The 57,671-nt window shown below is 58.0% G+C and carries 52 protein-coding genes (2 of these 52 only partly in view); 30 read left to right on the top strand and 22 right to left on the bottom strand.

From position 1 onward, the window contains the following. On the top strand, nt 1-215 hold the final stretch of the coding sequence (locus IG168_RS01000) for a hypothetical protein (protein WP_193161278.1). 313 nt of this gene lie to the left of the window's left edge; only the last 215 of its 528 coding nucleotides appear in the window; its start codon lies beyond the left edge, outside the window; it ends in the stop codon at nt 213-215. A 213-nt stretch (nt 216-428) separates the two neighbouring features. Then, nucleotides 429-722 carry a TfoX/Sxy family protein gene (locus tag IG168_RS00995; protein WP_319024632.1) on the top strand — a complete coding sequence of 98 codons (294 nt, stop codon included), beginning with the start codon at nt 429-431 and terminating at the stop codon, nt 720-722. Nucleotides 723-848: 126 nt separating this feature from the next. Here the strand turns inward: IG168_RS00995 and IG168_RS00990 are convergent, their stop codons facing one another. Genes IG168_RS00990 through IG168_RS00975 form a run of 4 tightly spaced genes read right to left on the bottom strand, consistent with a single transcriptional unit; the run spans nt 849 to nt 5,265 of the window. Further along, nucleotides 849-3,113, bottom strand: coding sequence for a xanthine dehydrogenase family protein molybdopterin-binding subunit (locus IG168_RS00990; RefSeq protein ID WP_193161277.1), 2,265 nt, complete (start codon nt 3,111-3,113; stop codon nt 849-851). Continuing rightward, the gene (locus tag IG168_RS00985) at nt 3,113-3,589 is read right to left on the bottom strand and encodes a (2Fe-2S)-binding protein (RefSeq protein ID WP_193161276.1); all 477 of its coding nucleotides are present in this window, start codon (nt 3,587-3,589) and stop codon (nt 3,113-3,115) included. The genes IG168_RS00990 and IG168_RS00985 overlap by 1 nt, the downstream gene beginning before the upstream one ends. Next, nucleotides 3,580-4,179, bottom strand: a complete 600-nt coding sequence (locus IG168_RS00980) for a nucleotidyltransferase family protein (protein ID WP_193161275.1) — start codon at nt 4,177-4,179, stop codon at nt 3,580-3,582. The genes IG168_RS00985 and IG168_RS00980 overlap by 10 nt, the downstream gene beginning before the upstream one ends. A 12-nt stretch (nt 4,180-4,191) precedes the next feature. Then, on the bottom strand, nt 4,192-5,265 hold the full coding sequence (locus IG168_RS00975; RefSeq protein ID WP_193161274.1) for an XdhC family protein: 1,074 nt from the start codon (nt 5,263-5,265) through the stop codon (nt 4,192-4,194). 416 nt (nt 5,266-5,681) lie between these two features. Here IG168_RS00975 and IG168_RS00970 point away from each other — a divergent pair, with 416 nt between their 5' ends. The 6 genes from IG168_RS00970 to IG168_RS00945 all read left to right on the top strand — a co-directional run bounded on the left by IG168_RS00970 (nt 5,682) and on the right by IG168_RS00945 (nt 11,471). Beyond that, the gene (locus IG168_RS00970) at nt 5,682-6,029 is read left to right on the top strand and encodes a helix-turn-helix domain-containing protein (RefSeq protein WP_193161273.1); all 348 of its coding nucleotides are present in this window, start codon (nt 5,682-5,684) and stop codon (nt 6,027-6,029) included. A 4-nt stretch (nt 6,030-6,033) separates the two neighbouring features. After that, nucleotides 6,034-7,329: a type II toxin-antitoxin system HipA family toxin gene (locus IG168_RS00965; protein ID WP_193161272.1), complete on the top strand. Its 1,296-nt coding sequence runs from the start codon at nt 6,034-6,036 to the stop codon at nt 7,327-7,329. Nucleotides 7,330-7,382: 53 nt separating this feature from the next. Then, entirely contained in the window at nt 7,383-8,516 is a 1,134-nt protein-coding gene (locus tag IG168_RS00960; RefSeq protein ID WP_193161271.1) for an acyltransferase family protein, read from the top strand. Between the two features lie 119 nt (nt 8,517-8,635). Then, nucleotides 8,636-9,052 (top strand): archease, encoded by a 417-nt coding sequence (locus IG168_RS00955; RefSeq protein WP_319024631.1) that lies wholly within the window; start codon nt 8,636-8,638, stop codon nt 9,050-9,052. Between the two features lie 6 nt (nt 9,053-9,058). After that, nucleotides 9,059-10,492, top strand: coding sequence for an RtcB family protein (locus tag IG168_RS00950; protein ID WP_193161269.1), 1,434 nt, complete (start codon nt 9,059-9,061; stop codon nt 10,490-10,492). Between the two features lie 100 nt (nt 10,493-10,592). Then, on the top strand, nt 10,593-11,471 hold the full coding sequence (locus tag IG168_RS00945; RefSeq protein WP_193161268.1) for an aldo/keto reductase: 879 nt from the start codon (nt 10,593-10,595) through the stop codon (nt 11,469-11,471). A gap of 42 nt (nt 11,472-11,513) precedes the next feature. Here IG168_RS00945 and IG168_RS00940 read toward each other — a convergent pair whose 3' ends face one another. The 4 genes from IG168_RS00940 to IG168_RS00925 form a co-directional block, all read right to left on the bottom strand. Further along, on the bottom strand, nt 11,514-12,035 hold the full coding sequence (locus IG168_RS00940) for a TrmH family RNA methyltransferase (protein ID WP_193161267.1): 522 nt from the start codon (nt 12,033-12,035) through the stop codon (nt 11,514-11,516). Nucleotides 12,036-12,071: 36 nt separating this feature from the next. Beyond that, nucleotides 12,072-12,650, bottom strand: coding sequence for an SLATT domain-containing protein (locus tag IG168_RS00935; RefSeq protein WP_193161266.1), 579 nt, complete (start codon nt 12,648-12,650; stop codon nt 12,072-12,074). 80 nt (nt 12,651-12,730) lie between these two features. After that, a complete protein-coding gene (locus IG168_RS00930; RefSeq protein WP_193161265.1) occupies nt 12,731-14,086 on the bottom strand; it encodes a Na+/H+ antiporter NhaC family protein in 1,356 nt (451 codons plus the stop codon). A 216-nt stretch (nt 14,087-14,302) separates the two neighbouring features. Next, on the bottom strand, nt 14,303-14,929 hold the full coding sequence (locus IG168_RS00925) for an MliC family protein (protein WP_193161264.1): 627 nt from the start codon (nt 14,927-14,929) through the stop codon (nt 14,303-14,305). Nucleotides 14,930-15,216: 287 nt separating this feature from the next. Here IG168_RS00925 and IG168_RS00920 point away from each other — a divergent pair, with 287 nt between their 5' ends. Both IG168_RS00920 and IG168_RS00915 read left to right on the top strand, forming a co-directional pair. Continuing rightward, nucleotides 15,217-16,593: an SLC13 family permease gene (locus IG168_RS00920; protein WP_193161263.1), complete on the top strand. Its 1,377-nt coding sequence runs from the start codon at nt 15,217-15,219 to the stop codon at nt 16,591-16,593. A gap of 175 nt (nt 16,594-16,768) precedes the next feature. Then, nucleotides 16,769-17,611 carry a metallophosphoesterase gene (locus IG168_RS00915; protein ID WP_193161262.1) on the top strand — a complete coding sequence of 281 codons (843 nt, stop codon included), beginning with the start codon at nt 16,769-16,771 and terminating at the stop codon, nt 17,609-17,611. A gap of 26 nt (nt 17,612-17,637) precedes the next feature. Here IG168_RS00915 and IG168_RS00910 read toward each other — a convergent pair whose 3' ends face one another. After that, complete coding sequence (locus IG168_RS00910; RefSeq protein ID WP_193161261.1) at nt 17,638-18,741, bottom strand: SGNH/GDSL hydrolase family protein; 1,104 nt, start codon at nt 18,739-18,741, stop codon at nt 17,638-17,640. Between the two features lie 308 nt (nt 18,742-19,049). Between IG168_RS00910 and IG168_RS00905 the strand changes: the two genes are divergently transcribed. Further along, the gene (locus IG168_RS00905) at nt 19,050-19,928 is read left to right on the top strand and encodes a MaoC/PaaZ C-terminal domain-containing protein (protein ID WP_193161260.1); all 879 of its coding nucleotides are present in this window, start codon (nt 19,050-19,052) and stop codon (nt 19,926-19,928) included. A 15-nt stretch (nt 19,929-19,943) separates the two neighbouring features. Here the strand turns inward: IG168_RS00905 and IG168_RS00900 are convergent, their stop codons facing one another. Beyond that, on the bottom strand, nt 19,944-20,696 hold the full coding sequence (locus tag IG168_RS00900; protein ID WP_193161259.1) for a hypothetical protein: 753 nt from the start codon (nt 20,694-20,696) through the stop codon (nt 19,944-19,946). A gap of 197 nt (nt 20,697-20,893) precedes the next feature. On the opposite strand from IG168_RS00900, the gene IG168_RS00895 reads away from it, so the two are divergent. Both IG168_RS00895 and IG168_RS00890 read left to right on the top strand, forming a co-directional pair. Beyond that, entirely contained in the window at nt 20,894-22,687 is a 1,794-nt protein-coding gene (locus IG168_RS00895; protein WP_193161258.1) for a DUF3592 domain-containing protein, read from the top strand. Nucleotides 22,688-22,798: 111 nt separating this feature from the next. Beyond that, nucleotides 22,799-23,467, top strand: a complete 669-nt coding sequence (locus IG168_RS00890) for a DNA-3-methyladenine glycosylase I (RefSeq protein ID WP_193161257.1) — start codon at nt 22,799-22,801, stop codon at nt 23,465-23,467. A 51-nt stretch (nt 23,468-23,518) separates the two neighbouring features. On the opposite strand, the gene katG is transcribed toward IG168_RS00890, so the two are convergent. Then, complete coding sequence (gene katG, locus IG168_RS00885) at nt 23,519-25,705, bottom strand: catalase/peroxidase HPI (RefSeq protein WP_226876414.1); 2,187 nt, start codon at nt 25,703-25,705, stop codon at nt 23,519-23,521. Between the two features lie 779 nt (nt 25,706-26,484). On the opposite strand from katG, the gene IG168_RS00880 reads away from it, so the two are divergent. Further along, nucleotides 26,485-27,309 (top strand): alpha/beta fold hydrolase, encoded by an 825-nt coding sequence (locus IG168_RS00880; RefSeq protein WP_193161255.1) that lies wholly within the window; start codon nt 26,485-26,487, stop codon nt 27,307-27,309. A gap of 92 nt (nt 27,310-27,401) precedes the next feature. Then, on the top strand, nt 27,402-28,115 hold the full coding sequence (locus tag IG168_RS00875) for a DUF1223 domain-containing protein (protein WP_193161254.1): 714 nt from the start codon (nt 27,402-27,404) through the stop codon (nt 28,113-28,115). Between the two features lie 52 nt (nt 28,116-28,167). On the opposite strand, the gene IG168_RS00870 is transcribed toward IG168_RS00875, so the two are convergent. From IG168_RS00870 to IG168_RS00855, 4 genes are all read right to left on the bottom strand, one after another. Then, on the bottom strand, nt 28,168-29,040 hold the full coding sequence (locus IG168_RS00870; protein ID WP_193161253.1) for an MBL fold metallo-hydrolase: 873 nt from the start codon (nt 29,038-29,040) through the stop codon (nt 28,168-28,170). A 359-nt stretch (nt 29,041-29,399) separates the two neighbouring features. Then, entirely contained in the window at nt 29,400-30,563 is a 1,164-nt protein-coding gene (locus tag IG168_RS00865) for a DUF4785 domain-containing protein (protein ID WP_193161252.1), read from the bottom strand. 10 nt (nt 30,564-30,573) lie between these two features. Then, on the bottom strand, nt 30,574-31,440 hold the full coding sequence (locus IG168_RS00860; RefSeq protein ID WP_193161251.1) for a hypothetical protein: 867 nt from the start codon (nt 31,438-31,440) through the stop codon (nt 30,574-30,576). A gap of 824 nt (nt 31,441-32,264) precedes the next feature. Continuing rightward, on the bottom strand, nt 32,265-32,594 hold the full coding sequence (locus tag IG168_RS00855; RefSeq protein WP_193161250.1) for a hypothetical protein: 330 nt from the start codon (nt 32,592-32,594) through the stop codon (nt 32,265-32,267). A 200-nt stretch (nt 32,595-32,794) separates the two neighbouring features. Here IG168_RS00855 and IG168_RS00850 point away from each other — a divergent pair, with 200 nt between their 5' ends. Then, a complete protein-coding gene (locus IG168_RS00850; protein ID WP_193161249.1) occupies nt 32,795-33,757 on the top strand; it encodes a DUF4862 family protein in 963 nt (320 codons plus the stop codon). Between the two features lie 55 nt (nt 33,758-33,812). Continuing rightward, nucleotides 33,813-34,433 (top strand): flavin reductase family protein, encoded by a 621-nt coding sequence (locus tag IG168_RS00845; RefSeq protein ID WP_193161248.1) that lies wholly within the window; start codon nt 33,813-33,815, stop codon nt 34,431-34,433. A 259-nt stretch (nt 34,434-34,692) separates the two neighbouring features. Here IG168_RS00845 and IG168_RS00840 read toward each other — a convergent pair whose 3' ends face one another. The 5 genes from IG168_RS00840 to IG168_RS00820 all read right to left on the bottom strand — a co-directional run bounded on the left by IG168_RS00840 (nt 34,693) and on the right by IG168_RS00820 (nt 39,000). Then, entirely contained in the window at nt 34,693-35,079 is a 387-nt protein-coding gene (locus IG168_RS00840; RefSeq protein WP_193161247.1) for a DUF2750 domain-containing protein, read from the bottom strand. A 281-nt stretch (nt 35,080-35,360) separates the two neighbouring features. Continuing rightward, entirely contained in the window at nt 35,361-35,771 is a 411-nt protein-coding gene (locus tag IG168_RS00835; protein ID WP_193161246.1) for a hypothetical protein, read from the bottom strand. Nucleotides 35,772-36,177: 406 nt separating this feature from the next. Next, nucleotides 36,178-36,711, bottom strand: a complete 534-nt coding sequence (locus IG168_RS00830; protein WP_193161245.1) for an NlpC/P60 family protein — start codon at nt 36,709-36,711, stop codon at nt 36,178-36,180. Nucleotides 36,712-37,011: 300 nt separating this feature from the next. Then, the gene (locus IG168_RS00825; protein WP_193161244.1) at nt 37,012-37,422 is read right to left on the bottom strand and encodes an SRPBCC family protein; all 411 of its coding nucleotides are present in this window, start codon (nt 37,420-37,422) and stop codon (nt 37,012-37,014) included. A 189-nt stretch (nt 37,423-37,611) separates the two neighbouring features. Next, a complete protein-coding gene (locus tag IG168_RS00820) occupies nt 37,612-39,000 on the bottom strand; it encodes a glutamine synthetase family protein (RefSeq protein ID WP_193161243.1) in 1,389 nt (462 codons plus the stop codon). A gap of 277 nt (nt 39,001-39,277) precedes the next feature. Here IG168_RS00820 and IG168_RS00815 point away from each other — a divergent pair, with 277 nt between their 5' ends. Beyond that, complete coding sequence (locus tag IG168_RS00815; RefSeq protein ID WP_193161242.1) at nt 39,278-39,796, top strand: Spy/CpxP family protein refolding chaperone; 519 nt, start codon at nt 39,278-39,280, stop codon at nt 39,794-39,796. A gap of 99 nt (nt 39,797-39,895) precedes the next feature. Here IG168_RS00815 and IG168_RS00810 read toward each other — a convergent pair whose 3' ends face one another. Both IG168_RS00810 and IG168_RS00805 read right to left on the bottom strand, forming a co-directional pair. Next, the gene (locus tag IG168_RS00810; RefSeq protein ID WP_193161241.1) at nt 39,896-40,384 is read right to left on the bottom strand and encodes a tRNA-uridine aminocarboxypropyltransferase; all 489 of its coding nucleotides are present in this window, start codon (nt 40,382-40,384) and stop codon (nt 39,896-39,898) included. Nucleotides 40,385-40,538: 154 nt separating this feature from the next. Beyond that, complete coding sequence (locus IG168_RS00805; protein ID WP_226876392.1) at nt 40,539-41,771, bottom strand: LysR family transcriptional regulator; 1,233 nt, start codon at nt 41,769-41,771, stop codon at nt 40,539-40,541. A 307-nt stretch (nt 41,772-42,078) separates the two neighbouring features. Between IG168_RS00805 and IG168_RS00800 the strand changes: the two genes are divergently transcribed. From IG168_RS00800 to IG168_RS00745, 12 genes are all read left to right on the top strand, one after another. Next, nucleotides 42,079-44,502 (top strand): TonB-dependent receptor, encoded by a 2,424-nt coding sequence (locus tag IG168_RS00800; RefSeq protein WP_193161239.1) that lies wholly within the window; start codon nt 42,079-42,081, stop codon nt 44,500-44,502. Between the two features lie 166 nt (nt 44,503-44,668). Then, on the top strand, nt 44,669-45,964 hold the full coding sequence (locus IG168_RS00795; protein WP_193161238.1) for an MFS transporter: 1,296 nt from the start codon (nt 44,669-44,671) through the stop codon (nt 45,962-45,964). 16 nt (nt 45,965-45,980) lie between these two features. Continuing rightward, entirely contained in the window at nt 45,981-47,258 is a 1,278-nt protein-coding gene (locus IG168_RS00790) for a gallate dioxygenase (RefSeq protein WP_193161237.1), read from the top strand. 139 nt (nt 47,259-47,397) lie between these two features. After that, the gene (locus tag IG168_RS00785; RefSeq protein WP_193161236.1) at nt 47,398-48,099 is read left to right on the top strand and encodes a 4-carboxy-4-hydroxy-2-oxoadipate aldolase/oxaloacetate decarboxylase; all 702 of its coding nucleotides are present in this window, start codon (nt 47,398-47,400) and stop codon (nt 48,097-48,099) included. Continuing rightward, nucleotides 48,096-49,193, top strand: a complete 1,098-nt coding sequence (locus tag IG168_RS00780; RefSeq protein ID WP_319024630.1) for a 4-oxalomesaconate tautomerase — start codon at nt 48,096-48,098, stop codon at nt 49,191-49,193. Before IG168_RS00785 ends, IG168_RS00780 begins: the two co-directional genes overlap by 4 nt. After that, nucleotides 49,190-50,116, top strand: coding sequence for an NAD(P)-dependent oxidoreductase (locus tag IG168_RS00775; protein WP_193161235.1), 927 nt, complete (start codon nt 49,190-49,192; stop codon nt 50,114-50,116). The genes IG168_RS00780 and IG168_RS00775 overlap by 4 nt, the downstream gene beginning before the upstream one ends. Before the next feature lie 27 nt (nt 50,117-50,143). Continuing rightward, nucleotides 50,144-51,187: an amidohydrolase family protein gene (locus tag IG168_RS00770; RefSeq protein WP_193161234.1), complete on the top strand. Its 1,044-nt coding sequence runs from the start codon at nt 50,144-50,146 to the stop codon at nt 51,185-51,187. Further along, nucleotides 51,180-52,499, top strand: coding sequence for a protocatechuate 4,5-dioxygenase subunit alpha (gene ligA / locus IG168_RS00765; protein ID WP_193161233.1), 1,320 nt, complete (start codon nt 51,180-51,182; stop codon nt 52,497-52,499). The genes IG168_RS00770 and ligA overlap by 8 nt, the downstream gene beginning before the upstream one ends. Continuing rightward, nucleotides 52,500-53,339: a class III extradiol dioxygenase subunit beta gene (locus tag IG168_RS00760; RefSeq protein WP_193161232.1), complete on the top strand. Its 840-nt coding sequence runs from the start codon at nt 52,500-52,502 to the stop codon at nt 53,337-53,339. It abuts the gene before it with no gap. Nucleotides 53,340-53,351: 12 nt separating this feature from the next. Next, nucleotides 53,352-54,296, top strand: coding sequence for a Gfo/Idh/MocA family oxidoreductase (locus tag IG168_RS00755; protein WP_193161231.1), 945 nt, complete (start codon nt 53,352-53,354; stop codon nt 54,294-54,296). 139 nt (nt 54,297-54,435) lie between these two features. Further along, a complete protein-coding gene (pobA, locus tag IG168_RS00750) occupies nt 54,436-55,605 on the top strand; it encodes a 4-hydroxybenzoate 3-monooxygenase (RefSeq protein ID WP_193161230.1) in 1,170 nt (389 codons plus the stop codon). A 279-nt stretch (nt 55,606-55,884) separates the two neighbouring features. After that, on the top strand, nt 55,885-57,671 hold the 5' portion of the coding sequence (locus tag IG168_RS00745; RefSeq protein ID WP_193161229.1) for a cation:proton antiporter. The gene runs 70 nt beyond the window's last position; 1,787 of the gene's 1,857 nt are visible here — the first part of the coding sequence; it begins with the start codon at nt 55,885-55,887; the stop codon falls past the right edge of the window.

Genomic DNA, 57,671 nt, shown 5'->3' with positions numbered 1-57,671 from the left:
ATATGGATGCTGCCGAAAATACAATTCACTATGTGGGGGTTTTGAGGGTGTTTAAGCGGGGTTTTAAAGTGCATATTGATATAAATAATGATGGTGAATTAATTAAAAATGCCTGTAGTAAGAAGCCAGAATTATTTTCTGATTTTCCTGTGCGATTTGAGGCAAGTCTGGATCCGAATAAAGAATATAGGTACCGTTGTCATTCTGTTGAATGATTAGATGTTGAACTAGGTGGTTCTTTTGCTTCTATCGAATTCTTCAGCTATATGTCAATAATCATCTCGCTGTTAAATGCGGCATAAGGTGTTTTAAATTTCACGTTAGCGATGGCATTGTTCGGTCGGTTCTGCAATCGGTGAGATTTTGTATTTAGCAAAAATTTTTTGGGGTATTACGATGGTTCGCAATGAATATAGCTTGTAGAAAAAGTGCGTGAGCTGTTGCAGGACAACGATGGACTCACGGAAAAGCAGATGTTTGGCGGGCTCGCCTTCATGCTCAACGGCAATATGGCCTGCGGTGTCGTGGGCGAGGAATTGATGGTCCGGGTCGGGCCGGAAAAATACCAGGACGCTCTCGCTGAGCGCTATACGCGACCGATGGATTACACCGGCCGCCCGTTAAAGGGGATGGTGTATGTGGAAGAGGACGCAGTGGCTGCGGACCTGGACGACTGGGTCGGGCGGGGCGCCGACTTTGCCAGCTCCCTTCCCCCGAAGTAAATATTCTTACTGCGCCGCTGGTGATGCGGCGCAGCCCGAACTCCAGTTTTAACCGCAGAAAATACAAAAAAGCGATGAAACTGGGATCAGCCGAGGGCAGCGACTACAAGCGCTGCCCGCCCCGGCTTAACTCACCTGCAGGTGCTTGCTGATCGGCAGTTCCCTGATTCGTTGTCCACTTGCGGCGAAGACTGCATTGGCAATACTCGGCGCCACCGGCGGCACGCCAGGCTCGCCCACACCGGCCGGCGCCGCATCGGAGTCGACCAGTTCCACCGACAGTGGCGGGCACTGGTGCATGCGCAGCAACTGGTAATCGTGAAAATTACTATTGCTCACGGCGCCGTTTTTCATTTTGATCTCCCCCATCAGGGCGAGGCTCATTCCGAAAATCATGGCGCCCTCCATCTGTGAGCGAACCCGGTCCGGGTTTACCGCCAGGCCTACATCGGCGACGCAGTGCATCTCCTGAATCTTCATCCGACCATTCTGTACCTGCACTTTGGTGGCAATGCCGACATAGGACAGGAAGCTGCGGTGTACGGCAATGCCCCAGCCTTCGCCCGAATTTTTCCCGTGATCGCCGCGCAGATTCAGATCTGCTTTGACGGCGACGCGGCGCAGCACGTTTTTCAGGCGCGCGGTATCGAGCGGGAACTTGTCCAGCTCCTCGCCGTAGTTGCTGTATTTGTAATCGCCCTGGCTGGGGTCGACATGGCGATCCGGTCCGATCAATTGCAGTAAAAAGCTGTCCGGCCGCTGGCCGCTGACATGAGCCAGTTCATCGGCAAAACTGCACACGCCGAATGCATTCTGGATATTGGAAACGGAGCGCAACCAGCCAATGCGGGCGTGGTACTCGGCCCGCTGCGTTTCCGTTCTGCAATTGGGAATGGCGTAAGGCAGGTCGGTCAGCCCTAGGCCGAGTTCCGAATTGGAGGGATGGTCGATACCGGCCTGGAAGGTGCCGCTGATGGACGGAAAGGCGGCGCGCTGGAGCCAGCTGTCTACGTGGCCGTCGCTGTCCAGCCCGGCGCGGTAGTGCTCGACGCTGGCCGCGTGATAGTAGTCGTGGCGGATATCATCCTCGCGGCTCCAGACGACCTTTACCGGCCGCTGCATTTTTTTCGCCAGCAGTGCCGCCTCAACGACAAAGTCCGGTTTGGATTTGCGCCCAAACCCACCGCCGAGCAGTGTGACGTTGACAGTAACCTGTTCCGGTTTCATGCTCAGCGCCGCCGCAACCTGCTGCTGCACGGACTGCGGGTCCTGGACACAGCCCCAGACCTCGCAACCGCTTTCGCTGACCTGTGCGGTGGCGGCCGGCGGTTCCATGGTGGCGTGGGCCAGGTAGGGCACCGTGTAAGTGGCCTGGTGTGACTGGCTGGCACTGGACTCGGCGGTGTCCACATCACCGCGGTTGGTGATGGTGGTGCCCGGCTCCAGCACTGCCCGCTGCAGGTCGGCGAGGTAGCTGTCGCTGTCGTGCTGGTCGTGGCTGCTTGCGCTCCAGCTGATTTGCAGCAGTTTGCGCGCTTTGAGCGCAGTCCAGGTGTTGTGGGCCAGTACCGCGACACCGCTCAACGGCTTGAACGCCGGCGGTTCGGCACCGCCATCAAGACGCTCGATGGCCACAACGCCCTTGACCTTGCGCGCGGCACTGTCGTCGAGTTTGTCGATGGTGCTGCCGAGGACCGGCGCCCGCTCGATACTGGCGATCAGCAGGTTGTCGAACGTCACATCCTGGCCGAACTGAGCCCGCCCGGTGACCATGTCCGGCGCGTCGACGGTGGCGACCGGCTTGCCGATATAGTTGAACTGCCGGCTGTCCTTCAGGCGCAGCGATTGCGCGTCCGGCACCGGCATTGCGGCCGCGGCGGCTGCCAGTTCGCCGAAACGCAGTCGGCGCCCGCTGGGCGTGTGCACGACCGCGTGATTTTTTGCCGAACACTCGTCGGCGGGTACCTTCCACTGTTGTGCCGCCGCCTGTTCCAGCATGGTCCGTGCACTGGCACCCATGGTGCGCATAGTGTCGTAAAAGCGGCGGATACTGCGGGAGCCATCGGTGTTCTGGCTGCCGTAGCGCTCGTCGCCGAGACCCTGCACGACATTGACCCTGTGCCAGTCGGCTTCCAGTTCGTCGGCGACGATCTGCGGCAGGGCAGTGCGAATACCCTGACCCATCTCCGAGCGGTGGCAGACGATAGACACGGTGTCGTCGCTGTGCACGGTGACGAATAGGTTGAGCGGGCCGGCCTTGCCGGCAGTGGAAGCCCAGGCGCTTCCGCCGCCGGGCAGGGCGGTGCCCAAGATCAGTCCGCCGGCGCTGAGGCCGGTGAGTTGCAGGAATCTGCGGCGGCCGACGTTTTCGATGGTTTGGTTATTGGACATCAGTCTTTCCCTCCCCGGTTGTCCGCAACGTTTTTGCCCGCGGCGGTTTTAATGGCGGCCTTGATGCGCGGGTAGGTACCGCAGCGGCACAGATTTCCGGTCATGGCGCGGTCGATTTCGGCATCGCTGGGACTGGCATTGGTGGCCAGCAGCGCTGCGGCGGACATCAACTGTCCGCTCTGGCAGTAACCGCACTGGGGGACATTGTGCTCGACCCAGGCTTTTTGCAGGGGGTGGTCGCCGTTCTCCGACAGCCCCTCGATGGTGGTGATCTGCTTGCCCACCGCGAAGCGCGCCGGCGTCAGACAGCCGCGCATCGGCTGGCCGTCGAGGTGGATGGTACAGGCCCCACAGAAGCCGCCGCCGCAACCGAACTTGGTGCCGGTCAGTTTGAGTTCGTCCCTGAGTACCCAGAGCAGAGGCATGTCCTCGTCGATATCGAATTCGTGGCTGACGCCGTTGATGCTCAGTTGCATTGGCTTTCTCCGAAAGTTTTCCAGTCCTGTGGGGTATCGATATCAATAGCGGCATTGGGTAGCGGCACTGTATCGATTTTATTGTCAGCATTTCGCAGCAGTGAACGGGCTCCGCAATCCCTGCGCAATTTCTCCAGCTGCGCAAAATAAATGCGCGGAAAAATCGCCGGTACACCGCGGCGCCCACTGTAGTAGGCGCAGACGATTTTTTCGTATGCGCCACTTTTGGTGTCCGTCTTCCAGGCATCCAGCAGTCGCTGGAAGTCTGCACTGCCGACCGCCAACTGATCGGCGAGGGCGACCAGTACCCCATCGCACTGCGCAGAAACCTGTGAGATCGCGTATGCCAGTGAGGTTCCCATCCCGGCTTGCCAGTCGCGGTTTTCGCAAAGTAGCAGATGCGGGTGTGCTTCGGCCAGTTCACGGTGCCAGGCCCCGGTAATGATTAGCGGCGGTGGCAGCGGCAGTGTTGCCAACTGGTCGGCGCAGCGCTGCAGCAATGTCTTGCCGTTTTGTTGCAGTAGCAGTTTGCATCCACCGAAGCGGCGCGATGCGCCGGCGGCCAGAATGACCGGCTGAATATTGCCCATGCCCGAATCTTTTTATGCGTCTGTGGTTATTGCTTTTTCGCCGCTTTTTGCCGCGGCTTTTTCCGGCAGTGCACCGCCGGAGCTGTTCCAGCTATCGATGCTGGCGCCGTGCAATACCGCGTGCAACTCGGCACAGGTGGCGAGTGCGATACTCTCTGGAAGCTCGCCACCCAGATTGAGGCCGACCGGTGCGCGCAGCGGTGTCGGCAGCGCTCGATTCAGTTGTTCCAGCGTTATGCCGGCAAGTTGCAAGACCCGGTCGCGGCGACTGGCCGGGCCGAGCAAGCCCAGATATTTGAGTGGCAGCCCGTACAGTGTTCTCAGGGCGGCCGCATCCAGCTCCAGATTGTGATTCATCGCTATGGCCGCATCGACCTGATGCAGGTCAAGATGAATGTTTAGCTCGTCGGGGTGGCAGTGATGGCTATTACAGCCAGGGAAATAGGCGGCGCGGCCATTGGCCGGGCGCGGGTCGCACAAGCTTACCTGCCATCCCTGGGTGCGAAATAGTTGCGCCATTGGCTGCGCGTCCACGCCAGCGCCGAGGATCAATACATGTGGCACCGGCGAGATCGGGGTCTGTAGCCATTGGCTGCCGCTGTGTTCGATCAGCTGTGCACGCTGTAAGTCATCGCCTGCGGGCGGCATGGCAATCTCTACTTGCGTCTCTCCGGACGCGGAAATTTTCTGCAGGTAGTAACAGGGGCGGCGGTGCTGCAGCAGTTCGCGCAGTTCGCCCAGTTGCAGGAAGTCGTTTTCTTCGCACAGGGGTTGCAGCAGGATATGGACGGTGCCCCCGCAGCCGATACCCAGTTGAAAGGCGAAGTCGTCCTCGTCGCTGCCGTCGTAACAGAGGGTTTTTGACTGGCCGCTGGCCATCACCTGCTGGGCATGCCGCTGGATATCCGCCTCGAGGCAGCCACCGCTCAGCAAGCCGTAGTGCCGACCAAAATCATCGAACAGCATGACGGCGCCGGCCTTGCGGTAGCAGGGACCGGCAGTTTTATAAATGGTGCCCAGCACCCAGTGTCGTGTGTCGCGGTGCTTGTACCAGAGATCGAGCAGTGCGTGGAGCTGGTTCGCCATATTGGGGCTTGCTCTGAATTTATTGTCGGGCGTTCGGGAAATACTAACGCAACCGTTTGGCGGCTGCATTGATGGCCGCCCTGTTATCTGACTTGAGCCGGCTGTGCCCTGTCGCGTCATTTACTGCTCCTGTACCGGTATGCCGGAACTGGTACACGGATGTTTTTGTTGCAGGCGATATGCTGAATGTTGGTGTTCCGCTTTATGGAACTGGTCTGCCTGTGGGCGCCGGTTGCCGGAGGGGAGCTGCGTGAGGGAAGGATTATTTTGCGCTTTAATAGATGAAAAAACAGCTTTTAAGTTTTATTAATGCTAATAATAGCTGAAAAATAAGCTATTGGTTGAATCATGGAAAAAGGTGTAAAATCAGCTATTAATGGCTAATTATGTTATTAGTGGCTGGAATTGCAACTTTTATGAGCTTTCATGGTAAGTCGGATCAACAAATACTGCGCACCCTGGGCGAGCGCCTGAGAGGCCATCGCCTCAGGCGGGATATCACCCAGGAACAACTGGCGCAGCGCGCTGGCCTGTCGGTGTCCACGATAAAGGGGCTGGAGTCCGGTCGCGGGCGGCTCGATAGCTTGGTGGCGGTATTGCGCGAATTGCAGCAACTGGACGGGCTCGAAGCCTTCCTGCCGGAGCCCGGTATCAGCCCGCTGCAACTGGCTGAACGCCAGGGTAAACCGCGCCAGCGCGCCAGTGGCGGCGCCGAAAGTGGCAGGCCGGCGGTGAAGGACGATAAACCGGATTCGGATTGGTGAGGCAATGGTAGAACGCATTGAAACGGCCACGGTCAAGCTCTGGGGCGAACGCGCCGGGGCTGTGTCCTGGCACCCGGACGGCTACGGTGTCTTTGAATACGATCCGGGCTTCGTGCAGCGCGGTCTCGATCTGTCACCGATCCATATGTCGATCCACCGGGGCGACACCCTGTTTGCGTTTCCCGGTCTCAGCCGCGAAACCTACAAGGGATTACCCGGGTTACTGGCGGACTCGCTGCCGGACAAATTCGGCAATGCCATCATCGATGCGTGGCTGGCGCGGCAGGGGCGCACACCGGGGGATTTCAGTCCCATTGAGCGGCTCTGCTACACCGGTAACCGCGGTATGGGCGCGCTGGAATTTCATCCGGCGGTGGACGGCCGCTTTCAGGAGTCCGCACCAGTGGAAATTGCCGAACTGGTGCAGCTGGCCCAATCGGTTACACACCGCCAGGAAACCCTCTCCTCGCACTTTAATGATGCCGGCGACAACGCCGATGCGCTCGGCGATATTCTGCGGGTCGGTACCAGTGCCGGCGGCGCCCGCGCCAAGGCCGTCATCGCAATGAACGGCGACGGCGATGTGCGCTCCGGCCAGGTGCCGGCGCCAGCGGGTTACGATTACTGGCTGCTGAAATTCGACGGAGTGGATGACATTGAACTGGGCAAGTCCCAGGGGTTCGGCCGCATCGAATATGCTTACTACCTGATGGCGCAGGCTGCCGGCATCGATATGATGACTTCGCGGTTGCTCGAGGAAAACGGCCGCGCCCACTTTATGACCCGGCGCTTTGACCGTCTCGGCGGGGAAAAGCTGCACATGCTGTCACTGTGCGGCATGGCCCACCTGGATTTCAACCAGGCCGGTGCTCACGCCTACGAGCAGATCTTTGCGGTCATGCGTGAACTGCGCCTGCCGAAGAGTGAGGCGATCCAGCAGTTCCGCCGCCTGGTGTTCAATGTGCTGGCCCGCAACCAGGATGATCACACAAAAAATGTCGCCTTCCTGATGGACCGGCACGGCAACTGGTCACTCTCACCGGCATTCGACCTCACCTATGCCCACAACCCCGGTGGCCAATGGACGAACCGGCACCAGATGAGTATCAACGGCAAGCGGGATCACTTCGAACTCGGCGACCTGGTGGCGGTCGGGGAATCGATCAGTATCAAAAAGCCGCAGGATTTGATTGCCGAAGTCGCCGATGCGGTCGGGCGCTGGCCGGAGTTCGCCGAAACAGCGGGCGTCGATCCAGGCTTTATGCAGATGATTGCCGACAACCATCGCAAGTTGCTGTGAACGTAGCGTCGCAACGAGTCCAGCCATTAAAACAACAGAAATAAGGACGCGGTATGCAGTCTGCTCCCAATCGCAATGCGCTGATCGATACCCTGCGCGGTGTGGCGATACTTCTGGTGCTGCTGTTGCACCACGCGCTCAGTTACGGCTTCAAGGGCAGTGTCGTCAGCGAGTGGATGCCGGTATGGCTGCTGCGCGCGCTGGTGTTCAATGGTAATTACGGTGTAACGATCTTTTTCACCGTTTCCGGTTACCTGATAACCAGTATGGCGCTGCGCCGCTACGGCACACTGGAACGGATTGACTGGCTGCACTTCTACTGTTTGCGCGCTGCGCGCATATTGCCGCCGCTGTTACTCGCCCTGGCCGTCATTACGCTGCTGGCCCTGTGCGGCTTTGACTCCTTCCGCAATACCGGCGGGGGCAATAACCTGGGCGACGGCTACCTGGCGCTCGCGCTTTTCTCTGTGGTCACCTTCTGGCATAACGTGCTGATGCAGTCGCTGGGCTATTTCAACTACGCCCTGAATGTCTATTGGTCGCTGTCGGTGGAGGAGGTCTTTTACTTGTGTTTTCCGCTGGCGTGCCTGCTGTTGAGGCGGCAGTGGTCGCTCGCGGTGCTCTGTCTCGCGCTGGTCATGGTCGGGCCCTGGTACCGCGCCCAGCACGCCGATAACGAAATCTACTTTATGTACGGCTACCTGGCCTGTTTTGATGCAATTGCACTCGGCTGCCTGGCGGCCATGGTGCAGCCCCTTGTCCGCGCAGGCCACTGGCGCTACCTGCGCTATATCGCGCTGCTGTTGTTGCCAGCAATTTACCTGCGGGGCATCTACGGTCACCAGGTGTGGGGGTTCACGCTGGTATCTCTGTGTACCGCCGTCTCCCTGATACACGCGCCGTCGGTCCTGCCGGCGGCTTTTCAACAGCTGACGCGGCCGTTGCGCTGGATGGGCCGGCACAGCTACGAGCTCTACCTGTTTCATATCATTGTGCTGGGGTTGCTGCGTAATATCATCAGCCCGGAGCTGATCGAGGGAAATGCCAAACTGATCATGTTGCTGGTGATGGTTTCCCTTTCGTGCCTGCTGAGTCACCTGGTCGCCCACTGGTATTCGGCGCCGTTGAACCGGCTGATCAGGAGTCTGCGCGCGCCCCGCCGTGGTCCGGCAGTCGCCGTCCTCTGACGCGCTGACTCTCGCATCGGAATCACAAGAATCCCGCGCTATTCGGCTATCGGCTGTCCACCGCCGCTTGCGATGACACTGCTATTCTTATCGCGAAAGCACTTCGGAGATCCTGAGTGGTGGCCCACTGGGAACATTTCAGCCATGCGGCGGATATGGGCGTGCGTGGGACTGGCGAGACACTGGCCGCCGCGTTCGAGCAGGCGGCGCTGGCACTGACGGCGATTATTGTCGACCCGGCAAAGGTTGCGCCGAGTGAACGGGTGGACATCGCCTGCGACAGCGTCGATCCGGAATTGCTACTGGTGGACTGGCTGAATGCGCTGGTATTCGAGATGGCCACGCGCAAGATGCTCTTTTCCCGTTTTCAGGTTGTTATCGATGGCGGACAGCTGCATGGCGTCGCCTGGGGCGAGGCGGTAGATCGCTGCAGGCACCGTCCGGTGGTGGAGGTCAAAGGGGCAACTTACACTGCACTGCAGGTCGTTCAGCAGCGAGACGGCAGCTGGGTGGCCCAGTGTGTCGTCGATGTGTGAGGACGCATGAGCAGAGAATATCCCATCAAGCAGCAGTCCGAATTCAGCTGGTGCATCGAGCCCACCGGCAAGATGCGCGTACCCGGCATCATCTACGCCGACGAGGCGTTGATACGCGGGATGGACGACAAGGTGTTCGAGCAATTGTGCAATGTGGCCAGCCTGCCGGGCATCGTGCAGGCGGCCTATGCCATGCCCGATGCCCATTGGGGTTACGGCTTCCCGATCGGCGGCGTGGCCGCTTTCGATGCCGACGAGGGTGGTGTGGTTTCCGCCGGCGGTGTCGGTTTCGATATTTCCTGCGGGGTGCGCGCGCTGCGCACCGGACTCACCATCGATGACATAGAGTCCCACAAAAAAGCGCTGGCCGATGCCCTCTACAAACATATTCCCGTCGGTGTCGGCAGCACCGGTCGCATCCACCTGAACGACAAGGGTATGACCGCGATGCTCAACGGCGGCGCGCGCTGGGCGGTGGAGCAGGGCTTCGGAAATCCGGAGGATCTCGAGCATATCGAGGAGCGCGGCTGCATGGCCGGCGCCGACCCGGCGGAGGTTTCCGCGCAGGCGCGCAAGCGGCAACAGGACGAGATGGGCACGCTCGGCTCCGGCAACCACTACCTGGAAGTGCAGCGGGTCGCGGAAATTTACGACCGGGATATTGCCACTGCATTTGGACTCCGGGAGAACGACGCCGTGGTGTTTATCCATTGCGGTTCCCGCGGCCTCGGTCACCAGATCGGCACCGAATTCCTGAAGTACATGGTGCTCGCCGCCAGCAAGCACGGTATCGAACTGCCGGATCGCGAGCTCGCCTGTGCGCCGATTCACTCCGAGTTGGGGCAGGCCTACCTGGGCGCCATGCGCGCGGCCATCAACTGCGCGCTGGCGAATCGCCAGATCATCACCCACCTGACCCGCCAGGTATTTGCCGATGTATTGCCGCAGGCGGATCTGACCCTGCTGTTCGATGTCTCTCACAATACCTGCAAACTTGAGACCCATCCGGTTGCGGGCCGGCAGCGCAAGCTGTTTGTGCATCGCAAGGGCGCCACGCGCGCATTTGGCCCCGGTCATCCGGAAATTCCGGCGACGCTGCGCGCGGTGGGTCAGCCGGTTTTGATCGGCGGATCCATGGGCACCGAGTCCCATATCCTCGCCGGCTCGAAATCCGGAGCCGAGCTGTCTTTCAACTCTGCCTGTCACGGGGCGGGCCGGGCCATGAGTCGCCACCAGGCAACGAAGCTGTGGCGGGGGCGCATGCTAGTCGATGAGCTGGCAGAGCGTGGAATCATCATTCGCAGTCCGTCCATGCGCGGTGTCGCCGAGGAGGCGCCCGGCGCCTACAAGGATGTGCGTGCAGTGGTGGATGCGGCGGAACGCGCCGGTCTGGCGCACAAAGTCGCACGCGTGGAACCGCGGGTCTGCATCAAGGGGTAGCCGTAGTTTCACGGCGACTGAGCGGGCAGCAGGCGATTACCGCCTCTGCATACGCGGCTCTACACTGGAGCCACATCGCTGCAATGAGGCGGAATTCATCATGACCACTGTGACGCTGAACAATGGTGTCGAAATACCGCTGCTCGGATTCGGCACCGCCGCCATCGGTGAATGGCAGCAGGATGACAGCTATGTCACGGAAACCATTCTCAAGGCCATGGGTGTCGGCTACCGGCACTTCGATACGGCATCTGTGTATGGCAACGAGCGCGCGCTGGGTCGGGCCATCCGGGATTCCGGCATTCCGCGCCAGGAGTTATTTATCACCAGTAAAGTCTGGGACTCAGAGCAGGGCGCGGGGACGCGGTCCGCTTTCGAGCGCAGCCTGGAGCGGTTGCAGCTGCAATACCTGGATCTGTATCTGATTCACTGGCCGGCACCGGCCTACACGCGCGAAACCTGGGAGGCGATGGAAAAACTTTACGAGGAGAAAAAAGTCCGCGCACTGGGGCTGTCGAACTTCCGCCAGTCGGATATCGAGCAGATTGCCACTTTTGCCAGTGTCAGGCCGACCTGCAACCAGATCGAGCTCCATCCTTACTTAACGCAGAAACCGCTGGTCGACTTCTGCCAGTTTCACGAGATCGCCATCTCCTGCTGGTCGCCACTGGGTTCCGGCAGCTGGAGTGGTGTGGCCAAGGAGGACAAGCCCGTTGCCGATCCGGTGATTGTTGAGCTGGCGGAAAAGTACGGTGTGAATGCGGGGCAGCTTATTCTGAAATGGGATATCCAGCAGGGGCGTATCGTCCTTCCAAAGGCGGAGAGTGTGCCGAATATTGTCGCCAATTTTGAACTGTACGGCTTTGAATTGAGCGATGAAGATATCGAGAAAATCGACGGACTCAACCGCGATCATCGCTACGGGGCAGATCCGGACAGTGCTTATGAAGACAACCTGAACGTGAAGGTGCCGGATTAATACTGGCAACTGCGCGGTGGCCGCCGCATTGGATCAGCCGAATTACGCTGATGTCATCCTGTTGGTAATTTCATAGGTGGCGATAGCGCAGGCCACGGTGACATTCATCGAGGAGTTATTGCCGTGCATCGGGATGTGCACCGTAGAATCGGCGAGTGCCAGCAGGTCTTGTGGGATGCCATCCTTTTCGGAACCGAGAATCAGGCAGATCCGTTCACCCGGGCCCGCGCTTAACTGTTTTAGTGGAATACTGTCGGAAGTGATCTCCAGGCAGGCCAGCCGATAGCCATCGCTGCGGAGTTTTTGCGCCACGGCCAGTGGATCCTGGCAATAGGCATAATTGACCTGCTTTTCCGTCGCACGGGATGTTTTCCGCATTTTGGAGTTGGGCGGCGTGATGGATTCACCGGTCAGGTAAATTTTCTCGACGCCCAGGGCATCGGCAATCCGAAACAGGCTGCCGACATTCGTGGGGGTGCGCATATCGATGGCGAGATAGCACAGGGGAAAATTTTCCGGCGTCGCCCGGTGTGCACTGTGATCCGTCTGGAAATCACTATTCATGACTATTGTGTCCCGGCTGCCGCCTGCTGATACGGGTTAGATCGCCGCTTCCGGTGCCGCTTGTTCCACAACCTGTGATTTTCTGCGCATCTGTTCCACCAGCGATGGTTCCCGTCCCGCCTTCAGGTTCTGTACCCGCAGCGCCTCCCGGTAGACTCGGTCGCCGACGATGTACTCCTCCGCGCGCTGATTGATATCGCTGTAGCGGCCATTCAGTTCGGCAATCTTGGTGGATAGATGATCGAGATCGAGAATGCCGTCGAAATAGAGGGCGATCAGGCGCTCGCACTCCCGCGCGATCGCCAGGTATTCATTACCGACCTCGCGGTGGCCCTCGTAGTTTTTCTTGAAATTAAAAAATGTCTGCACGCCGCCGAGCAGGGCGGTGATCAGGGCCAGGGCGGCACCGGTCCACTTGGTCCAGTCCGGCAGCTCGGCATTGATCAGGGAAAAGAACAGCGAACCCAGGAACAGGTTGATCACCACGATCGGCACGCCGCAGAGAACGTGCAGGTTGCGCCCCTTCATCGACGCGCGAAAGTGACTGTGCTTGCACAGGTGGGCGTTCCAGCGGAGTTTTTCCAGTACTTCTACGGTATTGGGGATATTGCTCATGAATCCTTTCGGCCCCGGTCATCTGATTGTCGATCGCTATAGTTTGCCGATTGACAGCCGGATGTACAGGGCCTTCTGGATTATTGCAGCTCGACAGCCGCGGAACGGGCCGGCTCGAAGCTGTGGCGATAGCGGGCCAGTGTGATCGACAGCACAGCGCTGGCGCCCAGCAGCCAGCAGTACTGGATGTTGCCGGCCAGCGTCAGCGGCGAGACGCCGGCGAGGGAGGAGGCCAGCAGTATCTGTGCCCCGTAGGGCAGCAGTCCCTGGATGACGCAGGAAAAGATGTCCAACAGGCTGGCAGCGCGGCGCGGATCGACGCCGTAGCGCTTGGCGATATCTTTCGCCAGTTCACCGTTAAGCAGGATGGCCACCGTATTGTTGGCCACGCAGATATTGGTGGCGGCCACCATTGCGCTGATACCCAGTTCGCCGGCACGCGGGTTGCTGCCGTCGCGATTGCCGCGCCGGCTGATGCGATCGATGAACTGTGCAAGCCAAGCCAGGCCACCGCCGGCTTTCATCATGGCGCCGAGGCCGCCGATCAATAGCGACAGGATCAGGATTTCCTGCATGCCGCTATAACCGGCGTAAATGTCCCTGGACAGGCTGGCCAGCGTGTAATCCGGCTGTGTGCCCAGCCCGATGGCCCCCGCCAGCAATATGCCGGCAAATAGCACCAGCAACACATTGACGCCCAGCAGTGCCATACCCAGCACGGCGACATAAGGCAGCACGCGGATCAGTTCGTAATCCCCGGGCGCGGTCATCGCCGTTCCTGTTGCGCCGCGGCCCTGAAAGTACAGCCAGACCAGGGTCAGCAGGGCTGCGGGCAGGGCGATACGCAGGTTCATGCGGAATTTGTCCCGCATCTCTACCCCCTGGGTGCGGGTGGCGGCAATGGTGGTATCGGAGATGATCGACAGGTTGTCACCGAATATGGCTCCGCCGATCACCGCACCGGCGGTCAGTAATAGCGGCAGTGCCGTTGCATCGGCGATACCGACAGCAATGGGTGCAATGGCGGCGATGGTACCCATGGATGTTCCCATGGCGGTGGCGACAAACGCGGTAATTGCGAACAGGCCCGGCAGTATCAGGGCCGGTGGAATCACGTTCAGGCCGAAATTCACGGTTGCGTCCACGCCGCCCATCGCCTTGGCGACGCTCGCAAATGCGCCGGCGAGCAGGTAGATCAGCACCATGGTGATGATGGTGTGATCGCCCACGCCACGGATAAAGGTTTCGATGCGGCTGTTCAGCGAACCACGGGCAAGAAATATTGCCAGCGCGATGGCGGGCAGGATCGCGACGGGTGCGGCTATCTGGTAGAAGGCCATCTCGATTCCCCGGGACTGGTACCAGAGACCGCTGCCGACAAACAGCGCGAGGAACAGTAACAGCGGAGACAGGGCCAGGGCGGAGGGTTTCGTCATAACATCTGACAGTGGCAGTACTACGGGCGGCCGCAGCCTGCGCTATCGCAGCAGTTGCTATGGCCGGGAAAAGGGGCCGCATTATAAAGCCCGGTCAAATGGTGACCAATAATTCTTTCTCGGGGTAAGTGAATATCCGGTTATAACCCCGGGCGGTGCGCCCGGGGCAGTTACGGCGGGGCACTCCTGTTGCAGATCAGTTACGCGTAGCGCCGGTTACTGCAGCGGCGCGCGCTGGCAATGCATTTCCGGCGCTCCGTAACCCCAGGTGATGCGCGCTTCGCCCTGGTGTTCCCAGAAGCTCTCGTTGCGCCCCTGATATCGGGTACCGCTGGCTGCGGGTTGCCGGTACATCAGGGAGACACTATCCCCGCGTTCCGCGATCAGGGTGGGGGGATCCGTCTCGAAGTAGGTGACCGTGACCTCGTTGGCTGCATTGCCGTCGCAGGCAAAGGCGAAGGGGCCTCTCGCCGGAACCAGGCGGTAGCGGGCCTGCAGCTCGGCAATACGAAGGCGGTACTCATCGGCCACGCATTTGCGTTTGTCGTCGCTTTTCCAGCATTCGTTGCGACCCTTGATCCAGCCGCGCTGCTCAGCTTTCAACACCGGGGGGTATTCGTTGTTGGCTTTTGCCAATGCTGCGGTGTAGACCTCGGCCAGCTGGCGATCTTGTGCCGACAGTGCGCTGTCGTTGCAGATCATTTGTTCGATACTGCCGTCCTCTACCTTTTTACAGGAAAATGACGGTCCGGAATTATCGGCGTGACAGCTCCAGATCCAGGCGCAGGCAGTCAGCAACAGCAATCGTGCGAGCGGAGTTTTTGCTTTGCGCTGATCAGCCATTGCCGCTCCTGGTGCATTGTTCGGATCGTGTTCACCGGTCCACTAAAAATCAGTATATCGCAGCTAATCATAGCCCAAGGGCCCGCGATGGGAATGCCGCCGTCTGTTCATCGATGGATGCGATCAGCAGCAAAGTGACAAAAATGAGGCTGACTCCGGTAACCTAGGAGGTAATAGCGGATCCGGCGAATTGGTACCTGCGGAAATAGATCCGGCCGATTCCAAAACGCCGCAAGAATAACAAGCCGCAAACAGCGGGCACTAAAATTCTGGGGGGAAATCGATCAATGGCAATAGCGCGACATCACTTTGTGCTGCTCGGCCCCGTGTTGGCAGCCGTATTTTATTGGATGCTCGCTGGTTTCGGAGTGGCACCCGCCGCGGCCGCCACCGCCGCTATCACCTTGCTGACCGTTATCTGGTGGGTCACTGAAGCGCTGCCGATTCCCGCCACTTCACTGGTGCCATTCGTATTGTTGCCGCTCGCCGGTGTCGCCGACCACAAGTTGGTGGCTTCGTCGCTCGGTAGCCATGTGATCCTGCTGTTGATGGGCGCCTTCATGTTGTCGAAGGGGCTGGAAAAGAGCGGTGCTCACGAGCGGCTGGCACGCTACATGCTGATGCTGGTGGGTGTGTCCAGCGGTCGGCGGCTGGTGCTCGGCTTCATGCTGGCCGCGGGCCTGCTGAGTACGTGGATCTCCAATACCGCGACCACACTCGCCATGCTGCCGATCGCGCTCGCCATCCTCTCCCGGGTGAACAACCAGCGCCTGACCATCGCCCTGATTCTGGGGATCGCCTATGCGGCCAGTCTCGGTGGCGTCGGGAGCCCGATCGGCACGCCACCCAATGTAATTTTCATGGGCATCTACGAGGAATACACCGGGCGCGGTTTCACTTTCCTGGACTGGATGACGATCGGTATGCCAGTAGTGCTGCTGACACTGCCGCTGATGGCAATGTGGCTAACCCGCAATCTTCATCTGGACCGGAATATCGAACCGCCGGCGGTGGGCGCCTGGCGCCCGGAGGAAGTGCGCACCCTGCTGGTGTTTGGACTCGCCATCCTGTTCTGGATTACCCGCAAGGAACCGTTTGGCGGCTGGAGCGGATTGCTGGGGATCGACAGCGCCGGTGACAGCACCGTTGCGCTCGGCGCGGTGGTGCTGATGTTCATGATTCCGAACGGCAGGGGCGGGCGCCTGCTGGACTGGGAAAGTGCGGTGAATATTCCCTGGGGCATGTTGCTGCTGTTTGCCGGTGGTATCGCCCTGGCCAAGGGATTCGTTGCGTCCGGTCTCAGCGATATGCTCGGCAACGGCCTCTCCTTCCTGACCGCACTACCGCTGTGGCTGATGCTGGTACTGCTGTGCCTGGCGGTGACGTTCCTGACTGAAATCACCAGCAACACCGCCACGGCCACTCTGCTGATGCCGATCCTGGCGGTCGCGGCTACGGCGGCCGGGTTTGATCCCAAAGTGCTGATGATCCCGGCCGCCATGTGCGCGAGCTGTGCGTTTATGTTGCCGGTGGCGACGGCGCCGAATGCGATTGCCTACGGTACCGGCAAAGTGCGCATGCAGGACATGGTGCGGGAGGGTGCTGTCCTGAGTGTTCTGGCGTCGCTGGTTATCGCGGCGATGAGTTGGCTGCTGCTGGTTTAGCCCCAACGCTGCACAACCGAATCAGGGGCTGTGCCACCAATACAGTTGATTCGGCCGCAGGCGTTTAAGATGACAGCCGTGGGTTTCTGTGTCATTGCCTATAATTCGGAACTTCAGCTTGTCGGGATAGTACTGACTCTGTCCCGGCGCAGGCGGATGGCAAAGAGGTATCCCGATGACAATGCTGCGCAGAGTGCGCGCGAATGGGCGGGGCAGAGACTTCGTGGTAGGCGATGTGCACGGGCACTTCGCGCAATTGACCCAGCAATTGGCCGGGTGCGGATTCGATCCGGCCGTCGACCGCCTGTTTTTCCTCGGTGACGTGGTCGACCGCGGCCCCGACAGCGAAGCCGTGTTGGCAATGATCGACCAGCGCACCTATTGCAGTGTGCTCGGCAACCACGAGGCAATGATGATCGCGGGGTTTGAAGAGCCGGGCCAATCGCTGTTGCACAGAATGAATGGCGGTGAGTGGTTTTACGAGCTCCCTGTGGAGCGCCAGAAAATGTGGGTGGAGCGGGTACGCTCGTGGCCCTGGGCTATCGAAGTCGACACGGGGCAGGGGATTGCCGGGCTGGTGCATGCCAATGTGCCCGATTGCCGCTGGGAGAGGGTGGTGGGCGGGCTGAACGACATAGACCCGGCCTGGCAGGCTGGTGAGCCGCTGTCGGCGCCGGCTATCGGTCCGGTGGCCCATCAACTGCTGTGGAGCAGGACGCTGGCGGAATATCTCTATCGGGCGATTCCCGAGACATCCTGGCCCGGTAAATACACAGGTGAAAATAATGCACTACCGGAGGCTTCCGCACCCGACGGTGTGCCCGTGTGGGATGCGGCCCTGCCCGCGCAGGCCCTGGGGCTGTTCAAGGCTTCCGGTATCGACGCGATCTATCTGGGGCACACCTATGTGCCCGCTGTAACCCGGGCGGGCGATTGCTACTTTCTCGATACCTATCGGGCAGAACCGGGTGAACAGTTGGGACTCTTGTGCCTCAACGTTCAAATCCGCGGCGAATGATTCCCTGAGCAAACGCCACCGGATTGTTACCAGCCCATTTTCTTCCGGACAAAACCTGCCAGTTGCTCGCCGTTGGCAATATGCTGGGCAATTCGCGGATGCTGGCCATAGCCAGTGTAGGGAAAGAACAGCTTATCAAGCTTTTTATCGCCGAACTCGCTGCGCATGCGTGTGACCGCTGCGCGAATATAGTCCGGCCATTTTCCATTGGCGGTGGCATCCATGCTGCCCAGCGCGCAAATAATTTCGGTATTGGGATATTTGTCGCGGATTGAGCGTACGAAGTCCACGTAGGCCTGGATGCGCTGCTCGTCAGTGGGCGTAGGTTGCAGGCGTTTTTCCCGATCAATCAGCCAGCTGTCGTTCTGGAACAGATTCACCACGACGACGTCGGGCGTCCATTGACTGAAATCCCAGTGGCTGTTGTTGTCCCCCACTGCACTCAGCTGGTCGTAGTAATTGGGCATGGTCAGCGGGAACCAGCTAATCATGATACCGATACCGCTTTTGCAAACGGTGTGCAGCTCGGCTCCGAGTCTGCGGGCGGCCACGGAACCGTAGGCCCAGTAGTTGTTCTTTTCGGATGCGAGGTCGTCGCGACCGTTGTTTGCACCCTCGTCGCCCATGCCGCAGGTAATGGAGTCGCCGTAAATCTCCATGCGTCGTGCCGGGCGCCCGGGCGGCGGCAGCAGTTGGCCGTCGTCGGCGAGCTCCAGGCCCTCGAATGCGGTGGCCCCTTCCTCACCCTCGGTGCGTTTGTATAGTTCCAGTGTGTGCTCGCCAGGCGGCAGGGCGCGGCTGATTTCGTAGCGTTGCTCGCCTTTCTTTGCCTCCAGCACGAATGGATGCAGGGTGTTGCCGTCGATGATCACATCGTAATAATTCTTGCCCTCGGTGTCGTTAAGCCACAGGCTCAGGCTGGCGCCGGTAAAGTTGGCCTTGATGCTGGAACCCGGCCAGGATAGCAGCGGTGCCGCGGGATTGCTGAAATCGATGCGTCCGGTATAAAGCAGCTCCGGAGCATCGGCGCCGACCCGTTTGGCGGCCAGCAATTGGCCGGAGAACATGGCCGCGCAGGCGGCGAGCGACAGGCTCCATATCTGTTTCAGCACGTTTTTATGGAATTTCATCAGGCAGGCATCCCTAGCGGCTTTTATACTTATGGCCGCCTTTCTAAAAGTGCCCAACGTTGGGCTGACGGCAAATCTGTGACTGGCTCTTGGCGAGAGTGTCGCTGAAAATGCCATGCCGTCACAGGCCTGTAAAGGTATGACAAAAGATTCGTTTGCGCTGCGTGACCGGAAAGGTGGTCTTTGTCCGCCAACTGCGTTTGGCTAGGCTCGCGGGGTTGATGGCGAACTTTGCAGCGGCGTTGGCTTAATAAATGTCGCAAAATAATGTAACAATGCGCTTTAGCCCGCAGTGACCAGGTAACACCATGGCGAAAACGATCGTATTGAATTCCACGCCTTCCATACCGAAGCTCTACTTGCGCGCGCTCTTTGCCAGGAAATCCCGGCAGGCACCGCCGCAGGAGAGGGAGTTGGGGCGGGTGTCGCTCAGTGCCTTGCGGCCGGACTCCAGATCGCTGAATACCTATCGTGACGTTTGTGGATTTTCCAGTCAGAACACACTGCCTGTCAGCTTTCCATTTGTTCTTGCCGCGCCCCTGCAGCTGGAACTGCTGGTGTCCGATGCCTTTCCTTTCCCGATATTGGGAATTGTGCACACCAAAAACAGCGTCACCCAGTATCGCCGCATCCGCGAAGGGGAGCCCCTGGATATCGAATGTATCCTGCAAGGGCCGCGACCTGCGCTCAGGGGGCTGGAATTCGATCTGCACACACGCATATCGGTGGGCAGTGAACTGGTATGGGAGTGCGTGTGCACGCTTTTGCGGCGCGAGCGCGCCGAACGGCGCCGCCGGGGCAGGGGGGCGCGCAACGGTACGCGACACAGCGCGGATTTCACGCCGGATGCGACCGTTGACTGGAATATCCCGGCCGATACTGGCCGTCGCTATGCGGCGGCTTCCGGCGACCGCAACCCGATCCACATGAGCGCGCTGACGGCCAAATTATTCGGTTTTCCCCGTGCGATCGCCCATGGTATGTGGACCAAGGCGCACTGCCTGGCGGAACTCGATCCGGTGTTGCCGGAGGGAGCCTTTACCGTCGATGTGGACTTCAAGCTGCCGATACTGCTGCCCGCGGAAGTACAGTTCCAGTACTGTGCGACGGAAGCGGGTATCGAGTTCGCCGTGAAGGACCGGGCCGGCAAAAGGCCGCACCTGCTGGGCGGTGTGACGGCAATCTGATGCGTCCGCTTCCGTTCAACGCCCGAGTTCCTCGAGAACTTCCTCATGCAGTAAAACCTGATCGCCCCGGGAAACCACCAGATCGCCCGGGGCCATATCGGCGGTACCGATCACGTTGACGTAGCAGCGGTATCGGTAGTGACCGTTGGTGAAGGTATAGTTGTGGTTGCCGCCACTGCCGTCCCACTGCAGCTCGCCGTCGGTCAGAATGATATCCGGCTTCTCCGCGGTGCCCCTTCCCTTCGACCAGGCTGCGTAGCGGTAGTCACCGTCACCGATGGCGTCGATTCTGATGTGGAAATGGGCGGTGCGCCATTCCAGTACAGGACTGTCGAACTGCCGCAGCGATTCATACAGGTGGGTTTTGTCCGCGGCGATCAGTTGTTTTCGCAGCGCCTGTTCAGCAGCCGACTGGTAATTGACCGCAATAATGCGACCGTCGATATCCATCCAGACAGTTCCCCGATCAAACATAATGCCGCGCCATCCCATGAGTTCCCAATCGTCGGGGCCGGATACGGCAATCCTGCGCGAGAGCTCTTCGTCGAAAACCTGATCAAAGCGGTTGAGCATTGTCTGCCTGTCAACGATGTCCGGTATCGGGACGGTGCGGTTCAACGGATAGGCCACTCGATCGGCGATTTTCCCCTTGTCGCGATTCCTGAACAGCTCGATCAGGCTCTGCACCGTTTCCGTATAGCACGGGTCGACGGCGCCGGCACTCGCTGTAAAAAATAGCAGGACGAAAGAAATTAAAATGCGTTTCATACCGGTTCCGATACCGTCAGTAAAATTGGTATACCACTAACAAATCTGATGGGGAAAGCGGGGTGAAGCGTAAATATGCAAGCGGTATACATTTAATTGTCAATATTACTACGCGCTTACCGTGTGACCCATCTGTGATATTCTGAATTTTCCTTTAACTTTAAATAATAACTTTAAAAATAATCAAGGAGGATGCGGTGGAAGTCGCACGGATGCCCCGGCTCGGCGGGACGCTATTTGGGGGCCTTTTCTTTCTGGTCGGGCTGGCGCTTTTCATTATGTTTACCGGCCGGCCACTGGTCGAGCGCATGCAAATGCAGAGCTGGCAGCCAATGCGGGCGGAAATCCTCGAGGCCGGACTGGAGTCCCATCGCGATGACGATGGCGACACCACTTACAGGGCAACTGCACTCTACCGCTATACCTTTGCCGGAAACCGCTACCAGAACAATCGCCTCAGTGTGCAGACGGGTTTCAACAGTTACCAGCAGGATCTCTACCAGCGACTGTCGGCGGCTCAACACCAGGGACGCGCGGTGAACGGTTGGGTGGATCCTGAGGATCCTTACGAGGCGCTACTCAACCGCGATATCCGCTGGTCGCTGGTGTTGTTTCCCGGGATCTTGTGTTCCTTGTTCATGGCAGTGGGGATCGCGGTAATTTATCTATCCTGGCGGACAAGCAGATCCCTGGATCCGAAGATAGTGAGGCAGCCCCCGTGGCTGGCGCGATCCGAATGGTCGGAGAAGGGCATTCTTTCCAAAAACAAGCTTTCTGTCTGGGTCTGGTGGTTTGCGGCGTTGTTCGTTAACAGTATCAGCCTGCCGCTGATCTCCATACTACAGAGGGAATTGAAGCGCGGTAATTATGCGAGCCTGGTAATACTGGTGTTCGTGGCTGGGGGCCTGTTCTGTCTATTCAAAGCGGTGCAGAAATCCCTGGAGCAGCGTCGCTACGGCCGGGTGCCGGTGGTGCTGGAGCCTTTCCCCGGGCGGATTGGTGGCAAGGTGGCCGGCTACTTGCAGTTTGGCGAGCAGTTCGGACTCGGCGTTACCTTTGATGTGGTGCTCAAGCAGATGCGTACCGTCCAGGTCCGCCGCGGCAGCAAAACGGAGATGGATGTCGACTGCCTGTGGGATCTGTCCGGGCGGGGCAAAATACGCAATACCACGCGGGGAGCGCGGGTCTATTTCGCCTTCGAGGTGCCGGAAGATATGCCGTCGTCACGACTCGACAACGGCAATGGCAACTGGTGGTCGCTGGAAGTTCGGGGACGTATGCAGGGCGTGGATTTCAATCGCGAGTACGAGATTCCGGTGTTCAGGGTGTCCGATACCACCGCGCGTACCGCCAGCCAGCCAGAGCGTGCGCCGGATCCCGTGTCTGCGCGGGCATTCGCCGGTATGGACGTGGTCAGAGGCAAGACAGACTTTACCGATGAACTGGAGGCGATGCTGGATATCGAGCAGCGCGATGACGGCGTGTTGATCAGGCAGGCTGCCGGTAAGCAGAAACTCGCCTGGCCGTTGACTATTTTCGGTATTTTGTTTGCAGCAATGGGAAATGGTGCGGGCTTTATCGGTGCCCCGATACTGTTCCCGATCGTGTTCTCGGCCTTTGGCCTGCTGCTGGCCGCCGTGGGCATTCACATGCTGATAACCGGGTACGAAACGTTAATTGGTAGGGAACGCGTGGTACACCGTATATTGCGGCTGGGCAAAGTGCGACGGGAAATGATCTGGCCGCGCGCGCGACTGCGGGGGCTATGCGTGCAGTGTAGCGGTTCCGGCGGTAATAAAGGAAAAAGTGTGGATTACTACGACCTGCTGCTACAGGATAGCGGCGGTGAGCGGATGAAAATCAGCGGTGGAATCGCAGGGAAACTGGCGGCAGGGCAGCTGCTGGATAGCCTGAGCCTGCTGACCGGCCTGAAAACGCTAGATGAATACAAGAGCAGGGCACAGCTCAAACGCGAAGAGTCGCGGGCTTAGTGAAGCCTGCAGACAATACATTCGAAAGCCGGAGATGGCCGGGCTTCGAGTTAGTTTATTCAGATTATTTCGGGATCGGCAGCAGGCCAGATTTTCCAGAGGGGTAAAAAAATGCGCGACTTTAATGCAATCGAATCCGCGGTGATCGATCGTTTTGGAGGGGAGGCGGAACTGGTGCAGCATCTGACCAAACCGAAGACAGCGCGCGCCATCAAGAAAATACCCGATAACCGCTGGTTGTCCGAGGCTTCCAAAGCCGTGATGCAGGCGGGGTTCAACTGGAAAGTGGTCGAAAAGAAATGGCCGCGGATCGAGGAAATCTTCCACGACTTCGACTTGCACTTTTGCAGTTTTCTACCCGATGAGGGACTGGAGGACGTCATGAAGCAGGAGGGCATGATTCGCCATTGGGCGAAGACCAAGGCCATTCGTGACAATGCGACCTTCTTCCTCGAGCTGTCGCGGGCCCATGGCGGACTGGGCAGCTATTTTGCCGGCTGGGACAGTGACAACTACGCAGACAACCTGCAGTACCTGCGTAAAGGCGGCGCCAGGCTGGGAGGTCGGACTGCACAGGTCTTCCTGCGCCGGATGGGCGTGGACACATTGATATTTTCAAACGATATGGTAGTGGCGCTGGTGCGGGAGGGTGTCGTGCAAAAGACTCCGTCGTCCAAAAAGGATTGGGCCGCGCTGAAAGAAGCCGTTGCCACCTGGCAGCAGCAGTCGGGTCGCAGCCTGAACGAGATCAGCCAGATACTGGCGTACTCGGTCGGGTGAACAAAAAAGGAAGGGCGGAGTCGATGAAAATCCTGCTCCGCCCCAGCGGCATTACCTCGATGATTGCCGCAGGTCAAAGCGGTCGAGGTTCATGACCTTCACCCAGGCATTGACGAAGTCGTTGACGAACCTTTCTTCACCGCCTTTCATCGCATAGGCTTCGGCCACTGCGCGTAGCTCCGAGTTGGATCCAAAAATAAGGTCCACCGGTGTGGCGGTCCACTTCTGCTTGCCGGACTTGCGATCGACGCCCTCGTAGATGCCTTCACCTTTTGACGACTTCTTCCACTCTGTAGACATATCCAACAAATTGACAAAGAAATCGTTGGTCAGGGTACCCGGCTTGTCGGTAAACACGCCGTATTTTGAGCCCCCGGTGTTGGCGTTCAGGGCGCGCATGCCGCCGACCAGAACGGTCATTTCGGGAACCGTCAAAGTCAGCAGATCGGCCCTGTCCACCAGGGCCTGTGCGGGAGACATGGCATTGCCCTGGCCATAGAAGTTGCGGAAGCCGTCTGCTGTCGGTGTCATAAATGAAAAGGATGCAGCATCAGTCATCTCTGGTGTCGCATCGGTCCGGCCCGGGTTGAATGGCACCTTCACATTGTGCCCGGCTTTTTTTGCGGCTTCTTCGACAGCGGCGGAGCCGCCCAGGACGATGACATCAGCGAGCGAAACCTTCTTGCCGCCGGACAGGGACTTGTTGAAATCCCGCTGAACGGACTCCAGCTTGTTCAGGACCTTTGCCAACTCCTTGGGATCGTTTGCCGGCCAGTTCTTCTGCGGCAAGAGACGAATGCGTGCACCATTTGCCCCCCCGCGCAGATCACTACCGCGGAAGGTGGACGCAGATCCCCAGGCAGTCCTGACCAGCTCTGGCACGGTCAACCCGGACGCGAGGATTTTGGCCTTGAGCTGCTCGACGTCTGCGCCATCAATCAGTTTGAAATCCACGGCGGGAACGGGATCTTGCCAGATCAGGTCCTCCTTCGGTACTTCCGGGCCGAGATAGCGCGACTTTGGCCCCATATCACGGTGCGTTAATTTGAACCAGGCCCTGGCGAAAGCGTCGTCAAACGCTTCCGGATTGTTTTTGAATCGCTCGGAAATCTTGCGGTAGGCAGGATCCATCTTGAGCGACAGATCCGTGGTCAGCATGACGGGCGCATGTCGCTTTTTGGAATCAAAGGCATCCGGCACCAGGTTTGCCGCGTTCGGGTCTTTGGGGACCCACTGAATCGCGCCAGCCGGGCTCTTGGTTTGTTTCCACTCGAAGTTATACAGGTTCTGCAGGTAATTATGACTCCACTGGACCGGGCTTACGGTCCATGCGCCCTCCAGACCGCTGGTAAACGCATCGGGCCCCTTGCCTTTGCCGCATTTGTTTTTCCAGCCAAAGCCCTGTGCCTCCAGTGGCCCCGCTGCGGGTTCGGGCCCGATACAGTCAGCCTTGACTGCACCGTGATTCTTGCCGAAAGCATGACCTCCGGCGATCAGCGCCACTGTCTCTTCGTCGTTCATGGCCATGCGGCCGAAAGAGGTCCGAATCTTTTCCGCGGCGGCCATCGGGTCGCCACTGGCATTGGGCCCTTCGGGATTGACGTAGATCAGGCCCATCACCGTGGCGCCCAGGGGGTTGTCCAGCTTGCCGCCTTTAAAGCGCTTATCAGCGCCCAGCATTTTGGTCTCTGGACCCCAGTAGACGAGGTCCGGCTCCCAGTCATCCACGCGACCACCGCCGAAGCCGAATGTCTTGAACCCCATGGATTCCAGGGCCACATTGCCGGTCAGGATGATCAGGTCAGCCCAGGATATCGCATCGCCGTATTTCTCCTTGATCGGCCAGAGCAGGCGCCGGGCCTTGTCGAGGCTCGCGTTATCCGGCCAGCTGTTCAGCGGGTCGAAGCGCTGCTGGCCCCCTCCGGCACCGCCCCTGCCATCGCCAATCCGATAGGTTCCGGCGCTGTGCCAGGCCATGCGGATCATCAGGGGACCGTAGTTCCCGTAATCGGCGGGCCACCAATCCTGTGAGGTCTTCAATACATTCTCGATATCTTTCTTTAATGCGTTGTAGTCGAGATTATTGAATGCCTTGGCGTAGTTGAAATCTTTTCCCAGTGGGTTGGACTCCGCGCCGTGGTCGCGCAGTGGGGTCAAGTCCAGCAGGTTTGGCCACCAGAACTGGTTTGACTTGGGCTGATTCTGGGTCAGTGCGCGCGGCTTTTCCGGGTTGTCCATACCCGCCAGCGGAGGTTCCTCCTGGGCAGTAACGGGAATCGATGGCAGAAAAATTGACGAGGAGATCGCCAGAGCGGCGAATAAATATAGCGTTTGTTTTAACATCGGCGGCAGCCCCTTGTGTGACAAGTCGATAGCACAGGCGAAGAGAGATGAGTATAGAAATAGATAAAAAGGGTGGGGGCGGGGTAACTGGAGAACTGTGAGCAATTTTGGGTTTTGGGTGCCGACACGCGCCTTTTACAGGGCCAGCGCTAATCATCTGGCCGACAACCAGGCCGGAATCGTAATCGAGCCGGGGCCGGGTATTGATCTCCGCTTGTAATCTATTGTGACAGGACAGATTCGACCGCTTTCGTTCGAGTCAAAATTTCCCAAATTATTACAGGCGGCCACACCAACGGGTTGGCCGCCAGTAAACCGACACCGGCATTTTGCATATCGTCGGTGACGCTCAGACGGTGTGCACAGGTCGCTGGCAGGGGATGCTCCGGTTCGAAAGAATCGATGACATCAGCGCGATCGGAATCCCAATTCCGCCAAATTTTGTGTCGAGGTTGTCGCGCACAGTCGGATTGTCCGGTTGGGAGATCATGCGCCGGAATACTTACAGGCCTTTAGGTGCCGCTACAGGTATTCGGCATCGCCGAATTCCACAACGGCGTCCTCCTGATTCGCTTCTATGATAAATGGAACACGGCGGGCATTTTCGTGTGCGCCGCCACTCTCCCAATCACCTGAATACCAATTGCGACAGGTCGAGCGCAAGGAGCAAACCGATGGGCATGATTACCACCAAAGATGGCGCTGAAATTTTTTACAAGGACTGGGGATCGGGGCAGCCGATCGTCTTCCACCACGGCTGGCCTCTGAGTGGAGACGACTGGGACGCGCAGATGCTCTTTTTCGTCAACCGGGGCTATCGGGTTATCGCCCACGATCGCCGCGGCCACGGCCGTTCCAGCCAGATCGCCACCGGCCACGACATGGATCACTACGCGGTTGATGTCGCTGCGGTCACCGAGCACCTGGGGTTGAGCAATGCGATTCATATCGGCCACTCCACCGGCGGCGGGGAAGCGGCCAGCTATGTGGCCCGTTACGGCAAGGGCCGCGTCGCCAAGCTGGTCATGGTCGGGGCGGTGCCGCCAATCATGGTAAAAAGCGACGCCAATCCGAACGGCACGCCAATTGAAGTCTTTGACGACTTTCGTAAACAACTGGCCACCAATCGCTCGCAATTCTATTTTGATGTGGCCGGAGGCCCCTTCTACGGCTACAACCGAGCCGGTGCGGAGCCTTCACAGGGTGTGATCGAAAACTGGTGGCGCCAGGGTATGATGGGTAGCGCGCTGGCGCATTACGAGGGCATCAAGGCTTTCTCCGAAACCGACTTCACTGAAGACCTGAAAAACATCGAAGTGCCGACGCTGGTCATGCATGGAGATGACGACCAGGTGGTGCCGATCGAGGACTCCGGCATGCTGTCTGCGAAGATCATCAAGAATGCCACGCTCAAGGTCTACGAAGGCTATCCCCACGGAATGCTCACGACCCACGCCGATGAGCTGAATGCCGACATTCTCGCGTTTATCGAGGGCTGAGTGAATCCCCGCGGTGCGGCGGTCGGGCTTTAACGCCGGCCGCCAAAAGTGCAAACTGTAGATTCCATTCGCGACCGTCAGGAAACCCGCCGATGAAATGGATTCTTATTCCGATACTGTCCGCAATGCCACTGTTTGCCCTGGGACAGGAATGGCACAGCGGGCCTGACAAAGTCGCACTGGTCGAGCTGTACACGTCGGAGGGCTGCAGCAGCTGCCCGCCGGCGGAACGCTGGCTGAGTTCCCTGAAGGACAAGCCGGGGCTGTTCAGCGAATTTGTCCCGGTCGCGTTTCATGTGGACTACTGGGACCACATCGGCTGGAAGGATCCCTTTTCCGACAAGGCCTACAGTGCACGCCAGCGCCGCTACGTGCGCGAGAAAGCGGCCAGCCAGGTGTATACCCCGGGATTTATCATTGACGGTCAGGAGTGGCGCGGCTGGTTTCGCGGCCAGCGCCAGTGGAAAGATCCAGACAAAGAATCCGGAGTTCTCAACGCGAAGCTGCAGGGTGACCAGCTGACGGTTACATTTACCCAGAAACAGCCGGCCACACTCAACGTGGCCTTTCTGGGAATGGGCATCAGCCAGCAGGTGGACGCCGGTGAAAACCGCGGACGCAAACTGGTGCACGACTTTGTCGTGCTCGATCTGGTCAGTGAGGGCGGCGAGGGCGAGTGGACTCTCCAGTTGCCGCCGGTGCCCGACGCGGGGCAGGAGCGGACGGCCCTGGCGATCTGGGTGTCGTCACCGGGATCACAGCAGGTGTTGCAGACTGTGGGCGGCTATCTGCTCGCCGGAAATTGAGTGGTGGCCCGATTGGTTTCGGGGCCCGCCCGATACCGAAACTGTCAAAATTTCAATCCGACGCCAGTTTTCCCTCTGTTTCCTCTTCCAGTTTCTTAAGGCCCCGCTGTTCGAGTGTATTGAGGAAGTCGAAAAACCCTTTCCTGTCTACATAAGGCTGAACATTCCCCTCCACAGAAGCCCTCTCCCTGCGTTCGAATAACTGGTTCATATGGGGATGGTTTGAGAGGTTGACCTGAACCACGGGCCTCTCAGAGGCAAGCTGCCGGACTCTGCGAACGCTGGCCAGATATTGCTCCGCGTGATCCAGGCCTTCGAAATTGGTGCCCATGCCGCCGACGACAAACGCTCGGTATTCCCTGCTACCTGCCTTGGCGAGAAAGTCCACGGACATGGAGCCCGGCGTATGGCCTGGGGTTAGATAGAGCTTCAGGGTAGTATCGCCCAGGGTCAGCGTCGAACCGTCGCGCTCGATCAATTCAAATTTCGGCAGAGAGAAGGCCCCGTACGGGTCTTCCCGGCTCTTCTCCACCTGCTGCTTTGCCAGCGCGAGGTCGGCGGCGGCCATGACTACTTCACTGCCATATTGCGACTGCAGGTACTCGGCGCAGCCAAAGTGATCCGAGTGCCCGTGGGTAATCACTATGTATTTAATATCGGCCGGGTCCAGGCCCAACTTGCGCATATTGTCCGGTATCCAGCGCCCGTAGGGACTCTCCAGGGTATCCACCAGAATCAACCCGGCGCTTGTCGCGATGACGTAGGAGGACACCCATTTGTCGCCGACATAGTAGACGTTGTCGAACAGCTGGAACGGCTCCCTATAGCCCTTTTCCGGATCCTCCGGCGGAATCTTGTCAGTAGTGGTGGCTATGGCTGAGCCTGAAAGCCCGAAGAGCAGGGCAATGGTGAGAAGGTATTTCATTGAATTCTTATTTTTTGTGGTGGGGGAAGTTCTGCCTTCGACCTTAACACCGAGCACAGGTTCCGCTATTCGAAAGGCACAGTGAAGGCGGCGGGCTGCGAGTGGGGGAGCCAGGGGTAGAATCGGCGCTTTGCCGCGCCAGCTCTTTTGCCCAGGGAGCTGAGACGCCTGCGATAATTCGTCGCGGTGATTGATGGTCGCCGCGGAACTCACAGCGGGTCCCGCAGGCACCGGGAGGCTCTTTTCCAGACGGTCAATGAGCGCTTGCCCCGGCCGTTGGCGGCACATCCCTGTGCCGCCGGTTAATCCGGTTATCGACATCGCCGGATTGCTAAATAGTAGAGTTCACTATGAGCGGATTACTGCAGTTCCCAATTGCCCCGCTGGTATTCCAGCACCGACAGTCGTCCCTGATCGAGGAACTGGAGATTCTGGACCTTGAAGGGTGCCTTTAGTCCGGAGGCCACCAGTTTGGCTGTGTCGATGGGTACGGTCATTTCGCGCAGGCCAGCGTCCAACCACTCCGCCTGGTAGGCCAGTAAAACCGGTTTGGTTTCGCCGTTGCTGTCGGTGCCGAACACCAAAGCGCGCGCTTCGTAGCGCCCGGCATCGCGCACGTCTATCGACAGTTTCAGACTGTTTGCATCGCTGTCGACTGCAGACACGGCGGCGGTTTCCCGAAAAATATCTGCAGCCACTACCGCGACGCGCTCGATAGGCTCGTTGCGTGCATTGCGCAGGGTAGAGCGCACTTCGATCCGCCACAGTTCGCCGGGCACGGAGGGGGAGTTCACCGAGATCGGCCAGTTCACGCTGTAGTCGTCGCCGCTCTGTTGGCCACTGACAGGATAGCGTTTGCCATCTGGTGCGATCAGGGTTGTATCGATGGACTCGAGCTTGGCGACGTTACCGCTGGGCCGGGCATTCAGGACCAGCCGGCCGGAACGGGAGAAGCGTTTTGTCGGTGCTTTAACGTCCAGCGCGATATCGCTGTGCTTGTCCAGCACGTAGACGATGTATTCGGCATCGCTTCTGGCATTGCCGTTGGCCTGCAGCGTGAACTTGCCTCGCCCCATATCTTCCGGCACGCGCATGACATGGGCGCGGCCGTAGAGCTTGGGAAAGTTCTGCCTCAGACCTTGGGACTTGCGATACAGCGCGATACTATCGTCGTCCACCGGGCGGCGCTCGCTGCCGTTCGACAGCGTCATACCCTTCGGAATTTCGTCGTTGACCAGCCGCTTGCCATTCTTGCTGCGATCGAGTGGTGAAATCTGAATGACGGCCTGCTTGGCGTCCATCATCAGCTCAGCGCCGCGATTCAACTCGGCGCCACTCACTTTACGAAAGAACACATGGCTCTGCTGCTCGCTGCCAGTGTCGGCCAGGTGCTGCTCGGTTGCCGGATCTACAGTTTGGGAAAAATGCATCTGCGCGCGGCTCTTGTTGATAACTTCCTGGGCAGACGCAGAGGCGGTGACAGCACAAATGACCAGTGCGGTTTGGATGAGTATGGATTTCATGGTTGCCCCCTTAAATGTCGTTTCTCAGGATGACGTCGAGGTTGAAGCACTTCCGCCGGCTCTGGTTGTGGCTGAGCGGCTCTCCGCCGCGGGTCCTGCTGTAGTCGTAAAACCAGAGGTTGCCCGCAGCGTTCTGTGACGTGCAGTTCAGGAAGCCGTCGGAGCAGCTGTCCAGCCATGCCTGGGTCACTTCGAGCCCGAGGTTTTCGGTATAGCCGCCACAGTAGCTGTCGGAGTCCCATACAGCAGTTTCCACATCTGTGCCGACAACATTCCAGAAGCCCACCGGCAGCGATGGCCGCCCAGACGTGCCCAATAGCCAGTTGTCGTTGTAATAGGCCATCCAGCTGGTCTGTTGCATACGCACCGCGTCATTCTGGTAGCCAAGCAGCCAGCCTACAGATGCTTCAAATACGTTCCCCGACATTACCGCATCGGCCAGCGGAGTCCCCGCGCTGGACGCCGCGAGCACATCCACCCAGCGGGTATTGTTGATAATGGTGGGATAGCGGCTGTCCCAGGTGGGGTTGGAGAGTATCCAGCGCATGACGTTGCCGCCGTTGGAGTGGGTGACGACAACTAGGTCGTCGATATTCATGGACTCAATAAAGTTATAGAGCTGTGTCGCCAGGCAACCCGCGGCGGCATCGTCCCACATGTATTCCTCAAAATCGCAGTTGACCACCAGCAGGTTGCTGCTGGTAGGCAGCCCCTGGCGAATGGATTCCACCATCTCTGAGGTCCAGTAGTCGTTGTAGGCATCCGACTGGTTGCCGGTACCATGCACCAGTGCGATACCGGTGGCGGCCAGTGATGACACTGGTGCAACCAGTGCCAGCAATAGCGTTACTATTAGGGAAAATTCTCTCGTATTCATCGATCATTCACCTGTTTGTTTCTCTTATTTTTTGAACAAGAATGAAACGTGAAGTGACGACTGGCTAAAGTGCGTTGCTAGTTGTTCTTCACGTTTCGTGTGGTACAGGGGTGCTTATTCCCGGGCACCTTTTTACGGCGTGATACATCGTTACAACGTGATACTTTTACAGCTTGATGAAACGAGCACGGCAGGACACCGGCTCGCGATAAATTCTACAGTGACCATCTTTGCAAAAAAGGTCATTTCTGTTGTTGGAAGCGTATTGATCTGTTTTTTGTGCGCCAGTGCAAGAAAATCTCTCTGTCAGTGACGCGATGACTTTGACAATAAAGTTGTGACTTTGAAGTCATGAATCTGCTATTCGAAAAAACTTTGTCATGGTTCTTTCGTACAAAATTTTTTGAAGTTTTCAGTGGGGCTGGAATTGGAAACTATTTGAATAAGGCGCCGAAAGCAGGGGGCGATGCTTTCGAGAGTTGTGCGGAGTTTGATTTCCATGACCGAGACAGCGGCAGGGGAGGGGGCAGGGATAGCCGAAACTGCCGGCGCTCTCTGACCCTGTGCTGGGGAAACGGTCGATGTGGGCTACGTATATTTCCACAGGCAATCAATAGTGTTATTGCCGCGAATAGTATTGACTGGAAGGGGCCAATGGTGGACACATTGGCTTATCATCGTCATCTTGTTAAACGTCCGGGCCGCCATAGGATGTGGTGTTAATTCGGCGGAATGGTTGAGCGAGCGTTTGGGTTTTTGCATTTGTCCTTTGCGGACCACTTTGCTGGCAACGCTCTTCTCGCTTTCAGTGGGCAAATGTCTGTCTAGATCGCCGCAAGTACACTACCCAGTACCAGCGTCAGGCCGATAAGCAGCAGTCCCTGGACGATGGCGATCGCGATGGCTTTCAGGAAGCCGGTACCCAGCACCAGCATATAGGCGATGGCAGCCAGCGGTATCGTGATCAGCATGCCGTACTGTTCTGTCACGCCGGGAATCATACCGCCGACGAAGCGCTGGATCATAACAGCCAGCAATAGGGCGAACAGGCAGTAAAAGGCGCCGGTATTGCGCGCTCCCATCATGGCGGCCGCCATTTTCAGCGGCAGCACCAGGACGGCCACCACGACGATCAGAAGAATGATAAATTCCATTACAGACTCCTTATCAGCAGGTCTTTGTAGATATTCGCACAGAGCGCCCAGCACCGCTACCGGCGCAGCGATCGGCGTCCGGCAGTGGTAAACTGCGTGCCTTTACCCCCTACTCGCGGGAAGGCTCCAGTTGATCTGCGCGCTCCGCGAGCGCAAGCGCTGGTGCTGAACTAAGTGCCGAACTAAGTGGAAAGAGAACTATGGGTTATTTCGTCGGTGCCTATGCCACTGCCCCAATCACCGAAAGCTGGGATCCCGCCATTCAGGCGGAATACCTGGACGGCCTGAAAGCCATGCCGAATGTCCGCGGCCTGGAGCATCCGTTTACCGGTGCACTGCACGCCGAGGATGACGACTGGTTCCTGTCGGCCATCGACCCCGCCTGGGACTTTGTCTTTACCGGTATGCCGGGCGTTATGGACCGGTTGGGTGAGAATGCGGCGTTCGGTATCGCTTCCGGTGTCGAGTCCGGGCGGCAGGCTGCGCTGGCCTTCTACGAACAGGCCAGGCAGGCCATTCTCAAGCTGAACCGCCATCTCGGCCGGCAGGCCGTCAAGGCGCTGCTGATCCACGCTTCGCCGCGCGTTGGCACGCAAGCCGCGCCGGATGCAGTGGCCCTGCAGGCCTCGCTGGAAACCCTGGCGTCCTGGGACTGGGATGGCGCGAAACTGGTCCTCGAACACTGCGATGCCCACGTGGAAGGGCTGGCTGCGGCGAAGGGCTTTCTGCCAATTGAGGCGGAAATCGAGGCGGTGGCCAATGCCAACCGGGGCTCCGATAGCTCGGTCGGCCTGTGTATCAACTGGGGCCGCTCGGCGCTGGAAGCACGCAGCGTGGACGGACCGGTAGCGCATATCGAGGCGGCGCGGGCGGCGGGCCTGTTGCAGGGATTGATGTTTTCCGGGGTGTCCGGTGATGAGAGCCCTTACGGCGCCTGGCGCGATACCCATATGCCACCAGCACAGGCTTTTGGTGTCCCGGCTTTTGAACCCACTTCACTGCTGACAGAAACCGAGTTCCGCCGCTGCCTGGCAGCCGCCGACTATCGCCAGCTCGACTTTATGGGCGTCAAGATCGCGGTGCGCCCAGATAGCATGAGCCTGGCCGACCGGCTTGCGCATATTTCCAGTGCGCTGCATATCCTGGATCGGATTGTCGATTAAGGGTTTTTCCGCTGCCGGCATGGCGCGCTACGAAAAGTTGTAACAAGGTGAAACGATGTCTGAATCGACGTATTTTTATGAGCCCGCCAAGGGGCACGGCCTTCCCCATGACCCCTTCAATGCACTGGTGGCCCCGCGGCCGATCGGCTGGATTTCCTCGCAGGATGCAGCCGGCAACCTGAATCTCGCGCCCTACAGTTTCTTCAATGCGTTTAATTACCATCCACCGATCATCGGTTTCTCCAGCGTCGGCTACAAGGACTCCGTGCGCAATATCGAGGCTACTGGTGAGTTCTGCTGGAACCTGGCAACTCGCCCTCTGTCCGAAGCTATGAACCAGACTTCTGCGGCGGTGTCGGCAGAAGTGGATGAATTCGAACTGGCTGGGCTTTCCACTGAAGCCTCTTCAGTTATCGGGGTGCCGCGGGTCGCTCAGAGCCCGGTATCCATGGAATGCAAAGTCAGCCAGATACTGCAGCTGGCCGGCGCCAACGGCACCGAAGTGGAGACCTGGGTTGTGTTCGGTGAAGTCGTCGGTGTGCATATTGCCGGGCACCTGCTGAAAGAGGGTATCTATGACATCGCCGCCGCCGAGCCCATTTTACGCGGTGGCGGTGCCGGTGATTATTTCTCTGTTGCCGCTGCTCAGCGCTTCCAGATGTTTCGGCCGGAATAGGGAAGGTCGGCCAGTGACCGGGATGCGGGGTTAGCTCACAGTCTGGTGAGGTCTCCCGAGGCACTCTCTGCATTTCCTGCGTATAAGGGAGGCGGTGGACACATTTATACATACGGATAAGGGGAGTGACGGGCTTGTCACCACTGACGAGCTGGCGGAGGTACGTAAGATGATACGCGAGAAGCGCAATCAGTGATTCGTGCCGGCGTCGCCCGATCCGAACAAGGGGGCAATAGCGGAAAAGTATCGCTTTGCGAACTCAGAAACTGGACAGTACATCGCGGAGATCTCTCCCCAGCTCCGCGGGCTCGGTCACCCAGACACTGTTATCCGGGCCCGGGAATACCCCTATCTCGATCCCGTCCCGTTCCAGGCCAGAGAGCCACTTTTTCAGGAACTGGGGCAGGGCAATACTTTTCGGCGCCAGGCCCGTCTCGCCGCCGGCATATTCCGCGGCGAAGTCGGTGCTCGGCCACACCGGGAGGTACTCAAAACCGCCATCGTCCTCCGAATGCAATTTCAGGAAGCAGTCGTGGTCGTCGATCAGTATCCAGATCTCCCTTTCTTCGCCCACAACGTCCAGAAAGTACTCAAATCGATCTTCACAGCTCAGGTCAAAGACTGCTGCTAACTCTTGTTTGTCCATAGTGTGACTCGAAACGCTCAATTCAAATACGGGGGAAGTTTTCGGAATGATAACTCAAAGTGCCCGGATGGGCGTTAGGAATTGTGGTGAACAGTGGCTCGAGCAGCGTAGCACCTGGGCGGCAGGCGACTCGGGGCATTATGGATCAATATTAGACGCTGAACGGATTTACAGGCTTTTAAGTCCGATGATGTCGCTGGTAACCCGGTCAAGCCTGTTGCCGGGTTACCAGCAGTGATTATCGATAGCGGCGCGCAGTCTGATATCGCTGCGGACTTCCTTCAACTAAGCGTATTCTTCGGCGAGAAGTTCCACAGTAATGTCTCGGAAATACCCAATCCGATAGCGCCACACAGGCAGGCGGTAATGACCATCCCGATACTGCCACTCAGGAAGCAGTCGAGGTTACTGCCACATTGCTGTGCCGTGAATAGCTGGTTGGCGATACCGAAAAACAGGAACGCGGCAATGGCAAGAAAGGGAATCGGAAACAGCAGGTAGAGCCGGGCGCTGTTCCAGGCTGACCGGGGTAGTATGCCGCCGTGGCGCTGTTTTCGCTGCAGGATCGACAGGGATATCGGGATGAGGAGTACAAGGATGTAGGGAAAGAACGGAAAAAACAACAAACCACTGATAATGGAAACGAGAATCATCGCACTGAGAAAGAACTTATAGACGTTATAGATGCTCACAGTCTTCTCCTTGACGGCTTTGCGGTTTTATATTTTTTGTGCGTCGAACAGCATTTTGTGGAGTGATCTAACTCCAGTTTGAATTAGTTATTATTCGTTCGTCTGCTGATACCGATTCGATGAGCGGGCGTTAACTCCTGTACAGAGGCCGGCAGGTTGCCCCGTGGCGGCGAGAATTTTTTAACGGTGTCAATTTAAAAAATATACCAATACTTGCAATCGGTAAACGTGAATTCCGATATAAGAAGCTGACATTGTATTCCCAGTTGTCATTGTGGCGCGTAAGGTATGTTTATCGGAGGAGGGGAATTCCAAGGCGGAAGCACGCAGTCGCGGCGGCGGTAATTTCACGTGTGAAGAGTTTGCGCTCCGTCACACTATGTGGCACCACGCTTTCAAGCCTGCGCTACTTTGCCCTTGGGGCGGGATATTCGTCCCAGTCCACTCTTCTCGCTTTCCAGTATCGGTCTTTCCAGTAGTAATCGGTCAGCCCCGAAATGGTGACGCCCCTCGAGGTCGAGGCATGAAAAAACTTGCCATCCTCGATATAGATACCCACATGTCTGACTTTGTGACTGGTTTTAAAGAATACCAGGTCACCGGCGCGGAGGTTGCTCCGTTTGACTGCCTTGCCCACCTGGGCCTGATATTCGGTCGTGCGCGGGAGCTCAATGTCGAGCTGGTCACGGTAAGTGATGTAAACCAATCCGGAGCAATCTATACCGCGCCTGCTCATGCCTCCGAGCGAGTATCTTGTACCTTTCCATTTGCGATACTGGGAATATATTTTCTTCTTTATCGCTGCGGAATCGCTGCGGATCGGTTCCTGTGTGCTTGGCGGCAGGGCTCTATGTGGGGACTGCTGGTAGGGCGCCAGACTGCAACCCGCTGTCAACGTGGTTAGGGACAGGAGGAGGATCAGCAGCAGTTTCTTAGGCATACGTCATTCCCTGCGTAGAATACGCATTGTGCCCGTAGCTGGGGCAGAATCCCGGTATTGCTTATCTCGTAGAACCGGCCGGGGGGCTGGAGCGATTGCCTGCAGTTGTGGCTCTCTGGCGGAGGGTTCAACAGGCGATCAATGGACCTATAGTGCAATTTTTGACCTGAATGCCTGCTGAATGTCGAACAGGAAAGATAGTGGCCGAGACCCAATGTATCTGATCGGGGCAAAGTCGGAGATTCCGGTTTCATCATCCGACTTTGCCCTCCATTGATAGAGGTGGGATAACGGGCAGTACTATGCGGTCACAGCTTCCACATGCCGCTTGAAGTTATTCAGGATGCTTTGCCAGCCCTCCCGCTGCTGCTCGATGGAGTGGGTGTGCTCGCTGTCGAAGCTCGCCCGTACCGTCACCGCGTCCTCGCCATCGATAAACTCTACCTGCGCCTCGCGGCCGCCAAAAGCGTACTCGATCAGGCTGTTTTCGACGACCTTGGTATAGGTTCCTTCAAAGTCAAAACCCATGCTGCCGTCCTTGGCCTCCATGCGCGAACAGAAGGCACCGCCCTCGCGCAAGTCAACCGTGGCGCGGGTGGTATGCCAGTCATCGGAGGCGGCGTTCCACTGGGTGATATCTTCGGGCGTGGTGTACGCCTTCCAGACCTGGGCGATAGGCGCTGCTACCTGGGCCTCTACGGTTATTTTCATTATTTTTTCTCCCATAAAATGTTTTGCTTTGATGCCGCAATTTTCTGAATAAACAGGGTAGTTCAACTTGCCCTTATTTTCTTGCCGGTAACAGCGGTATTCAACCATCGGCCTGCCGAGCCTCCAGCCCATTGAGCTGGCATATGTCCAGTGTTGTGAAATATGTCAGCAACGGAGGCCCGCTAGCACTTACACATTCAACAGCAGGTGTTCGCGCTCCCATGGTGAGATCTCCCGGTGGAACTGTCGCAGTTCCTCCAGTTTGACTTCCGCATACAGCTGGCAGAAGTCCTTGCCCAGGCCCTGATGAACCTCTTCCGCATCGGCGAAAATACGCAGAGCCTCATCGAAGGTCGTGGGAATATATGACTGAGCCCGCTGCTGATCATCCAGCTCGCCCTCGGCCGGCGCTCCCGGTTCGACTTTGTTCATCATGCCCAGGTAGCCGCAGATCAGGCTCGCGGCGATGGACAGGTACGGATTGGTATCCACGCCGATCACACGGTTCTCCAGGCGGCGATCCTGGGCCCCGGAATGTGGCACGCGCAGGCCCGTGGCACGGTTGTCGTAGCCCCAGGCAATATTGGTTGGCGCGCTGGAGTTGGCTGCGGATTCAAACCGCCGATAGGAATTCACGTTGGGGGCAATAAACGGCATCACTTCAATAAGGTGTTTTTGCGTGCCACCGATAAAGTACCGGAATAGCTCTGTCGCATTGCCGTGCTCATCGGAGAATATATTCTGCCCGCTGGCAATATCCACCACACTCTGGTGCACATGCATGGCGCTTCCGGGCTGATCGCGCATGGGCTTGGCCATGAAGGTGGCGAACATGCCGTTGTTCAGCGCTGCTTCTTTAATGATGCGCTTGAAATAAAAGACCTGGTCCGCCAGCAGCAGTGGATCTCCGTGGGTGAGATTGAACTCAACCTGGCCCGCACCATCTTCCTGGATCACCGAGTCGATATGCAGGCCGGCAGCCTCGGCATAATCGTAAATGGTATCGATCACCGGGCCGTATTCATCGACCGCCGACATCGAATAGGATTGCAGCGCCGTGCCGGAACGCCCGTTGCGACCGACGGGCGGCTGAATCGGTTCATTCGGATCGATATTCGGTTGGGTCAGGTAGAACTCCAGCTCGGGAGCAACAACGGGCTTCCAGCCTTGCTGCCGATATAAGCCGATCACGTGCTTCAACACGTTCCTCGGGGCACATAAAACTGGATTGCCGTCGAAATCCCGCAGGTCGTGGATGATCTGCAAGGTCGGCTGCTTGGCCCAGGGGGCCGCCATCGCCGTGGACATATCCGGCACCAGCACCATATCGCTTTCGGCCCACTGGTTGACGATATCCATCTCCACATCCTGGCCGGTGATGGTCTGGTAAAAGATAGAAATCGGCAGGAAGATCGGCTTGTCCGGTGCGAAGTTTTTCAGTGGCATCGCCTTGCCACGGGACATACCGTTCAGGTCGGGAATGATGCATTCCACCTCATCCACTCTGCGGCCATTGCGATAAGCCTGAAAGGCTGCGGGTAACTCGTCCAGCCAGGCACGGCTATCAGACTGACTCATGGTAACTCCAGCGGGGTAAAGATTAGTGCCAACAGTGTAAATGATATGTCAATGAGACGGGTGGTTTAGATAAGGGTTGGCCCGAGATCTGGACTGCTTCAGATGACGATTCTTGACAAAGATTAACCAGCGTTAGCCCTCCCTGACATTCGGCTCGCTATGCTGACCCTGTCGATACAAACGGCACGGCCAACAGGTTCAGTGGCCGTTCAGTATCGGTAACCGATGATCAAACTACACATTCAGTGATTGCCCGATTAACCGTAAGGAGCTTGTTATGAACAATCAAAACTGGAAAAAAGTCATCGCCAGTCTCGGCTTCGCCGCGGTAGTGAGCGTTCCGGCACTGAGTATCGCCGCCGACGTCGATCACGCACATAAACATGGCCACGGACATGGTCATAGTGCCCAGTTTATGGAGCAGCGTTTCGACAAGATGGCCGAGCAGCTGGCGTTGACCGAGGGCCAGAAGGCGCAGATCCGCGCTGACCGCGAGGCTAATCAGGGCGAGCGCATGGCGCTGCGACAGCAGGCGCACAAACTGCGCAAGCAGATCCAGGTTGCCCTGCGCGAGGGGGTCGACCAGTCGGCACTGGACGGCTACGCCGCTGAACTGGGCGCCCTAGAGATCCAGAAGATGCAGCAGCGCCATGAAAGCCGCCAGCAGTTTCTCGCGGTACTGACTGACGAACAGAAGGCGGAGCTGGAAACACTGAAGCAGAAGCGCATGGAGAAACACCAGCAGAGAATGCAAGATCGCCTGGAGGCGCGCAAGGCGCAACAGATGGACAGCTGATGCTGTGATCTTTAAAGCGCGGCCCGGTTAGCGCTGCTGACCGCGCCGCAACTTGTTTAAAGTCCCCGCCCCGAACGGCAACCCCTTATACGGGTTCCCTCAATTCCCCTTCTTCTCATTGCGAAGCTGCAGCGGCTGGTTGAATTGTGCATAGGTATCCGCTAGCTGCTCAGCGGCTTCTGTCTCACCGCATCGGTACAATATCTCGATCACGCACTCGGCGGTACAGAGGCCGCCCTCCGGCTGGTTGCGGCGCAGGCGATAGCTGGAGCTGCCGGCCGCCTCAATAACCGCGCGTGGTGCGGACTGTAAATAGGGGCTGCGGTTGTAGATCTTTCGCGCCTCCTGCCAGGTGGCGTCGATCAGTATTACCTGCTCGTAGTCCTCGAGCGGCGCGGGAGGCGCATCTTCGCCGGGATATACCAGTACCGCCTTGCCTCGTTCAATTGCCTCCACCAGCGCCGCATCCGGCTCCCTGCGTGCCCAGACAACGCGTTTCACCAGGTTGCCACATTGTTCCAGGGCCAGCGCGCCGGTATTGGTCTTACGCTCGAGTTCGCGTTCGTGGGTTAGCAGGGTGATTTTCATATCAGCGCTAATCAGGCCCGCATGCGGGATTACCATTGGAGATTGGTGGCCATTGGAAAGGCGTGAATTGCTTAACTGTCGCCGTCTGCCCCGCTTTCTCTGGCGGATCAGGGTCCGCCAGCGAAACAATATTGCTACGAATGCAGGGACTACGTCAGTAGCTTGCGGAAACCAGGTCGCTGGTCTCTTCTGCACATTCGTGAAGTTGCGCTATCAATACGCGCGCGGCCGGCGAAGGCGTGGTGTGACGCCTGAGTGTAATCCCAATGGGACGGTAAGTGTCATGCAGGTCAATCGGTAAAGTCTGCAGCAACCCTGCACGTTCATCATAATACACCTGGCGACCGGAAAGCAGTGCCACACGGTCACTCTCAAGCAGCAGGCCGCGCACCGTGGATAGGGAACTGGTTTCCACGGTTTGGGCCGGAAGTGGTAACCCGCGCTCGGCCAGGTAGCGGTCGAATAATCGGCGCGCGGGGGTACTGCGGGCTGGCAGTACCCATCCGAATTCCATCAGGTCTAGCAATTCCAGTTCTTGCTTCCCGGTCAGAGGGTGCCCACCTCGGGCCACGACTGCCAGCTTGTCCTCAAACAGTGTTTCTGTGGCGAGGGTGGCGGAATTTTCGAGATCGCGGGTGGCACCAATAATCAGATCGAGGTCGCCATTGCGCAACGAGGACTCCAGCAAGCCGTAGGGCCCCTCCTGGGTGCTGATCTGTACCAGCGGGTGACTCTCCAATACCCGGTGAATTGTCCGCGGTGCCAGCAGGGTCCGAGAATAGGGTAGGGTGCCTACGACCACGCGACCTCGAATCTCGCCCTCCAGGCTTGCTATGTCATCCAGACCGTGCCGGATTAGTGAAAAAGCCAGCTTGATGTGGCCGACCAGGGTTTCGCAGAGGACAGTCGGTCGGTGTGCTTCGAACAGGGGGGCCTCCAGCAGTGACTCCAGTTCGCGCACGGAAGCGTTTATCGACGCCCGCGTCACGCGCAGTTGGCTGGCGGCCCGACTTACATCCCCTAGTTCGAATACTGCGACCAGGGCGGAAAGACGCCTGTGGCTGATATCCATGGAAAAGATCGGGTTGTGGCGGCGGGGGGTGTCCCGTAACTGTGCCCATGCCGCGCCGGCGGAGGCAAATTCTGCCTCCACTTGCCGTACCCGTTCTACCAGTAAGTTACCCGCTGCGGTGGGGATAACCCCGTGGGCGGTGCGGTCGAACAGGCGTTTTCCCACGTGAGCTTCCAGTTGATTGAGTGCTTTGGTAATTGCTGACTGGGAGCGGTTGAGTAGTTCTGCCGCATGGGTAAGGCTGCCGCAATCTGCTACGTGACGCGCCGCCTTTAGCTGGCGTAAGCCGGGTAAATCGTTAGGCGAGAGGTGCATGGTAGGCATCGTAACCTTTATATTTTTTCCTAGCATAACGGAATAGGTACAGCCCGTCAGTTTCGGCGTACTACTGTCAGAAACTTTTTTTCATGGTTGAACAACTCGAATGCATTAGACCAGCTACCACCCTCTCCCTAGGATCTAGGTACAAAAAAATAAATCACCTTATTAAAAAATGGCAATCAATAGCCATCATCAAACACGTTCATAATCGTGTCTGATTTTGTCGTGTTCGGGTGATTGAGAGAAAGCGAGAAGTGCAAATTAAAATAAAATAACGCCAATAACCCAAGGGAGGGTTCCTGTGAACAATAATAAATTTAGGGGTTTATTGCCTGCGGTGAGTGTGCTGTCTGCCGGTGTGGCTGTCGCCAACCTGGCTTTCGCTCAGGAGAGCAAGAGCGCTTATGCGATCGAAGAAGTAACCGTGACCGCACGTAAAGTAGAGGAAAACCTCCAGGAAGTACCTATCGCAGTCACCGCATTTAGCGGAGATATGCTGGAGAGGCGCCAGATCAACAGTTCCGATGATATCGGGAAAATTACTCCAAACCTCCAGTTCAGCAACAATGCCCCCCTGGCGGGGAACAATAACTCCTCGGTGATTTTTATTCGTGGTGTCGGCCAGATCAGTGCCCGTGCCAATACGGATCCCGGGGTAGGTCTCTATATCGATGACGTGTATATGGGGCAGTCGGTTGGCGGAAGCATGGAAATGCGCGATATCGCCAATGTCCAAGTCCTTCGCGGCCCGCAGGGTACGCTATTTGGCCGCAATACTATCGGCGGCGCAGTACTGCTGAGCACAACTGAGCCGGGAGATGAGCTGGGCGGAAAGGCCAGAGTTGGCATGGGCGAGGACGGCCTGTTTGAAGTATTCGGCGCGGTAGACCTGCCGGTTTCCGACACGCTGAAAACCCGTTTCACCATTGGTTCCAAGCAGCAGGATGGTTATGTGATCCGCGTATCTGACGGTACCGATCTCGGTGATACCAATAACATGACCCTTACCGGCAAGTTGGTGTTCGAGCCGAGCGACAGTTTCCGGGCCAAATTGAACCTCGATTATACGGAAGCCGACGAAAACGGCTCCCCTCTGGTTTTTGCCGGTTACAACAACAATACCGATGTTAATGACACCAGCGCTGATGCAGCCTGGTTCGGGGCTAACCAGAGTGTTGGCGCGGGTTGTCCCGATGCGTGGATTGCCCAACCTGGACCGCCCGGAAGACCGGTTGAAACTGCAGATGGGTCGGCACTGGATGTGTCGGGCTTGCTGACAGCTGGCGGCGGCCCCAGGGGTTACGTCGGCGAGAATGCCGACCCCCGCTGCGTTAACAGCCAGTGGGACGCTGGCCCCTATGCGAGCAACGGTACTTATCCGGTCGAGAGTACTCTGGATAATCGCGGTATTTCTACAAATCTCGAGTGGTCCCTCAACGACAGCACAACGCTGAAGTCAATTACCTCGTACCGTGAGCTGGCGTGGACCGGCAAGCGCGACGCGGATAATACCCCATTCACGATACTGCACACGGACTTTGACTCTTCAGGTGACCAGTTCTCCCAGGAGTTTCAGCTCAACTACGAAAGTGAGAGTCTGACCGCGGTGGCCGGACTCTACTATTACGATGAAACGGTCACCGATATCCTGAAGGTCCAGGTGGCTGATCGGCCATCCGGGTTCTCCTGTGGGGAGGGAACTGACCGTTGTCACCTGGACAGTGACAACAACATAACTGATAACCAGTCCGTCGCCATGTTTGGACAACTGACGTACGACGTTACTGAAACGCTCAGTGCAACACTGGGTATACGCCGTACCGAGGAAACCAAGGCATCGATTCCCGACCAGTTCGATTACATCGATCCTGAAGTCAAGTACCTGCCTAAAAAGCGTTACGAGGCAGACTTTTCCGCAACCACTGTTTCCGGAAGCCTGAGCTACAACGTCTCCGATACAACAATGGTGTATGGAAGCTACTCGGAAGGCTTTAAAGGTGGCGGCTGGAACTCGACCTTCAATTTCGCTCTGACGGAGTCAGATCTGGAGGCCGGTCACCAATTTGATCAGGAAGAGGTCAAGACTTACGAGCTCGGCTTCAAGTCGGATTTGAGCGACAGCCTGCGGGTCAACGGTGCTGTGTTCTCGTCCGATTACACCGACCTGCAATTCACCTACCGGGTATTTATTGCGCCCTGGATATTCAATGCTGGTAAGGCCTCCATTGATGGTGCCGAGCTAGAGTTCACCTGGCTGCCCAGCGATAACTGGATAGTGGAAGGTGGGCTCGGCTATCTCGATTCATCCATCGATGAAACCGCGGAAATTGTGGTGCCGGGCCGACCGGTCAATTCGGGTGTTGCCCAGGGTAATCAGCTCCCGTTCTCGCCTGAATTACAGGGCAATGTCGGGGTGGGGTATAACCTGGATCTGGGCACCTACCTGGTGTCGCCACGCGTAGATATTTCCTATAGCGATCCGGTTTTCTTCGACGCAAGCAATACTGCGTTGATTGCGCAGATGGACTCTTATGCCGTAGTTGACTTATCTGTCGCGGTGGAGGCGCCGGACGCTGACTGGAAACTTGTTGTCGGTGCTAATAATGCCACGGATGAAGAGTACCGCGTATCTGGCAATTCATCTCTCAGTTCCGGCAGTGGTTACGCCGAGGCCGCCTATGCCCGCCCGCGGGTATTGTTTGCCAACTTGACATACAATTTCTAGCCCTAGCGCCCTCTCACAGGGTGGAAATATTCGGGCAGGGAGAATCCCTGCCCGAATATTTCAACGATAAAAATAATAACGAAGGTTTCGACAACACTGTTGATACCTGAATCAAGAACCCCCGTGGTCTGAGTGGTTCAAAGCGATAAATGAGATAACAACAATTATGAGCGCAAGCAGCCTGGTCGACGAGAAACCTCTTTCAGCATTGCAGATTCAGGTGATCGGAATTTGCTTCCTGTTAAACATGCTGGATGGGATGGATGTGCTTGCTATCTCCTTTGCGGCACCCATTGTCGCACAGGAGTGGACGGTTTCCCCTCAGGCGCTGGGTATCGTGTTTAGCGCTGCCCTGGTAGGCATGTCGATTGGTGCCGTATTTGTCTCTCCCTACACGGATGTGATAGGGCGACGAAATATGATTCTCGCCAGTATCAGTGTGATTTCTGCGGGAATGATCGCAACCGCCTATGCGGAGTCGGTCACGCAGCTTGCGGTGTTGAGGCTTGTCGCTGGCGTAGGTATCGGCTCAATGTTGGCGAGCCTGACCTCGATGGTCTCCGAGTATTCTCCGGACAGGAGCCGCAACCTGGCGATCCTGATCCTGCATGCCGGTTATCCAATCGGAGCAATATTTGCCGGTTTCTTCGCCGCTTGGGTCTTGCCGGAATACGGGTGGCGATCGCTGTTTGTTTTCGCCGGCTGTGCATCCCTCGTCGCAATACCCCTGGTCGCGACAGCATTGCCGGAATCACTGGAGTTCCTGGTCAAGAAGCAGCCTCAATTGGCGCTAGCGAAGGTTAATCGTATTTTACAGCGCATGGCACAGGCGCCGCTCGATACTCTGCCCGCAAAAGAGAACAGCCAGAAACAGGCCGGCGGTGTAAAAGCGCTTTTTTCGAGCGACCTGAAAGCGGCGACGATTACCCTGTGGTTGTCGTTCATGATGAGCTTCGCCACCCTCTATTTTCTGCTCAGTTGGGTCGTAAAGCTCGCAGTCGAGGCCGGGCTCGATGTTGAAGATGCCATGTACGCGGGTATCTCTCTCAATTTGGGCGCCTTCTTCGGCTCCATCACCCTGGGATACCTGTCATCCAAGATCGGGCTTAAGAAAATCATTTCAATTTTCTTTATTTGCGGCGCTGTGATGATTGTTATCTATGGCAATAACAATGCGTCGGTGGCCATTGTTCTCGCACTGATTTTCTTCCTTATGTATTTCGTTCAGGGCGGTTTTACCGGACTGTATGCGGTTGCGGCGAGATTGTATCCCACAGAGATTCGTACCACTGGGGTTGGCTGGGCGATTGGGGCAGGGCGTGTAGGCGCGGTGCTCGGTCCAGCTGTTGCCGGTCTTATGTTGGGGGCTGGCATTTCAATCGATTGGACGTTCGTGGTATTCGGTATGCCACTGATCATTGCCGGTTTTCTGATTAACCGGTTTTTCACTGTCAGTAGTTAATGATTCAGGAATTACGATGGCCAGAATTATTGGTGGGATTGCGGCTTCCCACTCGCCAACGATAGGTTTTGCCAAAGATACAAAGACAGCTGAGGACCCGGCTTGGTCAGAAGTTTTTAAATTATTTGATCCCGTTCAGATATGGCTGGCGGAAAAGCAGCCCGATGTCCTCTTTTTCATTTATAACGACCATATAACGTCATTTTTCTTTGATCACTATTCACCTTTTGCGCTTGGGGTGGACAGCCAGTACGCGACAGCCGACGAGGGCGGTGGGCCACGGGATTACCCAGCGGTATCAGGGCATGCTGAACTCTCCAGGCATATCGGTCAGTCATTGTTCGCCGACGAGTTCGATATCTCCTTTTTCCAGAAAAAGCCGATTGATCACGGCATGTTTTCGCCGCTGTCGATGATGACAGACCGGGGGAAAGTCTGGGCAAAGGCGATAGTCCCCCTTCAGGTTGGCGTGCTGCAGTTTCCCATACCGACGGCGAAGCGCTGTTTTAAGTTGGGAAAAGCGCTGCGGAAAGCCATCGAAAGCTATCCGGAAGATCTCACTGTAACGCTGGTGGCAACTGGAGGCCTGTCCCATCAGGTTCACGGGGAACGGTGCGGGTTTAACAATACCGAATGGGATGAGCACTTTCTCGATCTTCTGGAGAGGGACCCCGAAACATTAACAGAATATACCCACGCAGATTTCGCCCGGCTGGGAGGACTGGAAGGTGCCGAAGTCATTATGTGGCTGATCATGAGAGGGGCTTTGTCATCACAGATAAAGTGCGTCCACAGGGGCAGTTACCTGCCTTCAATGACGAATATTGCTACGGTGATTTACGAAAACCTGGGCAACTCAGAGGCTTCCCATCTGGCGGCGCACCGAAACCTTATCCAGCACCAGTTGGCGGGAATTGAAGAGCTGCAGGGGACGCACCCGTTTACCCTCGAGCGAGCGCACAAGGCCTTTCATTTAAATGATTTCCTGCATCGCCTTGTACTTCCGAAGCACCGGCAGCGCTTTATCGATTCACCAGCAGAACTGTACGACGAGTTTCACCTGTCTACCGAAGAGCGACGACTGCTGGACTCCCGCGACTGGATTGGCCTGATCCATTACGGCGTAATATTTTTTGTCCTGGAAAAAATGGCGGCGGTTATCGGTCTGTCCAACCTGGATGTCTATGCCCAGATGGCGGGCCTTACGCTGGAAGAGTTCCAGGCCACGCGTAATGTTTCCATCCAGTATTCCGTTGCGGGTGGCGATGAGACGGAAGCCGTTGAGGAGGATTGAGGGCGGCTGGTGCTGTTAATTTTTTTGCGGAAATTTTTTTTCATGGCCGGAAAAGCCGAATCCATTAGACCAGGACCCTCCGTCTCCCTAGCATCTGTCATTAAAAGTTATCCGAATCAATTTGTGAGGTAGATCTAGCATGGCCGTAGTCGTTACCAATACTCCCCGCCTACCGGAAGCCACGGTGGAACAGTTCGGCAAGCTGGGCGTCGCTACCGTGCACGAGGCCCTTGGGCGCAAGGGCCTCATGGCCTCCTATATGCGTCCAATCTATCGGCCTGCCCACATTTCCGGTTGTGCGGTTACCTGTGAAGTGGCGCCGGGGGATAACTGGATGATTCATGTGGCCGTGGAACAGTGCCGGCCCGGAGATGTATTGGTGGTTTCACCCACCAGCCCCTGGAAGGGCGGCTACTTTGGTGACCTGTTGGCTGAGTCCCTGATGGCGCGGGGTGTACGTGGACTGATCATCGATGCGGGCGTGCGCGATATTGCCACCCTTACCGAGATGGGCTTCCCGGTCTGGTCCAGGGCCGTGTGCGCCCAGGGTACGGTCAAGGAGACTATCGCCAGTGTCAATGTGCCGGCAGTGTGTGCCGGCGCCCTGGTCAACCCCGGTGACCTGATCGTCGCCGACGACGACGGTGTGGTGGTCGTACCCCGTCTGCAGGCTGCTGCCACGCTCGATCAGGCGCTTACTCGCGAGGCCAATGAGGCGGGCAAGCGAGAGCGCCTGGCGAGAGGCGAACTGGGGCTGGATATCTATCAAATGCGCGAGCGCCTGGCAGCCAAGGGCCTGACCTACGTCGAGTATGAAAGCTGGCGGGAGCAAAAGGGGTGACGGTCCAGGTTGCCATTCCCTGCTGGCTGATGCGCGGCGGTACCTCGAAGGGCCTCTATTTTTTCGGCTCGGATCTACCGGCTGACAGGGCACAGCGCGACCGGGTATTGCTCGCAGCCATGGGATCTCCCGATCCTCGGCAAATCGACGGCATGGGTGGTTCGCATCCGCTGACGAGCAAGGTGGCCATCATCTCTCCGTCTGCACGGGAAGGGGCTGACGTGGACTATCTGTTTCTGCAGGTGGCGGTGGATCGCGCCGAAGTCAGTGACAGCCAGAACTGCGGCAACATTCTCGCCGGAGTCGGTCCCTTTGCTATCGAAAAGGGAATGGTCAAGGCCAGTGACGGCGAGACAGATGTGCGTATCCATATGGTCAATAGCGGCGGCATCGCGGTAGCGCGCGTGCAGACTCCAAATGCCGTGGTGGATTACGAGGGTAGCGTTTGCATCGACGGTGTGCCGGGAACCGCGGCCCCGGTACCGCTCGAGTTCCTCGATATTGCCGGCAGCAATTGCGGAGCCCTCCTGCCCACCGGGCAGGTTGTGGACGAGGTGGACGGCGTCGCCGTGACCTGTATCGACAACGGGATGCCGGTAGTGGTGCTCAACGCAGCGGACTTCGGCAAAACCGGCTACGAGAGTCCCGCGGACCTGGAAACGGATGCGGAACTGAAAGCGAGGGTGGAATCCATACGCCTGCAGATGGGCGAGCGCATGAACCTCGGCGATGTGCGCAACAAGACGGTGCCGAAGATGTCCCTGGTGGCGCCGCCCCGCAGCGGCGGGGCCATTTGCACCCGCACCTTTATCCCGCACCGGGTGCACGAGGCCATCGGCGTACTTGGTGCAGTCAGCGTGGCCACTGCCTGCGCACTGCCGGGCTCGGTGGCCCAACAGGTTTCGGGTATCGATATCGGTTCCGGTGCCCAGCGCCTGGAGGTGGAACACCCGAGTGGTTTTTTCAGCGTAGACATTGAACTCGCAGGCGATATCCGGATGCCGCGGGTGGAACGAGCAGCGTTGCTGCGCACCGCGCGGCTTTTGATGCGCGGCGAAGTATTGGTACCGGCTTCAGTCTGGAGTGACGAATGAAACAAATTAGGACGGTTGGTCAGACCGGCTTCGGCGAAGTGGGCGCGATACTAGCCACCGACTTCGCTGCTTTTTCTTCCCGTACACGGCTGGTCGCCTTTGACCGGTTGTGTCGCGATCCGCACAGTTTCCCTTCCCGGGCTCTTGCGGAGCGGCCGTGGGTGCGGAGCGCGAGCAGTGCACCGGCAATGGCAGTGGGGTGTGAGCTCATTATCTCCGCGGTAACGGCAGGCCAGGCGCTGCAGGCAGCGGAAGCGGTACTGCCGGGGCTGAGCCCGGGCGCCTACTACCTCGACCTGAACTCCGTCTCGCCCAGTACCAAGCGCACCATCGCCAAACGGGTGGAAGACGCCGGCGGCCGTTTTGTCGAGGGCAGCATCATGTCGCCGATCGAGCCACGACGTATCGCTGCCCCGATTCTTGTGGGCGGCCCTCACGCCGAGGAATTCCTGCCGTTGGGGCAGGCACTGGGCTTCTCCGGTATGGCGTTCTGCAGTGTTGAATTGGGCCGGGCCTCCGCAACCAAAATGTGCCGCAGTGTAATGATCAAGGGGATGGAGGCATTGCTGGCAGAGTCGCTGCTCGCGGCGCGCCAGTTTGGTGTGGAGCGGGAAGTGCTGGCTTCACTCGACAATATTTTTCCGTTGCCGGACTGGCCGGAGCAGGCACGCTACATGATTTCCCGCAGTCTCGAGCACGGCCGGCGCCGCGCCGAGGAAATGGCCGAGGCCGCCCGCACCGTGCGCGAGGCAGGCCTGACACCACATATGAGCGAAGGCTGTGCCGAACGCCAGGCCTGGGCTGCGCAGTTTGCCCAAGTCCCGGAGTGCGAAGGGCTGGAGTCAATGCTGGATGCGATTATCGAGGGGAGCCAGCAAGTCTCCCTTGCGAAAGATAAATTACCGGTTAAACAGCCGGGTTAACGGCCAAGTTAATAGGAGTTCCAGAAAGTGATCATCGACTGCCACGGCCACTACACCACCGCGCCGAAATCCCACCAGGAATTTCGCGAGGCCCAGCTGGCTGCCTTTGAGGGCGGCCAACCGCTACCCGCACCGCCGCGCATCAGCGATGACGAGATCCGCGAGAGCGTCGAGCAGAACCAGCTGCGTCTGCTGCGCGAGCGCGGCGCCGATATGACAATTTTCTCGCCGCGGGCTTCGGCCATGGCCCACCACGTGGGTGATGAAAAAGTTTCCCAACAGTGGACCAGCGCCTGCAACGACCTGATCCAGCGGGTGGTGGAACTCTACCCCGAGCACTTTATCGGCGTCTGTCAGCTGCCCCAGTCACCAGGCGTGTCTATAGCCAACTCCATTGCCGAGCTCGAGCGCTGTATAGAGGAGCTGGGTTTCGTCGGCTGTAACCTCAACCCGGATCCCTCGGGCGGCCACTGGACCTCGGCGCCGCTAACTGACAAGAGCTGGTATCCCTTCTTTGAGAAAATGGTAGAGCTGGATGTGCCGGCGATGATCCATGTGTCCGGTTCCTGCAACTCTAATTTCCACGCCACCGGCGCCCACTATATCAATGCGGACACCACGGCTTTTATGCAGTTTATCCAGGGCGACCTGTTCCGGGATTTCCCCACACTGCGTTTCATTATTCCCCACGGCGGTGGCGCGGTGCCCTATCACTGGGGGCGCTACCGCGGGTTGGCAGATATGCTGGGACAACCACCGTTAGACCAGCACGTGATGAAGAATGTGTTCTTCGATACCTGCGTCTACCACCAGCCGGGTATCGATCTGCTGTTCAATGTAATCGATATCGACAACATCCTGTTCGGTTCCGAAATGGTGGGCGCAGTGCGCGGCATAGACCCGCAGACCGGCCACTTCTTTGACGACACCAAGCGCTACCTGGACAGCCTCGAGCTTACCGAGGAGGAACGCTACAAGGTTTTCGAGGGCAATGCGCGGCGGGTGTACCCGCGTCTGGACAAGAGGCTTCGGGCGATGGGCAAAAATAAAGAGGTGACTGAAGTTGAGTGAGTTCACAATGGATTTCGGCTGGCGCGTCTATCACCCCAATCCTAGCAAACCAACCTTTGTCGCTCCGCCGGGTGCTGTCGATGCCCACTGTCATGTCTTCGGCCCGGGCGATCGGTTCCCCTATGCCCCGGAGCGTAAATACACCCCCTGTGATGGACCAAAGGAAAAACTCTGGGCGCTGCGCGATCATCTCGGCTTTAGTCGCAATGTGATTGTCCAGGCCACCTGTCACGGCGCAGATAATCGCGCCCTGGTTGATGCCCTGCAGGATGCCAATGGTCTGGCCCGCGGTGTCGCCACGGTGCGACAGGACGTGAGTGACGACGAATTGCAGGCGCTGCACCAGGCCGGTGTTCGCGGCGTGCGTTTCAATTTCGTCAAGCGACTGGTGGACAAGCTACCCTACGACGCCCTGGCGGAGATCTCGGCCAAAATAGCCCCCCTGGGCTGGCATATCGTGATTTATTTCGAAGCCAGTGAGCTGCCTGAGCACTACGATTTTTTCACCTCGCTGCCCTCTACCGTAGTCGTGGATCATATGGGGCGCCCGGACGTCAGCAAGCCGGTGGATGGTGAGGAATTCACGCTGTTCCTGCGCCTGCTGCATGAACATGAAAATTTCTGGTGCAAGGTGAGCTGCCCTGAGCGGCTCACCAGGCAACAGAGCTATCGCTATGACGACGTGGTGCCCTTTGCGAGGAAGGTCGTGGAGTCTTTCCCGGATCGGGTGCTGTGGGGCACGGACTGGCCACATCCGAACATGGCGTCACACACGCCAGACGAGGGGCTGCTGGTGGACTTTATTCCGCGCATTGCGGTGACCACCGCGTTGCAGCACAAGCTGTTAGTGGAAAACCCGATGCGCCTTTACTGGCCCGAGGAAGCGGACGCGCGAATTGACCGGAAGGATGGAATGTCGCAGCGAAAGCCCTATGCGGATATTCCCGGTACCACCATTTTCGACCAGGATATGGGGCGTATCGGCTACCAGCTGAACCAATTCTGTATGTCGCTGATGAAGGCGCAGAACCGGGAGCGGTTTAAGGAAGATGAGAGGGCCTATCTCGATCAGTGGCCAATGAGCGAAGCCCAAAAGCAGGCGGTAATCGACCGGGATTACAACCGCATGATTGCCCTCGGTGGCAATATTTACTTCCTGGCCAAAATTTTCTCCACGGACGGACTCAGCTTCCAGTATGCAGCGGCGACCATGACAGGTCTCTCTCAGGATGAGTACGCCCAGATGATGCAGCAGGGTGGTCGGCACCCGGGAGGCAACCTGTATCCGGCGAGCAGGGAAGAGGGCAAGTAAATGGCCAGAATTACTGCGGGTGTAGCCACCTCCCATGTGCCGGCGATCGGCGCGGCCATAGATCTGGGGAAGACCGGAGACAATTACTGGGCGCCACTGTTCGAGGGTTATGAATTCTCCAAACAGTGGATGGCCGAAAATACGCCCGATGTGATTTTCCTCGTGTACAACGACCACGCCAGTGCCTTCAGCATGGATCTGGTGCCGACCTTCGCCATCGGCTGCGCCGAACGCTTCAGTCCCGCCGACGAGGGCTGGGGGCCGCGTCCGGTGCCCGATGTCGTCGGACATTCAGAGCTCGCCGCCCACCTGGCCCAGTCGGTGATTCAGGACGACTTCGACCTTACTGTCGCCAACAAAATGGATGTGGATCACGGGCTGACGGTGCCGCTGTCCCTGATGTTTGGGCAGCCGGACAGCTGGCCGTGCAGGGTGATTCCCTTTGCCGTCAACGTGGTGCTCTACCCGGTGCCGTCCGGGCACCGCTGCTATGAGCTGGGCAAGGCGATCCGGCGTGCTGTGGACAGCTTCGATCGGGACCTCAATGTGCAGATCTGGGGCACCGGGGGTATGAGCCACCAGCTACAGGGGCCGCGGGCCGGGCTGATCAACCGGGAGTGGGACAACAATTTCCTCGACCGGATTATCGACGACCCGGAGGGATTGTCACAAATGCCGCACATCGACTATGTGCGCTGCGCCGGCTCCGAGGGTATCGAGCTGGTGATGTGGATGATCATGCGCGGTGCGCTGGATGCAGAAGTCAGCGTACGGCATCGCTTTTACCACGTGCCCGCCTCCAATACCGCGGTGGGGCACCTGATCCTGGAAAATCAATAACTGGAGACGACTATGAAAATAATCGTTGCGGGCGCGGGTGCGTTCGGGAAGAAACACCTGGATGGTCTGAAAAATATCGATGGTGTCGAAGTTGTCGCGCTGGTGGGGCGTCGCCTGGAACCCACGCAGAAAATCGCCGATGAATACGGTATCTCCCATGTTTTTACCGAACTGGGCGACGCGCTGGCACTGCCCGGTATCGATGCGGCGATACTCTGCACGCCCACGCAGCTACACGCAGCCCAGGCTATTCAGTGCATGGATGCGGGCGTCCACGTACAGGTGGAAATTCCGCTGGCAGACAGTTGGGAGGATACGATGGCGGTGGCCGCCAAGCAGCGCGAGTGCGGCCTGGTGTGTATGGTCGGGCACACCCGCCGTTTCAATCCCTCGCACCAGTGGATTCACCGTCGCATCGAGGCCGGTGAGCTGAATATCCAGCAGATGGACGTGCAGACTTATTTCTTCCGCCGCAAGAATATCAACGCCGCCGGAGAACCGCGCTCCTGGACCGATCACCTGCTGTGGCACCACGCCGCTCACACGGTCGACTTATTCCAGTACCAGGCCGGTGCCGAAGTTGTGCAGGCCAATGCCGTCCAGGGGCCGGTTCATCCGCAGCTGGGTATTGCCATGGACATGTCTATCCAGCTGAAAGCTGCCAATGGAGCCCTCTGCACGCTGTCTCTGTCGTTCAACAACGACGGCCCGCTGGGAACCTTCTTTCGCTATATCTGCGATAACGGTACCTATATCGCCCGTTATGACGATCTGGTCGACGGCCGCGAAAACGCGGTAGATGTTTCACAGATTGACGTATCCATGAATGGCATCGAGCTGCAGGATCGCGAATTCTTCGCGGCGATCCAGGAAGGGCGCGAACCGAATGCCAGCGTGGCCGGGGTGTTGTCCTGTTACCGCGTGCTGCACCAGCTCGAGCAGCAGCTTTCAGGGTAACTGGAGTCAGCGATATCGTTGCGCGCTATCGGTCAGTTGCGGATGCCGAGCTGGCGCTGGAGTGACTGTCGCCAAAAAACGCGAATATCTGTCAGCAGTGAGACCACCTCGATGATAAATACAAGGTGATGGAGGTCGCATGAAAACCCAGGTAGCGATTATCGGGGCCGGTCCCGCCGGGCTGATGCTGGGACACCTGTTACGCCAGGCGGACATTGACTGTGTGATCCTGGAGCGTCAAAGCCGTGCCCATGTGGAAGGACGTATTCGCGCTGGCGTGCTCGAGCGCACCACCATGGACATTCTCGACAAGCTCGGGATAAACCGCCGTATGCACGCGGAAGGACTGCTCCATAGTGGCTTCTGTCTTGCCGACGGCGGGCGACTGATTCACATCGATATCGCGGAACTCACCGGCAAGCAGGTGATGATCTACGGGCAGACAGAAGTCACCCGGGACCTGTTAGACGCAGCGCCGGATCGAGGGCTGGAGGTCTTGTGGGAAGTGGAGGATGTGGAACTCCACGAAATCACCACTGAAACACCCTATGTCACTTTCGTCAAAGGCGGGGAGAGCGCGCGGCTGGAAGCGCATTTTATTGCGGGCTGCGATGGGTTTCACGGGCCGTCACGCCGGTCGGTTCCCCAGAGGGCAGGGCGGGAGTTCGAGCGGGTATATCCGTTTGGATGGCTGGGGATGCTCGCAGAAGTGCCACCCTGTCGGCACGAGCTGGTCTACGCCAATCACGCGCGGGGATTTGCCCTTGCGTCCATGCGCTCCCATTCCCGCAGCCGCTACTATATTCAGGTGCCAATCGATGAGCGGGTGGAAGACTGGCCAGACGAGCGGGTATGGGACGAACTGTCCTTGCGCCTGGGGGCAGAGGTCGCCGGCAATATCACCCGCGGGCCGGCTCTGGAGAAGTCGATCGCACCGCTGCGTTCGTATGTATTCGAGCCAATGCGCCATGGCAGCCTGTTTCTGGCCGGCGATGCCGCGCACATAGTGCCACCGACCGGCGCCAAGGGACTGAACCTGGCGGCCTCGGATATCGTTTACCTGTCCGATGCGATGATCGGCTTTTTCAAGCGCAAAGATGCGCTGGGGATTGAAACCTATTCCGCGCGAGCACTTGCCCGGGTGTGGAAGTCGGAGCGATTTTCCTGGTCGCTAACGTGCCTTACACACCGCTTTCCCGACGACTCTCCCTTCGACCGGCGCATGCAGGTGGCGGAGCTGGACTACATTGCGTCATCCCCGGCGGCCCAGCTCGCCATTGCAGAGAATTATGTGGGTTTGCCTTTGTAGAGAGCGGGAATAGGCCTGACAATGATCTGCTTCTCAACAAACCCCGAATGTAGCGCGGTCTGATTTCTCATCCGGTGCACAGCGATAGATTTTCTTTTTCATCCATTTGTTGTGCCGTTCTGGTCGATTGTGGCGACAACGAATTTCCACAAGCTTCTCATTAGTTGGCAGAAGATACGGTTGCCACTGCCTCTATGTCCCTGTCATTGAATTTTCGGGGGGATTCACTAACTTATACTCTGGCGCTTCAATTCATACAGCAATCGGCCCACCCGTACTATGGCAGAAATCCTCTCGAACCCAATGGCGCTGCTGGTGATGGTGGGAATCGTCTCGATTGCGTGTCAGTACCTGGCTTTTATGCTCAAGCTGCCGGCGATCCTGCCCCTGCTGCTGGCGGGGATCGCACTGGGGCCGATGACTGGGGTACTGGACCCCGATGCGCTGTTCGGTGACCTGCTTTTCCCGCTCGTGTCACTGGCCGTCGCGATTATCCTGTTCGAGGGGGCGCTGACGCTGAAGCTTTCCGATCTCGCCGGGCACGGCATCATGGTACGCAATCTGTGCACGCTGGGTGCTCTGGTGACCTGGCTGGTCGCCACGCCGGCCGCCTACTATGTGCTCGGCATGCCCATGCAACTGGCGGCGCTGTTCGGTGCCATTGTCACAGTCACCGGACCGACGGTTATCGTGCCGATGTTGCGTTCGGTGCGCCCCAATACCCGTATCTCCAACATCCTGCGCTGGGAGGGCATTGTCATCGACCCCATCGGCGCGCTGCTGGCGGTACTTGTATACGAGTACCTGGTCGCTTCGCACGATGCCGTCGAGCATACCTTGCTGATTTTCCTGAAGGTGGTGGCGATCGGTTTTGGGCTCGGCTCACTGATGGGCGTGTTCCTCGGCACGCTGCTCAGGAACAACTGGGTGCCGCACTACCTGCGCAATACCACAGTGCTCACCCTGATGCTCGGCGCTTACGCCGCTTCGGATCTGATGGCCCATGAATCCGGCCTGCTCACGGTGACTGTGATGGGCATCTGGATGGCCAACATGAAGAACCTGGATGTCGATGACATTCTCGAGTTCAAGGAAACCCTCAGCGTATTGCTTATTTCGGCGCTGTTTATCCTGCTGGCGGCGCGCGTGGAATTCTTCACCCTCGTCAATTTGGGCTGGGGGGCGTTATTGGTGTTGGCGGCGATCATGTTTGTTGCCCGGCCGCTATCGGTGTTCCTGTCATCGCCAGGGTCGGGGTTGAGCTGGCGCGAGTTGGCGATGCTCAGCTGGATTGCGCCTCGCGGTATTGTGGCCGCTGCGGTTTCCGCTCTGTTTGCGCTGAAGCTGGATGCGCTGGGACTGCCGAAATCGCAACTGCTGGTGCCGATGGTGTTTCTGGTGATTATCGTCACCGTCGTCTTCCAGAGCCTGACCGCCAAGGGCGTTGCCAAACTGCTGGGCGTCCGTGCCCGCTTTCCCAACGGTTACCTGATCTTCGGCGGCGGCAGGTTTGCGCGTATGCTGGCGAAGGACCTGATGGGCAAGGACGTGCCCGTGATCGTTGCGGATACCAATTGGGACGCCATACGCGAGGCGCGTATGGAAAATATCCCCACTTACTACGGCAATCCGATCTCGGAGCATGCCAGCCTGACCATGGATCTCTCTGCGGTTGGCAAGGTGCTGGTGCTGTCCCCCTACAAGCAACTCAACCCGTTGGTGACCTATCACTTCGAGCACTTACTCGACAAGGGCTCGGTGCTCGGTCTCAGTCCCGGTACGCAGGAGGGGCGGGCCAGTCACCAGGTGTCGGAAGAGTACGCGAAAAAACTGGAACTCTTTTCTGAGAACGCCACCTATAGCCGCCTTGCCAGCCTGGTAGCGAAAGGTGCAACGATCAGGACCACGCGCATCACGGAAGCCTTCACCATCGAGGATTACCGGGAAACCTACGGCAACCGCGCCACGCGACTCTATGCGGTGGACCCGCAGGGCAAAATTCATATCTATACGACCTCACACGAAATTGCGCTTGGGGCCGACTGGCAGATTGTCAGCCTGATCGC

This window comes from Microbulbifer hainanensis (assembly GCF_014904735.1).
GTDB classification, from domain to species: Bacteria; Pseudomonadota; Gammaproteobacteria; order Pseudomonadales; family Cellvibrionaceae; genus Microbulbifer; species Microbulbifer hainanensis.
This window is presented reverse-complemented; position numbering and strand designations above follow the sequence as displayed.

Bases quoted from the DNA above. Each gene is read 5' to 3' on its own strand.
- IG168_RS00970 (WP_193161273.1), top strand. From the start codon at position 5,682: ATGAGCTTTCATGGTAAGTCGGATCAACAAATACTGCGCACCCTGGGC.
- pobA (WP_193161230.1), top strand. From the start codon at position 54,436: ATGAAAACCCAGGTAGCGATTATCGGGGCCGGTCCCGCCGGGCTGATG.
- IG168_RS00815 (WP_193161242.1), top strand. From the start codon at position 39,278: ATGAACAATCAAAACTGGAAAAAAGTCATCGCCAGTCTCGGCTTCGCC.
- IG168_RS00785 (WP_193161236.1), top strand. From the start codon at position 47,398: ATGGCCGTAGTCGTTACCAATACTCCCCGCCTACCGGAAGCCACGGTG.
- IG168_RS00880 (WP_193161255.1), top strand. From the start codon at position 26,485: ATGGGCATGATTACCACCAAAGATGGCGCTGAAATTTTTTACAAGGAC.
- IG168_RS00975 (WP_193161274.1), bottom strand. From the start codon at position 5,265: ATGGCGAACCAGCTCCACGCACTGCTCGATCTCTGGTACAAGCACCGC.
- IG168_RS00950 (WP_193161269.1), top strand. From the start codon at position 9,059: ATGAGCAGAGAATATCCCATCAAGCAGCAGTCCGAATTCAGCTGGTGC.
- IG168_RS00845 (WP_193161248.1), top strand. From the start codon at position 33,813: ATGTCTGAATCGACGTATTTTTATGAGCCCGCCAAGGGGCACGGCCTT.
- IG168_RS00875 (WP_193161254.1), top strand. From the start codon at position 27,402: ATGAAATGGATTCTTATTCCGATACTGTCCGCAATGCCACTGTTTGCC.
- IG168_RS00760 (WP_193161232.1), top strand. From the start codon at position 52,500: ATGGCCAGAATTACTGCGGGTGTAGCCACCTCCCATGTGCCGGCGATC.
- IG168_RS00920 (WP_193161263.1), top strand. From the start codon at position 15,217: ATGGCAATAGCGCGACATCACTTTGTGCTGCTCGGCCCCGTGTTGGCA.
- IG168_RS00980 (WP_193161275.1), bottom strand. From the start codon at position 4,179: ATGGGCAATATTCAGCCGGTCATTCTGGCCGCCGGCGCATCGCGCCGC.
- IG168_RS00965 (WP_193161272.1), top strand. From the start codon at position 6,034: ATGGTAGAACGCATTGAAACGGCCACGGTCAAGCTCTGGGGCGAACGC.
- IG168_RS00755 (WP_193161231.1), top strand. From the start codon at position 53,352: ATGAAAATAATCGTTGCGGGCGCGGGTGCGTTCGGGAAGAAACACCTG.
- IG168_RS00830 (WP_193161245.1), bottom strand. From the start codon at position 36,711: ATGCCTAAGAAACTGCTGCTGATCCTCCTCCTGTCCCTAACCACGTTG.
- IG168_RS00910 (WP_193161261.1), bottom strand. From the start codon at position 18,741: ATGAAATTCCATAAAAACGTGCTGAAACAGATATGGAGCCTGTCGCTC.
- IG168_RS00905 (WP_193161260.1), top strand. From the start codon at position 19,050: ATGGCGAAAACGATCGTATTGAATTCCACGCCTTCCATACCGAAGCTC.
- IG168_RS00985 (WP_193161276.1), bottom strand. From the start codon at position 3,589: ATGCAACTGAGCATCAACGGCGTCAGCCACGAATTCGATATCGACGAG.
- IG168_RS00840 (WP_193161247.1), bottom strand. From the start codon at position 35,079: ATGGACAAACAAGAGTTAGCAGCAGTCTTTGACCTGAGCTGTGAAGAT.
- IG168_RS00810 (WP_193161241.1), bottom strand. From the start codon at position 40,384: ATGAAAATCACCCTGCTAACCCACGAACGCGAACTCGAGCGTAAGACC.
- IG168_RS00850 (WP_193161249.1), top strand. From the start codon at position 32,795: ATGGGTTATTTCGTCGGTGCCTATGCCACTGCCCCAATCACCGAAAGC.
- IG168_RS00940 (WP_193161267.1), bottom strand. From the start codon at position 12,035: ATGAATAGTGATTTCCAGACGGATCACAGTGCACACCGGGCGACGCCG.
- katG (WP_226876414.1), bottom strand. From the start codon at position 25,705: ATGGACAACCCGGAAAAGCCGCGCGCACTGACCCAGAATCAGCCCAAG.
- IG168_RS00870 (WP_193161253.1), bottom strand. From the start codon at position 29,040: ATGAAATACCTTCTCACCATTGCCCTGCTCTTCGGGCTTTCAGGCTCA.
- IG168_RS00990 (WP_193161277.1), bottom strand. From the start codon at position 3,113: ATGTCCAATAACCAAACCATCGAAAACGTCGGCCGCCGCAGATTCCTG.
- IG168_RS00915 (WP_193161262.1), top strand. From the start codon at position 16,769: ATGACAATGCTGCGCAGAGTGCGCGCGAATGGGCGGGGCAGAGACTTC.
- IG168_RS00855 (WP_193161250.1), bottom strand. From the start codon at position 32,594: ATGGAATTTATCATTCTTCTGATCGTCGTGGTGGCCGTCCTGGTGCTG.
- IG168_RS00865 (WP_193161252.1), bottom strand. From the start codon at position 30,563: ATGAAATCCATACTCATCCAAACCGCACTGGTCATTTGTGCTGTCACC.
- IG168_RS00820 (WP_193161243.1), bottom strand. From the start codon at position 39,000: ATGAGTCAGTCTGATAGCCGTGCCTGGCTGGACGAGTTACCCGCAGCC.
- IG168_RS00790 (WP_193161237.1), top strand. From the start codon at position 45,981: ATGGCCAGAATTATTGGTGGGATTGCGGCTTCCCACTCGCCAACGATA.
- IG168_RS00805 (WP_226876392.1), bottom strand. From the start codon at position 41,771: ATGCACCTCTCGCCTAACGATTTACCCGGCTTACGCCAGCTAAAGGCG.
- IG168_RS00795 (WP_193161238.1), top strand. From the start codon at position 44,669: ATGAGCGCAAGCAGCCTGGTCGACGAGAAACCTCTTTCAGCATTGCAG.
- IG168_RS00925 (WP_193161264.1), bottom strand. From the start codon at position 14,929: ATGGCTGATCAGCGCAAAGCAAAAACTCCGCTCGCACGATTGCTGTTG.
- IG168_RS00945 (WP_193161268.1), top strand. From the start codon at position 10,593: ATGACCACTGTGACGCTGAACAATGGTGTCGAAATACCGCTGCTCGGA.
- IG168_RS00775 (WP_193161235.1), top strand. From the start codon at position 49,190: ATGAAACAAATTAGGACGGTTGGTCAGACCGGCTTCGGCGAAGTGGGC.
- IG168_RS00960 (WP_193161271.1), top strand. From the start codon at position 7,383: ATGCAGTCTGCTCCCAATCGCAATGCGCTGATCGATACCCTGCGCGGT.
- IG168_RS00825 (WP_193161244.1), bottom strand. From the start codon at position 37,422: ATGAAAATAACCGTAGAGGCCCAGGTAGCAGCGCCTATCGCCCAGGTC.
- IG168_RS00860 (WP_193161251.1), bottom strand. From the start codon at position 31,440: ATGAATACGAGAGAATTTTCCCTAATAGTAACGCTATTGCTGGCACTG.
- IG168_RS00930 (WP_193161265.1), bottom strand. From the start codon at position 14,086: ATGACGAAACCCTCCGCCCTGGCCCTGTCTCCGCTGTTACTGTTCCTC.
- IG168_RS00935 (WP_193161266.1), bottom strand. From the start codon at position 12,650: ATGAGCAATATCCCCAATACCGTAGAAGTACTGGAAAAACTCCGCTGG.
- IG168_RS00890 (WP_193161257.1), top strand. From the start codon at position 22,799: ATGCGCGACTTTAATGCAATCGAATCCGCGGTGATCGATCGTTTTGGA.
- IG168_RS00900 (WP_193161259.1), bottom strand. From the start codon at position 20,696: ATGAAACGCATTTTAATTTCTTTCGTCCTGCTATTTTTTACAGCGAGT.